General features: G+C 43.6%; 50 protein-coding genes (2 of these 50 cut by a window edge). 24 read left to right on the top strand and 26 right to left on the bottom strand.

Features of this window, described 5'->3' with window-relative positions; translation table 11 throughout:
• On the bottom strand, positions 1-113 hold the 5' end (the start) of the coding sequence (gene fghA / locus GTQ48_RS14855; RefSeq protein WP_163107371.1) for an S-formylglutathione hydrolase. It extends 730 nt beyond the left edge of the window; 113 of the gene's 843 nt are visible here — the first part of the coding sequence; it begins with the start codon at positions 111-113; its stop codon lies off the left edge, out of view.
• A gap of 113 nt (positions 114-226) precedes the next feature.
• On the opposite strand from fghA, the gene GTQ48_RS14850 reads away from it, so the two are divergent.
• Genes GTQ48_RS14850 through GTQ48_RS14840 form a run of 3 tightly spaced genes read left to right on the top strand, consistent with a single transcriptional unit; the run spans position 227 to position 3,315 of the window.
• Entirely contained in the window at positions 227-1,141 is a 915-nt protein-coding gene (locus tag GTQ48_RS14850; RefSeq protein ID WP_163107370.1) for an acyltransferase, read from the top strand.
• The gene (locus GTQ48_RS14845; RefSeq protein ID WP_163107369.1) at positions 1,138-2,031 is read left to right on the top strand and encodes an acyltransferase; all 894 of its coding nucleotides are present in this window, start codon (positions 1,138-1,140) and stop codon (positions 2,029-2,031) included. The genes GTQ48_RS14850 and GTQ48_RS14845 overlap by 4 nt, the downstream gene beginning before the upstream one ends.
• Positions 2,032-2,034: 3 nt before the next feature.
• Complete coding sequence (locus tag GTQ48_RS14840; RefSeq protein ID WP_163107368.1) at positions 2,035-3,315, top strand: mechanosensitive ion channel family protein; 1,281 nt, start codon at positions 2,035-2,037, stop codon at positions 3,313-3,315.
• Between the two features lie 76 nt (positions 3,316-3,391).
• Here GTQ48_RS14840 and GTQ48_RS14835 read toward each other — a convergent pair whose 3' ends face one another.
• Complete coding sequence (locus tag GTQ48_RS14835; protein ID WP_163107367.1) at positions 3,392-3,583, bottom strand: hypothetical protein; 192 nt, start codon at positions 3,581-3,583, stop codon at positions 3,392-3,394.
• Between the two features lie 399 nt (positions 3,584-3,982).
• On the opposite strand from GTQ48_RS14835, the gene GTQ48_RS14830 reads away from it, so the two are divergent.
• Both GTQ48_RS14830 and GTQ48_RS14825 read left to right on the top strand, forming a co-directional pair.
• Entirely contained in the window at positions 3,983-4,783 is an 801-nt protein-coding gene (locus GTQ48_RS14830) for a DUF2884 family protein (protein WP_163107366.1), read from the top strand.
• Positions 4,784-5,076: 293 nt separating this feature from the next.
• Entirely contained in the window at positions 5,077-5,904 is an 828-nt protein-coding gene (locus GTQ48_RS14825) for an NAD-dependent epimerase/dehydratase family protein (RefSeq protein WP_163107365.1), read from the top strand.
• A gap of 234 nt (positions 5,905-6,138) precedes the next feature.
• On the opposite strand, the gene GTQ48_RS14820 is transcribed toward GTQ48_RS14825, so the two are convergent.
• The 3 genes from GTQ48_RS14820 to GTQ48_RS14810 all read right to left on the bottom strand — a co-directional run bounded on the left by GTQ48_RS14820 (position 6,139) and on the right by GTQ48_RS14810 (position 8,886).
• Positions 6,139-7,560 (bottom strand): sodium-dependent transporter, encoded by a 1,422-nt coding sequence (locus tag GTQ48_RS14820; RefSeq protein ID WP_163107364.1) that lies wholly within the window; start codon positions 7,558-7,560, stop codon positions 6,139-6,141.
• Between the two features lie 215 nt (positions 7,561-7,775).
• The gene (locus GTQ48_RS14815; RefSeq protein WP_163107363.1) at positions 7,776-8,501 is read right to left on the bottom strand and encodes an SDR family NAD(P)-dependent oxidoreductase; all 726 of its coding nucleotides are present in this window, start codon (positions 8,499-8,501) and stop codon (positions 7,776-7,778) included.
• The gene (locus GTQ48_RS14810; RefSeq protein ID WP_032095557.1) at positions 8,491-8,886 is read right to left on the bottom strand and encodes a thiol-disulfide oxidoreductase DCC family protein; all 396 of its coding nucleotides are present in this window, start codon (positions 8,884-8,886) and stop codon (positions 8,491-8,493) included. The genes GTQ48_RS14815 and GTQ48_RS14810 overlap by 11 nt, the downstream gene beginning before the upstream one ends.
• Before the next feature lie 157 nt (positions 8,887-9,043).
• Here GTQ48_RS14810 and msrA point away from each other — a divergent pair, with 157 nt between their 5' ends.
• A complete protein-coding gene (gene msrA, locus GTQ48_RS14805) occupies positions 9,044-9,589 on the top strand; it encodes a peptide-methionine (S)-S-oxide reductase MsrA (protein WP_163107362.1) in 546 nt (181 codons plus the stop codon).
• Between the two features lie 232 nt (positions 9,590-9,821).
• On the opposite strand, the gene GTQ48_RS14800 is transcribed toward msrA, so the two are convergent.
• The 3 genes from GTQ48_RS14800 to GTQ48_RS14795 all read right to left on the bottom strand — a co-directional run bounded on the left by GTQ48_RS14800 (position 9,822) and on the right by GTQ48_RS14795 (position 15,195).
• On the bottom strand, positions 9,822-13,655 hold the full coding sequence (locus GTQ48_RS14800) for a YobI family P-loop NTPase (RefSeq protein WP_163107361.1): 3,834 nt from the start codon (positions 13,653-13,655) through the stop codon (positions 9,822-9,824).
• 20 nt (positions 13,656-13,675) lie between these two features.
• Complete coding sequence (locus GTQ48_RS17550; protein ID WP_203565254.1) at positions 13,676-13,837, bottom strand: hypothetical protein; 162 nt, start codon at positions 13,835-13,837, stop codon at positions 13,676-13,678.
• Between the two features lie 239 nt (positions 13,838-14,076).
• Positions 14,077-15,195 (bottom strand): esterase-like activity of phytase family protein, encoded by a 1,119-nt coding sequence (locus GTQ48_RS14795; RefSeq protein ID WP_163107360.1) that lies wholly within the window; start codon positions 15,193-15,195, stop codon positions 14,077-14,079.
• A gap of 336 nt (positions 15,196-15,531) precedes the next feature.
• Between GTQ48_RS14795 and GTQ48_RS14790 the strand changes: the two genes are divergently transcribed.
• From GTQ48_RS14790 to GTQ48_RS14770, 5 genes are all read left to right on the top strand, one after another.
• A complete protein-coding gene (locus GTQ48_RS14790; protein WP_163107359.1) occupies positions 15,532-17,391 on the top strand; it encodes a metallophosphoesterase family protein in 1,860 nt (619 codons plus the stop codon).
• Positions 17,392-17,409: 18 nt separating this feature from the next.
• Entirely contained in the window at positions 17,410-17,946 is a 537-nt protein-coding gene (fldB, locus tag GTQ48_RS14785; RefSeq protein ID WP_163107358.1) for a flavodoxin FldB, read from the top strand.
• Positions 17,947-17,979: 33 nt separating this feature from the next.
• Positions 17,980-18,765, top strand: a complete 786-nt coding sequence (locus GTQ48_RS14780) for a CLCA_X family protein (RefSeq protein ID WP_163107393.1) — start codon at positions 17,980-17,982, stop codon at positions 18,763-18,765.
• Positions 18,766-18,909: 144 nt separating this feature from the next.
• Complete coding sequence (locus tag GTQ48_RS14775; RefSeq protein WP_032095551.1) at positions 18,910-19,317, top strand: ExbD/TolR family protein; 408 nt, start codon at positions 18,910-18,912, stop codon at positions 19,315-19,317.
• A 171-nt stretch (positions 19,318-19,488) separates the two neighbouring features.
• Positions 19,489-20,781, top strand: a complete 1,293-nt coding sequence (locus GTQ48_RS14770) for a collagen-binding domain-containing protein (RefSeq protein ID WP_163107357.1) — start codon at positions 19,489-19,491, stop codon at positions 20,779-20,781.
• 11 nt (positions 20,782-20,792) lie between these two features.
• On the opposite strand, the gene GTQ48_RS14765 is transcribed toward GTQ48_RS14770, so the two are convergent.
• The 8 genes from GTQ48_RS14765 to GTQ48_RS14730 form a co-directional block, all read right to left on the bottom strand.
• Positions 20,793-23,303, bottom strand: coding sequence for a cellulose synthase subunit BcsC-related outer membrane protein (locus GTQ48_RS14765; protein ID WP_163107356.1), 2,511 nt, complete (start codon positions 23,301-23,303; stop codon positions 20,793-20,795).
• Between the two features lie 5 nt (positions 23,304-23,308).
• Positions 23,309-24,394: a family 8 glycosyl hydrolase gene (locus GTQ48_RS14760; RefSeq protein WP_420837609.1), complete on the bottom strand. Its 1,086-nt coding sequence runs from the start codon at positions 24,392-24,394 to the stop codon at positions 23,309-23,311.
• On the bottom strand, positions 24,388-26,715 hold the full coding sequence (locus GTQ48_RS14755; protein WP_163107354.1) for a cellulose biosynthesis cyclic di-GMP-binding regulatory protein BcsB: 2,328 nt from the start codon (positions 26,713-26,715) through the stop codon (positions 24,388-24,390). Before GTQ48_RS14755 ends, GTQ48_RS14760 begins: the two co-directional genes overlap by 7 nt.
• Before the next feature lie 6 nt (positions 26,716-26,721).
• On the bottom strand, positions 26,722-28,941 hold the full coding sequence (bcsA, locus tag GTQ48_RS14750; protein WP_163107353.1) for a UDP-forming cellulose synthase catalytic subunit: 2,220 nt from the start codon (positions 28,939-28,941) through the stop codon (positions 26,722-26,724).
• Positions 28,922-29,503, bottom strand: a complete 582-nt coding sequence (locus GTQ48_RS14745) for a hypothetical protein (protein WP_163107352.1) — start codon at positions 29,501-29,503, stop codon at positions 28,922-28,924. The genes bcsA and GTQ48_RS14745 overlap by 20 nt, the downstream gene beginning before the upstream one ends.
• Positions 29,504-29,777: 274 nt before the next feature.
• Entirely contained in the window at positions 29,778-30,263 is a 486-nt protein-coding gene (locus GTQ48_RS14740) for a YgjV family protein (protein ID WP_163107351.1), read from the bottom strand.
• Positions 30,264-30,276: 13 nt separating this feature from the next.
• Positions 30,277-31,002, bottom strand: a complete 726-nt coding sequence (locus tag GTQ48_RS14735; protein WP_163107350.1) for a methyltransferase — start codon at positions 31,000-31,002, stop codon at positions 30,277-30,279.
• A gap of 228 nt (positions 31,003-31,230) precedes the next feature.
• Positions 31,231-31,851, bottom strand: a complete 621-nt coding sequence (locus tag GTQ48_RS14730) for an NAD(P)H-binding protein (RefSeq protein WP_163107349.1) — start codon at positions 31,849-31,851, stop codon at positions 31,231-31,233.
• A 70-nt stretch (positions 31,852-31,921) separates the two neighbouring features.
• Between GTQ48_RS14730 and GTQ48_RS14725 the strand changes: the two genes are divergently transcribed.
• Positions 31,922-34,141 carry a S9 family peptidase gene (locus tag GTQ48_RS14725; RefSeq protein WP_163107348.1) on the top strand — a complete coding sequence of 740 codons (2,220 nt, stop codon included), beginning with the start codon at positions 31,922-31,924 and terminating at the stop codon, positions 34,139-34,141.
• 121 nt (positions 34,142-34,262) lie between these two features.
• On the opposite strand, the gene GTQ48_RS14720 is transcribed toward GTQ48_RS14725, so the two are convergent.
• Positions 34,263-34,637, bottom strand: coding sequence for a PH domain-containing protein (locus GTQ48_RS14720; RefSeq protein WP_032095544.1), 375 nt, complete (start codon positions 34,635-34,637; stop codon positions 34,263-34,265).
• A gap of 28 nt (positions 34,638-34,665) precedes the next feature.
• A complete protein-coding gene (locus GTQ48_RS14715; protein ID WP_163107347.1) occupies positions 34,666-37,638 on the bottom strand; it encodes a sensor domain-containing protein in 2,973 nt (990 codons plus the stop codon).
• Between the two features lie 120 nt (positions 37,639-37,758).
• On the opposite strand from GTQ48_RS14715, the gene GTQ48_RS14710 reads away from it, so the two are divergent.
• From GTQ48_RS14710 to GTQ48_RS14695, 4 genes are read left to right on the top strand one after another with little or no spacing between them, the layout of a single operon-like run.
• Positions 37,759-38,778, top strand: a complete 1,020-nt coding sequence (locus GTQ48_RS14710; RefSeq protein WP_163107346.1) for a serine/threonine dehydratase — start codon at positions 37,759-37,761, stop codon at positions 38,776-38,778.
• A complete protein-coding gene (locus GTQ48_RS14705; protein WP_239060145.1) occupies positions 38,775-40,463 on the top strand; it encodes an amidohydrolase in 1,689 nt (562 codons plus the stop codon). Before GTQ48_RS14710 ends, GTQ48_RS14705 begins: the two co-directional genes overlap by 4 nt.
• On the top strand, positions 40,456-41,742 hold the full coding sequence (locus tag GTQ48_RS14700; RefSeq protein WP_163107345.1) for an APC family permease: 1,287 nt from the start codon (positions 40,456-40,458) through the stop codon (positions 41,740-41,742). The genes GTQ48_RS14705 and GTQ48_RS14700 overlap by 8 nt, the downstream gene beginning before the upstream one ends.
• Before the next feature lie 35 nt (positions 41,743-41,777).
• Positions 41,778-42,419, top strand: a complete 642-nt coding sequence (locus GTQ48_RS14695) for an MBL fold metallo-hydrolase (RefSeq protein WP_163107344.1) — start codon at positions 41,778-41,780, stop codon at positions 42,417-42,419.
• A 112-nt stretch (positions 42,420-42,531) separates the two neighbouring features.
• On the opposite strand, the gene GTQ48_RS14690 is transcribed toward GTQ48_RS14695, so the two are convergent.
• Positions 42,532-43,047, bottom strand: a complete 516-nt coding sequence (locus tag GTQ48_RS14690) for a lactoylglutathione lyase family protein (protein WP_032095540.1) — start codon at positions 43,045-43,047, stop codon at positions 42,532-42,534.
• Between the two features lie 162 nt (positions 43,048-43,209).
• Here GTQ48_RS14690 and GTQ48_RS14685 point away from each other — a divergent pair, with 162 nt between their 5' ends.
• Complete coding sequence (locus GTQ48_RS14685) at positions 43,210-44,163, top strand: LysR family transcriptional regulator (RefSeq protein ID WP_163107343.1); 954 nt, start codon at positions 43,210-43,212, stop codon at positions 44,161-44,163.
• A gap of 493 nt (positions 44,164-44,656) precedes the next feature.
• Positions 44,657-45,922, top strand: coding sequence for a hypothetical protein (locus GTQ48_RS14680; RefSeq protein WP_163107342.1), 1,266 nt, complete (start codon positions 44,657-44,659; stop codon positions 45,920-45,922).
• Between the two features lie 253 nt (positions 45,923-46,175).
• On the opposite strand, the gene GTQ48_RS14675 is transcribed toward GTQ48_RS14680, so the two are convergent.
• The 5 genes from GTQ48_RS14675 to GTQ48_RS14655 form a co-directional block, all read right to left on the bottom strand.
• Positions 46,176-47,300, bottom strand: coding sequence for a pyridoxal phosphate-dependent decarboxylase family protein (locus tag GTQ48_RS14675; RefSeq protein WP_163107341.1), 1,125 nt, complete (start codon positions 47,298-47,300; stop codon positions 46,176-46,178).
• Between the two features lie 267 nt (positions 47,301-47,567).
• Complete coding sequence (locus tag GTQ48_RS14670) at positions 47,568-48,428, bottom strand: class II glutamine amidotransferase (RefSeq protein ID WP_163107340.1); 861 nt, start codon at positions 48,426-48,428, stop codon at positions 47,568-47,570.
• A 214-nt stretch (positions 48,429-48,642) separates the two neighbouring features.
• Positions 48,643-49,128, bottom strand: coding sequence for an inner membrane protein YiaA (gene yiaA, locus GTQ48_RS14665; RefSeq protein ID WP_239060144.1), 486 nt, complete (start codon positions 49,126-49,128; stop codon positions 48,643-48,645).
• A 10-nt stretch (positions 49,129-49,138) separates the two neighbouring features.
• Entirely contained in the window at positions 49,139-49,948 is an 810-nt protein-coding gene (locus GTQ48_RS14660) for a DUF2145 domain-containing protein (RefSeq protein WP_163107339.1), read from the bottom strand.
• Positions 49,949-49,955: 7 nt separating this feature from the next.
• On the bottom strand, positions 49,956-50,375 hold the full coding sequence (locus tag GTQ48_RS14655) for a hypothetical protein (protein ID WP_163107338.1): 420 nt from the start codon (positions 50,373-50,375) through the stop codon (positions 49,956-49,958).
• 131 nt (positions 50,376-50,506) lie between these two features.
• On the opposite strand from GTQ48_RS14655, the gene GTQ48_RS14650 reads away from it, so the two are divergent.
• From GTQ48_RS14650 to GTQ48_RS14625, 6 genes are all read left to right on the top strand, one after another.
• The gene (locus GTQ48_RS14650; RefSeq protein WP_163107337.1) at positions 50,507-51,241 is read left to right on the top strand and encodes a helix-turn-helix domain-containing protein; all 735 of its coding nucleotides are present in this window, start codon (positions 50,507-50,509) and stop codon (positions 51,239-51,241) included.
• Between the two features lie 188 nt (positions 51,242-51,429).
• Positions 51,430-51,648 carry a VF530 family protein gene (locus GTQ48_RS14645; protein ID WP_163107336.1) on the top strand — a complete coding sequence of 73 codons (219 nt, stop codon included), beginning with the start codon at positions 51,430-51,432 and terminating at the stop codon, positions 51,646-51,648.
• A 168-nt stretch (positions 51,649-51,816) separates the two neighbouring features.
• On the top strand, positions 51,817-52,551 hold the full coding sequence (locus GTQ48_RS14640; protein ID WP_163107335.1) for a methylamine utilization protein: 735 nt from the start codon (positions 51,817-51,819) through the stop codon (positions 52,549-52,551).
• 8 nt (positions 52,552-52,559) lie between these two features.
• Positions 52,560-54,887, top strand: coding sequence for a GGDEF domain-containing phosphodiesterase (locus GTQ48_RS14635; RefSeq protein ID WP_163107334.1), 2,328 nt, complete (start codon positions 52,560-52,562; stop codon positions 54,885-54,887).
• 14 nt (positions 54,888-54,901) lie between these two features.
• Complete coding sequence (locus GTQ48_RS14630; RefSeq protein WP_203565258.1) at positions 54,902-55,729, top strand: DUF3034 family protein; 828 nt, start codon at positions 54,902-54,904, stop codon at positions 55,727-55,729.
• 4 nt (positions 55,730-55,733) lie between these two features.
• Positions 55,734-56,180 (top strand): group I truncated hemoglobin, encoded by a 447-nt coding sequence (locus GTQ48_RS14625; protein ID WP_203565253.1) that lies wholly within the window; start codon positions 55,734-55,736, stop codon positions 56,178-56,180.
• 198 nt (positions 56,181-56,378) lie between these two features.
• Here the strand turns inward: GTQ48_RS14625 and GTQ48_RS14620 are convergent, their stop codons facing one another.
• Positions 56,379-57,278 (bottom strand): MBL fold metallo-hydrolase, encoded by a 900-nt coding sequence (locus tag GTQ48_RS14620; RefSeq protein ID WP_163107332.1) that lies wholly within the window; start codon positions 57,276-57,278, stop codon positions 56,379-56,381.
• A 233-nt stretch (positions 57,279-57,511) separates the two neighbouring features.
• A protein-coding gene (locus GTQ48_RS14615) for a DUF1653 domain-containing protein (protein WP_163107331.1) crosses the window boundary here: on the bottom strand, positions 57,512-57,671 show its 3' portion. 89 nt of this gene lie beyond the right edge of the window; the window shows 160 of its 249 coding nt (coding positions 90-249); its start codon lies beyond the right edge, outside the window; its stop codon occupies positions 57,512-57,514.

Here is a 57,671-nt window from a genome sequence, read left to right as displayed (position 1 = left end):
GCGAATGGCGGTAAAAATATGGCGAACGTCATTTCGCAATTCGTAGACTCTGACGGATGACTATAACGAAGGTGGGTGCCTCCAAATGCTCTGTTTTCGCTGATAAGCTTCATTACCGCTCCTTTATTCATGATTTTTGTACCTTTATCGACGAATCAGTAAAGGCTCTATCGGATTTTAGATCAAGTTCGTTTACACTAAGCGCCTAAATTTTGAGGTAAGTACAATGGTTAAAGCACTATTGCATCATATTGTCGGCACGATTTCTGTTATTTTCTATTTTGTTAACACGGTAATTTGGGCTACCCCTATTATCGTATTATCGGTATTTAAACTTATCCCAGTGGCGCAGTGGCGACGCTTTATCTCGTATCTTCTCGATACCTGTGCGACAGCGTGGATTGGCGTCAATAACATTAACCAGCGTATAAGTAGCGGCACTACCTTTCACGTAAAAGGTTTAGAGCAACTGACTCGTAACGACTGGTATTTAGTAACTGCGAATCACCAGTCGTGGGTAGATATTCTTGTTCTTCAACGGGTTTTCAACCGCAAAATTCCATTTTTAAAGTTTTTCCTCAAAAAAGAACTTATTTACGTGCCTATTTTAGGCTTGGCATGGTGGGCCCTTGATTTTCCATTTATGCGCAGATATTCAAAGTCATTTTTGGCTAAGCACCCTCACTTAAAAGGTAAGGACATGGAAACTACTCGCAAAGCGTGCGAAAAATTTCGCTCTAAGCCTGTGAGTATTATGAATTTCGTAGAGGGTACTCGTTTCACGCAGTCAAAACACGACAGACAGGCGTCGCCCTTTTCGCACTTATTAAAGCCAAAGGCTGGCGGCATTGCATTTGTACTTTCTGCAATGGGCGAGCAACTGCACAAACTCATTGATGTCACCATCGACTATCCTGGTGGCGTGCCCACATTTTGGGATTTTGTGAGCGGTAGAGTGCGCGATATTCGTGTCAATATTAGCGTTATGCCTATTCAAGAAATTATGGACAGCGGCATATTCCAAGACACTTACTTTGACGACCCTGATGTTCGAGTCCGTTTTCAAGCGTGGCTTAATGAACGCTGGCAAGCAAAAGACAACCTATTAGAAGAATTAAACGCAACGCAGAAGCCTTTATGATCCGTAACATTCTCGCTCCGATTACCTTCGTAGTTCATATCACACTGCAATTACTCAATTTAGCCTTTTGGGGTGGTCTTATCATCGCGTTAGGGCTGGTAAAACTACTACTTCCTAATGGCAAAGTTAGAACACTCTGGAATAGTATGATGCATGGCCTTATGTTTAGTTTTGGTCGTTTAAGCGTTTTACTTATTCGCCTTTTTAACAACATCGATATTGAATATGCGGTGCATGGGGAACTCGCGAAAGACAGATGGTATTTAATCATTGCTAACCACCTAAGCTATCTCGATATAATTTTGCTCATTGAATTTGCCACCAAGCGTATTCCAGCACCCAAGTTCTTTTTGAAAAAAGAACTGATATGGCTACCCTTTGTGGGTTTAGGGGCATGGGCGTTAGATATGCCTTTTATGCGCAGATATACTCGCGCGTACATTGAGAAGAACCCGCACAAGAAAGGTAAAGATTTAGAAACAACGAAAGCGTACTGTGAAAAATTTAGAACCGTACCCACTACGGTTATTAATTTTGTTGAAGGCACCCGGTTTACACCGCAGAAACACGCGTTAAAGAAAAGCCCCTATACACATTTATTACCGGCAAAAGCGGGAGGCGTTTCCTTCACTCTAGCTGCCATGGGTGAATTATTTACTAACGTTTTAGATATTTCTCTGCTATACCCACACAATAAGAAGCACCCTATGATGGCCATGCTGTGCGGCACCATGACGAAGATTGTCATTGATGTAAACGTCGTGTCGGTTCCAGAATTGCAACAGCACTCAACGCGCAATGAATCAGAATTCCGTCTTTATTTCCAAAATTGGTTGAACGACCTATGGAAAAATAAAGACTCACGTATCAAAAACCTTTTGGAGTCTTGATTGATGGAAGTGTCTACCTCTGTTCGCGACACCTTTGTGCACTTAGTACACGATGTATTTCCGAATCTTACTACGGATGAACCGCTTTATAACGTGCTGGCAGGAAGCAGTATTTTACTTGTCTCTGCTGTTATTTATATTTTTGCACGCCTGCTTATTCGCCCGACAATAGCACGCTGGGTGTACAGGTCTGATAATGCATGGGACAACGCACTACAAGAATACGGCTTCTTTAGACGCTTGATGCATCTGTTTCCAGCTATTTTTATTTATATCACTGCGCCCGTGCTCATTGATGAAGGTGCTGTTTTTCTTGGTCTAATGGTGAAAAGCTCGCAGCTTTACATGCTTTACAGCGCATTACTTGCATTATACGCCTTACTAAGCACAGTCGAATATGTGTACAACACATCTGCCCTAGCAAAACGCGCTCCTATTACTGGCTTTATCCAGGTAACTAAACTTGGGTTCGCCATTATTACTATATTATTAAGCATATCGCTGATTGTAGACAGAAGCCCTCTGCTCATCGTGTCTGGTCTAACTGCAATTGCCGCCGTTCTTCTTTTAATATTCAGAGATACCATATTAGGTTTTGTCGCCGGAATTCAAATTGCAGCAAATCGCATGTTCAATACGGGCGACTGGATCTCTATGCAAAAGTATGAGGTTGATGGTGAAATCAAGGAAATTGGACTCACCAACGTCAAGGTACAAAACTGGGATAAAACCATATCTACCTTACCTACCTATAGCTTAACAACAGAGGCCGTAAAAAACTGGCGTGGAATGCAAGAGTCTGGCGGACGCAGAATTAAACGCGCCATCCACTTAGATGTGCATTCAATAAAGCTTTGCGACAATGAAATGTTAGAGCGTTTTTCCAAGATTCGCTATATCAATGATTATATTGAGAAAAAGAAAAACGAACTGCAGGCTTACCACAGAGATTACTCAATTGATGAGTCAGACTTACTGAACAGTCGACGTTTGACTAACATTGGAACGTTTCGCGCGTATTTAGAGGCTTATTTGAGGAAGCACCCTCACATTCATCAAGAACTCACCCTAATGGTAAGACAGCTGCCGCCTACCGAGCTTGGATTACCACTGGAGATTTATTGCTTTAGCGCAAGACAAGAATGGGTGGATTACGAAAAAGTACAGGCTGACATTTTTGACCACGTTATGGCCATGCTTGAGCCCTTTGATTTAAGAGCATATCAACGAGATAGCCACTTAGGCGCACTGGTGAATAGAGGTTCCGAGTCACCTAAACCTTGATAAAAAATTTGCGCTAGAGGCAACATTGAAAGATAAAAAAACCGGCCTGTGCCGGTTTTTTTATTTGTTTGTGTTGTTAAGCCAGAGCATAACTCATCAAAAAGAAGATGACCAAACCGGTAACACCGAAAAAGCCATACTCTACTTTTTCTTGCATACCTTCAGCACCCGCTTTCGCTGAAATAAAGCCCATAATGATGCTGCTAAGCCCAAGCGTAAAGGCAATTAGCGCAACACCGAACATAATTGCATTAGTCCAATCAGCCATTGTGTTAACCCCTTAATTTAATTGGCCGTATTATGCATTAATTAAACCCTATTGAACATATTACAGTGGGGTTTAATTTTGTACTTTGTCTACAAGATTGATCTTAGTCAAAAAAGCTATTTTATTATTATTTTAGCCAAAAATTTAGGGAGCACGTTAAACCCTAAAAAACGTAAACTCATAAACCATTGAAAGTATTACTTTTAAATAAATGGCATCGGCATTGCTAAGTCTATAACTATAAACAAAGATAAATAGATTTAAGAAGAGACAACGCGAGAGACATAAAAGAGTAGGTGGTAGTTAGATTCACTATGGTATTTACGATTTATCTCAATATAGCGTTTGCTCACCCATACACAGTTTAATTTTCGTTACGTCACAATTAGGGAATTTACAATGTCGAACACGTTTTTACTTTCAGTTACTGTTGCCACAGCGCTAGTGAGTGGCCAAGCTATGGCCCATGATAATAGTTGCGATATCGAGCTAGATGGTCAGATTAAGTACTATCAAGGCAATCTCACTGTAGATATGGAAAATGGGTCAACACTCACCATCAATCCAAACCGGGATTTGTCAATAAACGGCGAGTCGGTAGCGCTTAATAAAGAGCAGCAAGTTTACGTTAACGACTATTACAATAGTATCGACACTGCTATTCCCATGACGTTAACTATTGCCAGTGAAGGTTTAGAGGTTGCCAGTGTAGCGGTAACCGAAGTATTTGGTGAACTACTTGGCAGTGACAGCGGCCTAGACAGTGATTTTCAAGCACTCTTCGATTCTCTAGACCAGAAGCTTGCTCGTTCGTTTTATGATGATGCTGGCAACATACGTATCGATTCCACACAGTTTGATGAGCCTGGCTGGTTTGACGAAAGCTGGGAGGCGGAGTTTGAAGCACAGATAGAGTCTTTAATCAGTGAATCAATGGGCCGTATTCTTATTGCCCTTGGAACACAAATGTTGTGGGAAGGAGGCGATATGTCTGAGTTTGAACAGAAAATGGAACGCTTTGGCGAAGACTTGGAATATCGTTTAGAAGCAAAAGCCGCTTCTTTAGAAGAAAAAGGTGAAGCACTTTGCGATGTTCTTAAAAAAGCAGATTATGCAGAGTCTAAGATGCAAGCCTCTATTGCCGGGCTTGATGAGCTTAACCTTATCGATTTAGACAGTCACAGCGAGATGAGAATGTAGGCTTAACACACTACTTTCCGAGTTTGTATGCCCTAGTAAGACATAGGGAACATCTATCCTGACACGGAAAGCTAGTGAAATAACGATAGCACTTACCGACAAAGCCGAACATATAATACATATGTTCGGCTTTTTGCTTTTACGCCAAGAAGTTTAAATACTACACGCATGGAGTAAGTCGTTCTTTGCCTGATATACTAATAGCCGAGATACAGTTACTACGTAAACTAGGGTTTAGACGCCAGTGCTGAAATACAAACATCTTAATTACAGGCATGAAGGACACGTAACAAATGCAGAAAAAAATAGTGATCACCGGTTACGGCTGGATGGCAGGTTATTTAGGCAATGCGTTATTAAGCAGCGATAGCCCTATCGACGCACATGTTGTGGGTACTACAAGAAGCGACGACAAGCTTGTGCAAATGTCTAAACAAAATATTACAGGTATTAAGTTTGCACTTGGTGATGACACTTCACGACTATGCCAATACATGCAGGATGCAACCTTCATTATTAACATTCCACCGGGTAGACGTAGCACTCAGCTAGACGGCTTCACTCAGCAGGTTATTGCCCTTATTAACGATGCGGTTGCAGCAAACGTAGCGCATATTATTTTTGTAAGCACCACGTCGGTGTATGGTGACAGCACTAATGAAACGCTCACGGAAACCAGTGCCCCTGCTCCTGAAACTGCATCAGCAAAAGCACACGTAGCCATAGAAGAACATCTTGCCTCGTTGTCATCTAAGGTGAATTACACCGTGCTTCGCTTAGCAGGCTTAGTTGGCCCAGACCGTCACCCAGCGCGCTCATTGAGCGGCCGTGAGTTACCCGCGGGTAATAAGCGAATTAACCTAGTACACATCGCCGACGTTGTTAAGGGATTGCTCGCAGTTATTGAAACGCCACAGCGCAATTGCACACTGCACTTATGTAGTGCACTTCACCCTAAACGCGGTGAATACTATTCTCGCGCTGCATCAGCATTAAACCTGCCTCTGCCACTATTTTCAGATACTGAATCTGAGGCAATGGGCAAGGTAATAGACGCTAGTGCAAGCTGGCAGGCGCTTGATATTACACCGGCCTATGCAAACCCAGACGACATGTATTGATGAATCTGTATTGATGAATCCGTATTTATGAATATGTAACGATGAAGCACTGGCGTTTAATACGACTATGCCGTCCTAAAAACTGCCAACGCTATTTAGGACGGAACCGTCAAATTAAAAAGGGGGTAGCAACTGCTACCCCCTTTTTTTGATGTTAATTTTATCTTTTAATTGGCTAACCCACAAAAGCGTTGACACTTTTGAAGGCGCAAAGGTATGGATAACCTATGGCATTTAACCAAACAGACTAAAATTAAAGTACTTCACCGCTACCGTGTTAACAAAAATAACGAGCAAAATAACCGGAATGAAGGTTTTCAATGAAATGTCGACGTATTTCTCAAACCAACTTCCTCTGTAGTTATCGCTGCCTTCTTCTAGCGAAGCATTGAAATTTGCAGTCTTCCAACGATACGTAACGAATAAGCAAATCAGCAGTCCGTTAAGCGGCAGTATGGTTTCGTAGAAGACGTCAATAATCACATCAAAAAACGATTTGTCGGCACCGGCGTAACTTACAAACGTTGTCAGCACGTCGATTTTTCCGAACGACAGCGCGCTCAATATGGCTAACACAATCATGATGCTGCCTAGTGATGTAAGAGCCCACTTACGACTTACCCCTTTCTCATCCATTAGTGCAGCAACGGGTACTTCAAAGATAGAGACCAATGAGGTAATTGCAGCAAAAAACACTAACAAGAAGAATAAACTGGCTACTACAGATGCGCCTAAATAGCCGATAGATTCTTGTAATGCTAGGAAGATACTGGGTAGATAAGTAAATATCATACCTACCGACGACTCGCTTAAGTCCTCTGGATTAATCTCTGGATTAAACGAGAATATTGCAGGTAGGATCATCAAACCGGCGGTAAACGCTACGGCGGTATCCATAAGCGCAACGAGCTTCGCAGACGTAGGAACGTCTGACTTTTTGTCGATGTAACTACCATAGGTAATGAGAATACCCATACCTAGTGATAGTGAGAAGAAAGCCTGTGCTAACGCTCCGTTTATCACCGACGCGTTTAATTTAGAAAAATCAGGCACGATGTAAAACTTAACGCCCGCCATCGCATTGTCTTGAGTGAGTACAAAAATCACCAAGCCAATAAGCATAACGAACAACGCTGGCATTAGCAGCTTCGCTGCTTTTTCAATCCCTTCTTTAACACCACCTTGCAGTATTAAATAGACCACGCCAACAACAACTGCCATATACGCAAAAATAGACGGCGAATTGATGAAAATTCCAAACGTGTCGGGGTTAGCCAACAGATCTAGATTACCGCTAACGGCTTCGTATAAATAACCGAAAATCCATACGGTGATCACCATATAAAACACGGCAATCATAAATGGGGTAGCAATGGCTAACCACCCTGCAAGCTTCCACTTTGGACTGTTATTGCTAATTGCGCTGTAGGCGCCCAATGGATCTTTTTTAGCATGACGACCCACTGACATTTCAGCCATCATCACAGGTAAGCAAATGGCAAAAACGAATATGGCATACATTAATAGAAATGCGCCCCCGCCGTTTTTTGCTGCCCCTACTGGAAAGCCAACCAAATTACCAATACCAACTGCAGAGCCTGCAGCTGCCAAAATAAAACCTATGCGCGATCCGAACTGTTCTCTGGCCCCGCTCATATCCCTTCCTCTTGTTGAGTTATTGTTATGTTTATTAGGATGGTATGTTTTGAAATGACTCGCAACGGCGTCAACGCCCAGTAGTTCTGACCATTTAAGAGTATTGTAGACTCTATAGGCCAATCAATACGCTGCACCATACCCAAGAAAGTATGGTAACAGCAGTGTAATAAAAAGTCTTGATGTTGGGCTCAACGAAATAGTAACAAAGCGTATTACCAAGTTACCACTTCACCGTCCCAGTCAATAAAATGGCAAGGTTGGTCGCGATCTAGCTTAGATACGTGGGTAAATAGCTGATCGGCTGTAAAGGCTGGCGTGAACAGTTTCTTCTCTGCCACGTTTTTCTGAAAGGGTTTTGACAATTCGGTGTCTACTGTACCGGGGTGATAACACACCAGCATGGCATTTTTCACTCGGCGCTTGTATTCAATGGACGCGGTTTTAACCAGCATATTAAGCGCAGCCTTAGAAGCGCGGTACCCATACCAGCCACCAAATCCATTATCGGATATGCTGCCAACTCGAGCGCTTAGACAAACGACAGTGGCATGGCTTTTATCCATTATGTTCACTAGGTGCTTAAGCCACAGAGCAGGAATAATTGAATTCACGGCAAAATAGGAAGCCAGTGCGCTTTCGCTCATATCTTCTAAACGCTTCTCAGGGTTTACTCCTAAGTCGTCGTCTTTTAATACGCCTGTCGTCACAACCACATTATTAAGCTTGACGTCTTGGCTTTTCAACTCCTCCACAAAAGCAGAAATACTTGCTTCATCATGCTCGGCAATGGCTTTCGCGGTGACAGTGTCAGGCCAATTACTGTCTTTAAAACCACTTCGACTCACCGCAATAACCTCATCGCCATTATCTGCAAATCGACTAACTAACGCATTACCGATGCCGCCTGAGGCACCAATTATTAGTGTTTTACTTGTCATTGGGCTCTCCTGGTATACAGCGCTCGCAGCTGCGCTTTTTGCCTGTTAATAAATAAGAAATTGTGTATCTGTGTTTTGCAAAAATGTTGTAAAACCCGTCGGCAATAATGCGAATGCCTGGCCAACGCAAAGGCGCATAAAGCCAACCAACGCCTACTGCTTTCCACGCTTCATGGGTAACATCTAAGCCAGTTATCAAGGTTCCATCCTCTCGAAGTGCATGAATTCTTGCATTCAATGCATGCCAGTCTAATGTGGGGTAACGCTCACTAAAATCTGGCTCTTGTATGTCAACGAGTGTTAATCGATTGTGCTTGTCTCGCTTTCTCAAGTGCTTCATTTCAGTCATGCACAGCGGACAATAGCCATCATAAAAAATAATCACTACAAAACCTCAAGTTAATTGGAAACGTACTAAAGCGCACGCGGTATGTATTTTTGTATTTGTTATTCATTTATACGCTAAAAAAACATGCTTGGATGACTTGAGTTAGACGCAGGTGGAACCCACACTACAGTCATTGAAATTGAGAGGTTTAATCATGGCAAATTTACAGGTCGCCACATTGGCAGGCGGATGCTTTTGGTGCATAGAGTCAGCGTATAATACCGTTGAGGGTGTGGAAAAAGCGATATCGGGGTACGCCGGCGGCGAAGAGCCGTCCCCCTCTTACCAGTCGGTTTGTGGTGGCAGTACCGGACATGCTGAGGTGGTGCAAGTTACCTTCGATGCAGACACCATTGGCTATCGTGAAATACTGGAAATCTTTTTTGCGCTGCACGATCCAACTCAGCTTAACCGTCAAGGTAATGATGTGGGTACGCAGTATAGAAGCGCGATTTTCTATCATAACGAAGCGCAAAAAGAAGAGGCGGAAAAAATAATTGCTGAGATTACCGCTGAAGAAATTTGGCCCAACCCCGTTGTTACCGAGATAGTTGAAGTGAACAATTATCATCCGGCCGAAGACTACCATCAGGATTACTTCAAAAATAATCCGCAAAATCAGTATTGCTCGATGGTATTGGCGCCCAAACTGGCGAAGTTTAAAAAGACATTTGCATCGCGACTTCGCAAAGACGTTTAACAGAAAAAAGGGTCTATCAATCAAGCCGATACGGATAATTGGGTCTAGAAGTTAGATGCGCTTTTTGTGAGCCTTACAGTGTTCTGTGAGGCTTCTGTTCTTTATTACTAACAATGTTATATAAAACAGGATAAATTAATTGAGATTAGGAAATAACTACGAAGGCATAGACGTCTTTTAACTCAAATTATGGAGGATAAACGCCCCCTAGCGTCAGTAGAGAGACGTAGCGTTATGTTGTCAGGCTTTTCTTAACGAATACTTCAATGCTGCTTTTCCCCATTTCAAGGAAGCTTGCGTCACGTTTTTTGAATGAAGAGATTACACTTCTGCGTTTTAGAATGGTAGCCAAGAGATTGTTAATACCGTTATCTTCGACTTTAAATGACCGTTTAGCTGTGAATGCCTGAGCAAAGTCTACATCAGCATGTTTCAGCAGTTGCATCGCCTCGCTATCGTCCAAGTATTGATTCTGGCTCGCGAATAATACTTTTTTAAATTCATCGCTAGATGCTAAAGTCATAGCTTGCAGCACTTCAAAAGGTAGTCTGGGTATTTCACAATCAGAGATATCATTACCTTGAATGATTTCTTTATAACCTAAAGCATTCTTAAATGCTTCTTGTTCCCGACTTCCATCAATCAAGTCTGTTCGTGATTCAATCAGAATTTTTTGCTGTTTTTGCGTTAGCTTTTCAGTGTCCAATACTGCATAAAATATCTGTGAATCAACACTTAAGCTAGCATCGAGCTCTTTTTCTTCGATAAGAGAATCAAAGTTTTTTATCATATAAGCCACCGATGCCTCTAATCCTATGTCGCTAAGAGCATTAAAGGTGTCTACACTTGCGATCAGTCTATTTTTTTCAATCAAAAACAAGACCTTATCCATTGATACTTCTTTCAAATCATCAACTCGATATTGATAATCGAATATTGATAAATAAGCACTAAGCGCTTCAGTATCGATTATGTCATCAAGGATTATATGTGAGTAGGAGGTTATGTCTTTATCAGCTAAACTGCTTGACTCCTCATTAGTGAGAGCTTTGTAATTGGTGTTCAAATACTCTTTAAGTAGCTTGTCTGAAAAATTATCATTTTCAAACAAGTATTCCACATTACTCCAATTCGGCAATAATCGTTCAGAGTTCACCAAGTGGGTTGCAAATTCATCTCTGTTATCTATATCTCTAATGTCATTGATAACAAAACTATGTTTTTCGATTATATCTATACGAACCTCAGGCGATATTTCTTTATTGTTTAGCAGCCATACAACGTCTTCTTCTTTCGATACCTTTAGCTGGCCTGCTGCTAAGCGAACAGCAACTTTCTCTATCTCATCGTTTAAAGCCTTGATTAAAGAGTCATCCTCAATCGACCTGAGGACTGAAAAGTCCTTACTTTCATCATCGCTTAAATTAAATAAATTAACAGCAATCAACGACAAGCTATCTTCGTTCATTTCAAACAATTTGCGCTTCAGTACTTGCTGTAGGAAATCACTCTCGCTTTTTGCCTTTCTTAATGACTGAAACTTTACTTTTAGCAAAACAAACGCTTCGAATAACCTTTCTTGATCGACTTCTTTATTAGAAAAATAAAGCCCTATTGATTCACTCTCACTAATAAATTCACTTAATTCTGAGATTGAGCTGTATAAATAGGTGTGCCAATTATTGCTGGGTAACGCATTAATTGAATCAATCAATAGAACTTGTTTGTCCTTTTGAGTTGCCCCCTGATCCGCAATTACTTTTACCCAATAATTATCAATACAGTTAATTACGGAACTAATCCACACATCTTTATTAGTAAGATTATCTAACCCGTCCTTTACAAGTCTTGTTAGATCTTTGCAATTTGCTAAATATTTCTCTAGGTACCTGAGTACAGGAAGATGATTTTCGCTGCTCAATATGTAGTCGAATAACTTGTAATTAAAAAATGTTGCCTTTCTATAGTCTTCGTCTGAAAAATACTTAAGCGCTTCTTTAAAATTATCGATTTCGTGCAATGGATCAGCTTTGCCATCCGATTGAACGTGTCTAATGAACGCCATATCCTTGATGGTCATATGCCCTTCATGGAAATGAGAGATATATTCATCATAGTTTTGGTTTATGTAACCACGTTCTAGAAGTAAAATTAAAAGCTTTTTACTATCAATCTTCTTAAAGACTTCTTTTCTAGAAACGTTTTCTATAAGGCTGGTAATGGGCAGTTCGTGAAGTAGCGAAAGCTCTTCTTTAAGCTGCTCTATTCTTTTGGAAATGATTCTTTTCTTATCTTCTGCCTTATCGATGACTCTCTGCTTTCTCTCCTCATAATTTGGGGAAACGTCCTTCAAAAAGCTTTGGAAAGAAAAGTTTGAGTTATGTGTTCCGTGGCCTGAACTCATTCGGTGGGATATGTTCCTTGAATCTGCGGCAAGCTGTTCAAACACCTCTTGCTTTTGAATCGTGTATAACCTGTGCCCATTAATATCATAAACACCATTATTACCAGGAGCTAACTTAGCAAGTAACTTCATTACATAACCTGCATTTAGTTCTTCTAGTGAATCGGTAAGTTCTTGCTCAGAATCAAGTAGGCGTTGATTCAATTCCTCAATTTCCGTTTCAATTTTAGCTTCTTTAGTTTTTCTAACATTGACTATATCTACAAAGAATTGGAAAAGGTCACCTTTACCTGCATGTAGTTTTGCGAAGTCATCGCTATAGACATTCTTGTATACAATAAATGCAAAAAGCTTAGTTAAATTTAAGTGTTCAAGGTTTCTGATAAGTGTATTTTTGTAAATGCCAAACTCTGTCACTATGTTTTTGAGCATCCTCATGTCATCAACATATACGGAGACCCCCCTTAAGAATGAATCTTCAACATCATCTACCAGTCCTGCATTCTGCATAAGATCCTTAAGCTGAGGGTAAGAATTAGCTTTACTGGCAATTGGGATAATTGGAATTATTACGTCAAAAAACTTTGTTCTATCATTGCCCTGAAATACATCATCCCGGAGTGCATAGATGAACCTTACTTTTTGCTCAACATCCTTACTGTCATTGATGAGCTTGTTTAACTCTTTTAATTTTATAAATATCTCAGTATTTTCAAAGCGGTCTAAATCTTCAAAAACGACCACATCAGTTTTTTGACTAGCAAAGAAGTAGATAATTTCGTCTAAATAAATATTGAATATAGAGTCTTTTTTCTGCTGTTCAAACGCAAGTTCACCTTTGACTGGATTAAACTTCGAAATATTGTGACTACTAAGGGTTTTATATAGATCCCTTAAAATAAGAAGAGGTAAAGAAAGTAAGTAAATTACGATCCAAAGGTCTAAGTTATTGAGGTTTGGCGACAATAAAATTGACTCGTAAATTCCTTTCAAAGAGAAATTGGGAAGATAAATAATTGAACCAATGATAGCTCCAAATATCACTAAACAAGCTGCCATAGAAAAAGCATGAAAGTTAGAAACAGGTTGAGGGAAAATTCTTCTAAATCTTGAGTTCGGGGTCTTTTTGCTGTCTGTCCTATAAAGAAGTTGTTGAACAATACTTTTTTCTATTTTACTGAGATTTTCTTTTTGCTTTGGTGTCTCTACTTTAATTGCACTGCCGTATGCTCCATCTAGTGTTGCGATGTTGTCTTCATGAGAGTCAATACCAACGCCTTGCGACAGGTCTTTAAATGAGGCAAGAGATACAGAAGTAAACTTCAAAAATGGGGTTTTTCTTATATATGTGTTTAATAGCGAACTTTTTCCACCCGAATATGGAGACGTAATTGCTATTTCTCGGACTGTTCGTTCACGGTTAATGAGCATCTCATTTAAAGCATCAATATAGTCATCCACATACTTAGCATCATCTGTAGGGCATAAGTCAGGAAATTTGGATGATTGAGTTTTAGCGGGATGCTCAAAGCATCTAAGTAAGGCCCAACACGATGCAATGGTAAGGTTTCTAATTGCGCCTATGACTGCTTTAGGTCCCGTTACGAAAATAAGAACCAGAATATTTCTGAATTTTGACAACCATCTTTTTATGAACGACATTAAATTCCCTCTTATTGAATCTATTTTTTGCTCGTATCTTTTAACTCCGAGAAATCTTGAACGGCTTTCTTCTCAAACCATTCTTTCAACGACATGCCTTTTTTCTTTACAGCTAGATACAATTTCTCTTTAAATTTAAGATCTGTCTCAATTACTACTCTTCCGGATTTTCCGACTGCCATTAGATTACCGTAAGTAAACCGAACATAATGTCATGTAACATAATATGAGACTGAGTTTTCTTCAATTAAAAGAGTTGCTGATGATAATCCGTATTGATTAGATAGCGGGAAAAGTAATTAGCAGGTGATTACTATTTTGTAACGCATTAAAAAGTAATTACTAAGTAGTTACTTTTTCTTTGTAAAATACCTATCAGACTAGCGACATTAGATAACCTTTGCATTCGATCCGCCGGTAACTATTGAAACCAAGCGTCGTTAAGTGGCACCGAGAATAACAGCGGCGCTAGGTCTTTGTACTTTTCTTCATCTGCTTTGCAAGACGCATTTTTAAGGTAATTCTTTTCCCATGGGTCGTTTATAATCCATAGAGTGTTTTCTAGGGTCACGAGCCCTTCCATTGACGCATTATCCATCACATAATCTTCGCAGGCTTCTGTACCTTTCACCATAAAGGTAACGGGTACTCGTAGTGTAGTTTGCTCACCTGCCACATCAATTATCCATAACTCGTCATCGTTTCTTGCCGCAGCAATCAGAAAAGCGCGGTCATTAACCTTGTGTAGCGTCAATCCGTTAATAGGGTGATTGCCCGATGGAAACTCAGGTAATAAAAGTGCGGGTTCTTTAACTACGGCAAAGTCTGTCGTTGAAAAAAAGTTGTCATCAACGTTTACGCTAAAAATACGAGGCTGACCTGCGATATCTTTTTCTAACCCCAGATACATGGTTCCATCTGCGTCCATCGCGATGCCTTCAATACCGTCATTTGGGAAATTGCCTACGTTAAATGATGCTGGAAATTGCAGTGGACGAACATGGGTCATTGCAAAGTCGCCGTTGGCTTTGCGCGCTAAACGCACGAGCAATGTTGGGTAATCGGTTGAGCCCGTAGTGCTATATTTCGACTCACAGCGGGGGCTAAGTGCACCGGTTCGTGTGGCATCTTCAGTAACGGTGTAAATAACGTTGGCGTCTCTGGGGTCTACTGCGAGCGCTTCTAAATCAGGTTCGGCACTTAGGTAATTGTAAAAGCAGCTTCTTCTTACTTTGGTTGAAAAAGAAAAGGTACTACTTGAAGACAGCAGCGTTGATGTGGCGGGGTCTATGCTGTGCAACTTTAATTGCTGACTTTTGTCGGCGCTGGCGTCTGCTATCGTTAAAAGCTTATCATTAATAGCCACCAACCCAGATGTTTGTGGGTCAAACATCACCTTGCCATTTTGTTGCGTTATCCAGTTTCCCACTGTAATCACGGTCAAATCTTCTTTTTCAGAGGTAATAATGACCTCTTCTGTCTCACTGCATGCAGTTATAATGAGTGCAGTAACGCAGATAAGCAGCGCATGTTTTAGCATCAAGATAGTTCCTTTTTTGGCTGTGGTTTACAGTACAAAGCCATAGTGAGCCACGCTAAAAACAATAGGTTAGATGGCGCACGTTTTCAGAGTACGAATCACGCACTGGCTTAAACATAAGATAAGCACTGGCCGAGCATGAATAAATTGTAAGCGAGTATATAGAGCATACCGTTTATACACAAAAAAGAGTAAAGTACGAAGAAACAACGCACGTAATGTCATCACTACGGGGAATGAATTATTTCAACGCTAGGCTCTCAATTAGACTCTCAGTTAGATTCCCAATTAGAATCTCAGCGAGTCAATCGAACAGAACGTCAAACCGACCTTCCATTGGTTATAGCTGGTCCAATCGTTCGCAAGGTTACTGAGGATACTTGTCATATCTGGTTGGTGACGTCGTTGCCTAGTGCGCCTTCCATTCACCTTATGCAACGCGGTGTTAATGTCGAGGTTGAGTGTTTTGATGAAAGCGTACAGGTGGGCCAATACGCCTACATCCATTTATTGTCAGCAACGGCTTCACACAATTTTAGCGATCGCGAACGAGTGTATTATCAATTGGACTTTACCGATAAAGCCACAAGGAAAAAGTGGAATATCGAGCAACAGCGTTTACTGTATAGCGCAGAAGATGGCTTAAGTTTTCATTATACCGAGACGCCAGAAACTATTTTACACGGCTCGTGCCGCAAACCACATTTTGACGGTGACGATGCTCTCGCTCAAGTAGATAACCTCATTGAAAAAGGCCTTTCAGGCAGCACATCACTTCCAGATGTATTACTGATGACTGGCGATCAGATTTATGCCGATGACGTGGCCGGCCCGATGTTAAAGGCCATTCATCATTGCTGCGACTTACTTGGGCTGTACCACGAAGGGTTGGAGGGCGCTGTTGTTAGCAACACGGCTAAGCTCGCACAGCACTCGTATGGGTTTTATGAACGCGAACAGTTGCTACCACAAATCGCGACCAATACCGTATTATCATCTCTCTTTTTCGGTGCGAAAAAGAAACCTGTGTTCACATCAGTGAATGCACAAAATCACCTTATTGGCAGTGCTGAAATTCTCGCAATGTATTTTTTAGTTTGGTCTGACGCGCTCTGGCCATTGATTGACATTGATAATAACCATATACCTCAGCAGTACCGAGACACTTTTGAGAAAGAACAAAAAGCCATAGACGGCTTTGTGAAGCAGCTTCCTTCGGTAAGACGGGCACTCGCTCATGTACCCACCTATATGATATTTGATGATCATGATGTCACTGACGATTGGAATTTAACCCGCGGTTGGGAGCAAGAAGTTTACGCTAACCCGCTGTCTAAGCGCATGATTGGTAACGCGCTTATTGGGTACTTGCTCTGTCAGGGCTGGGGTAATGCGCCTAAGAAAGTGGCCTCCCTCATTGGCGATGCGCAAAAAGTGTTTAGTAGTAGCGATTTGAATGAACACGATACATTCATTGATAAGCTGCTCGATTTCAGCGAATGGCATTATCGACTCGATACGTCGCCCCCTATTGAGGTATTGGATACTCGCACGCAGCGTTGGCGCTCTGAATCTAGTCTCAATAAGCCGTCAGGCCTTATGGACTGGGAAGCCCTTTGCGAGTTTCAACACTCTATCATTGGAAAAGAAGCCGTTATCGTTGTGTCTGCTGCTCCTATTTATGGGGTGAAGATTATTGAAGCAATACAAAAGCTGTTCACTTTTTTTGGCAAGGCATTAACTGTGGATGCTGAAAACTGGATGGCACACAGAGGCACGGCCAACGTGATGCTCAATATTTTCAGGCATTACAAAACACCACCTGAATTTATTATCCTATCTGGCGACGTGCACTATTCGTTTGTTTACGATGTGCGGCTGCGATTTAGACGCAACAGCCCTCATATTACCCAGTTTACCTGTAGCGGCTTAAAAAATGCGTTTCCAGAAACCTTGATCACTTGGTTCGATAGACTTAACCGCCTTCTTTACGGTGCTAAGTCGCCCCTGAATGTATTTACAAAACGTCGTAACATGTCGGTAAAAGCGAGACCGCCTAATAATGGCGATAAAGAACTATTTAATGGCTGTGCTATTGGTGTATTAAATATTTCACACAAAGGTAAGGATGTTCACTGCAAAGCTTTGTTGAGTAACGGGAAAGAGGTAGTATTCTCCCCTGTTAATAACGACTAGCAAAAAAAGAGGTATCTAATGAGTGATGGCGCCCTGTCTATAGGTTTATTTTTCGGCTCGACGACCTGTTATACCGAAATGGCAGCGGAAAAAATTCAAGCCCAGCTTAATAGTTTGTTCGATGACAACGTAGTTCATCTTCACAACATTAAAGATGTGAATTTGTCGCGCACCTCAGACTACGACATTATCATTTTTGGCATCTCTACCTGGGATTTCGGTGAACTACAGGAAGACTGGGAGTCTCATTGGGAAGATGTATACCAACTTGACCTGTCGGGTAAAACCATAGCGCTTTTTGGACTTGGCGATCAGCTGGGCTATGGCGAGTGGTTTCAAGATGCCCTTGGTATGCTTCACGATGCCATACTCCCCTCAAACTGCAACATAGTAGGCTATTGGCCTAACGAGGGTTACGACTTTACCGCCTCTAAAGCACTTACCGAAGATAAAAGCCACTTCGTAGGCTTGTCGCTAGATGATGAAAATCAATACGATGATACCGATGCTAGAATTGAAGCATGGTGCGAACAACTCCTCATTTCTTTAGCTTAACGTAACTACGAGTACAGATAGGTGTAAGTGAGCGTGGAAACTAAAGGGCGCATCCATCAATCGTTTTATCGAAACGGCCCTAGTCATAGGGACGGCGCCGACGTGTCTTTTCAAGACATTAGGAAGTTGTTTAATTTTGCCACCATTACGGTAGGCAGATGGGTTACACCAGAAGAACAACAAATAGCAGCCAATTTATTCTTCGATGCGCTTTACGACCTCACCACCATATTAAATATAAACGAACAGGTGCTTTCGCTAAACGGATCGCTGTCACTGGCTTTTGGAAGCGGTGGGCAAAAAAACGCAAGTGCGCACTATCACAGTGGAAAACGGCAATTAGCATTAGCGAAAAATGCGGGAGCCGGCTCTTTGGCCCACGAGTGGTTTCATGCATTTGATCATTACATTGCACCGCGTATGTTCGAAGGACTTTCCCACGGCACTTTCGCCACGCAAGCGTGGTTAGATAACGCCACCATGAATACCCACCCGCTTAATAAAAAATTGAGCGACTGCTTTGACCTCATGTTTTTAGATCACAACAAAAGGCCTAATGAGTACTTTGTAAAATCCGTTGAAGCCGATAGAGCGCTTAAAACATTCTATTACGCCATGCCCCAAGAAATGGCTGCTCGCGCCTTCGAATCGTGTATTCAGGATCACGAGATTAAAAACGCATTTTTAGTTCAAGGTACAAAAAAATCCACAGAAGCTAGACTTGGCATTTACCCTCATGGTAATTTGCGTGTAACACTCAATCAGGTATTGATGTTGTATTTTTACCAATTAGGCGTCGCCATTTCGCACAAACGTTAGAAATTAGTCGTTTTATTACCGCGGAATTGAGCATTTTTCCAGCAATAAGTGGTTACGAGCACACTGTTTTGTACAAAAGCCTGTATATTTTTGTAACAAGCAGTATACTATTGGGCTCGAACGTAACAGAAGAAAGAAGACGAGATGAAAAGAAAAAAGCATACCTCGGCCGAAGACGAGGCTCAGATTGATATGACCCCCATGTTGGACATCGTGTTCATCATGTTGATTTTCTTCATCGTAACGACCTCGTTCGTAAAAGAAAAAGGGTTAGACGTTAATCGTCCAGAAGACAATCAAGCTAAAAACGATAAGCCATCAAAAGCGCTTTCAATTCGTATTGAAGAAGACGGTACTATTATGATGGGTGGACGTGAAGTAGACGTTCGTCGCGTTGTTGCAAACACGCAAACTTATCTTGCTGAAAACAATACGGACACTGCTGCTATCCAAGCCGACGAAGAAGCTGAACACGGCGTTGTGGTAGAAGTAATGAACCAAGTAAAAATTGCAGGTATTTCAAAAGTATCTGTACTAGTTAAAAAGGGATAACATCTCTTTTTGCTAAAAAAAGCCGCCCTCGGGCGGCTTTTTTCGTATTAGCGCCCATACCAAAGTATACATTGCATTACTGCATAACTTTTGGTCAGATCGTAAGCTACAGATCGTCTGGAAAGCCATGTTGAAAGTGCCGTTCCGGGCTCAGACAATCCTGGAGCTATTATGAAATCTAAAATTGCCACTATTGCGATTACCGCAGTAGCATTATCCTCACAATGCAGCATTGCTGCACCTATCGCGCTGAGCGAAGCATTCAACTATAACGCATTTATCTTTAACGATTATGAGGGCGAACGTTCCGATGTTGAAGGTACGCTTGCTGTAGGCGGTAACCTTACGGTTGAAGACTTCGATGTTGGTTTATTGCTCCCACCGGATCTCTCCACCAGCTCCCTTTATGTGGGTGGTGACCTCAATTTTACACGAGGTAAAGTCAACGGCGGTCAGACTACGGTTTCAGGAATGATCAATGCCAATAATGTTGAATTTGCCGGAGGATTGAATAGCGCAGCGTCGGTGTCGATTGAAGGCGGCTCTGTAAATAATGGCGGCATCAGTAGCAAGGGAGATGTATCTCTTGTCAGTTCAGGCATAAAGCAGGGAAACATCGACGCCGAAAGAGACGTTGTCATTAAAAGTGCAGGCTTAGACGATGGCTCTGTGACGTATGGCAACAACCTCATTGTAGAAAGCGGCAATTCAGGCACATCACCAGCGGTTAAAGATGCCGCGAACACTGTGCAAGTGGATAATCTTGATTTCACTGCGATAAAAGATGAAGTTCTTACCCAATCAAGGGACTTCGCCAATATGGACGTGAATGGCGTTACAACGCTCAACTGTGGCGCTGCTAATTGCCTTGACGATGCAAGTACAAAAATCGACACCATTACGTTTACTGGCAATGACGATATCAATATTTTTTCCATAGACAGCTCATGGTTTAGCGCTGCAGATAAAGGCATTGTCTACGACTTCTCTACCACCAGCATTAATATCATCAACGTGTTGGGTCAAAGTGTTGAGTTATTCAATACGGGCTTTTTCAACACGGCGTTTAAACAAGAAAATAGTTATTTTAGAGAAAACGGACAGTATCGCGACAACGATAATAATAACGATTTGCGCCACGACGGCCTGTACACCAATAACATTCTGTTCAACTTTGTTGATGCAACTGACGTAACGCTTCACTCCGTTGGCGTTAAAGGTAGCGTTCTCGCCCCCTATGCGCAGCTGAGCTTCTACAATGGACATATAGACGGTAATGTTATTGCTGACAGCTTAATAACGCCTGAGGTAACCTTAGTGAATGACAAAGGTGAAGAGTATCTTGCGCCCACAGGTCAGATAAACAATTACCAGTTCGGCTCAATTAATGTGAGTGAGCCCGCCTCACTTGCACTGCTTTTTGGCGCTGGCTGCTTTATGATGCTGCGCAGGAAAAAGCGTTAAAACGCTTTAAACTAAAGCGCAAACCCACGTAACCGAGGTGACGACAACAGAAGCTCGTCACTGGTTACGCCACGTCCCTCTCCTCCTCGCCACCTAAGTTGAATGCCAGCCTCAAAGGCTTGGTATTCCACGGCAAATGCCTTACTCATATAGCCTGCTACAATCCAGTCACTACCAATACGATATTGCGCCTCAGCGAGGAAATTTCCGCTTAGTCCTGTGGTTTCAGAATAAGGCAAGGCAACCGACGGGTCGGCATCGCTTTCGATATCAGGGGAAGCGATGAGCGGAAAACGAGAGTCTGCAGTTTGCTCTAATCGTGAAAGGGCTATTGAATTACTGAGCTTCAGCTGCCAGTTAAGTGCTTCTAGTGAGAGTAACTCTGAATACAATCCTAGGGAGATAAAGTAATTGGGGCTAAAGTAGCCCCCATTACCATAGGTAAAACCACTTCGATTATGCTTATAGCCTGAGTAACTTGCGAACGGCCCAACGCGCCAGTAATCAAGCATATCTGACACGTCAGTAGCAATATCGTAACTAACATCACCCCGTACAGAAAGTGCACTATTGCTGTCTACTGTCTCACCAGCCATGGTACTTACTTGAAATGTGCCGGCCACAGACCAACGCGGTGCCAGTTCATAGGCTGCTAACCCTCGTATGCCCTCTTCCAGTACATAGCCCCACGCGTCTTCATTTCTTGCGTTGAACGAGCCTGTTTGGCTAAGCATGCTGTCCTCTTTAGGGTAACGGAACAAGGTAGTGGCAAGCGTCAGCTTAGGTAAAAACCACGTTGCAGAAATTTGACCGGTAATATCAGCGTTTACGGGCTGATCAAACATGCCGTATTCCACATTTACATAAAAGTTGAAGCCTACGTCTTGATAAGCAATATCGGCCCTTAGGCCTTTATCTTCAAACCCAGTGATGTTGTTTGATACCGCGCTACGCACTCCATCTCCAAGCAAATCATCGCCCAGCCACGCTCCAGACTGTGCCGCGCCACTATAGAACTGCTTATAATCCAGAAAGACCCGCCATTGCCAACCTTTGTAAATATCACCAATACCAATATAGCTGGTTAAAACGTCGAAATTTCCCAGCCCAGATTGACCTGAGCGAGAGCGCGTTGTGATGCCAGAAACCACACTGAACGCATCTTTAGTCTGCGCCGTTGTTGAACGCGTATCGGCGTTTATATAGGAAAGTAGAAATTGTTTTCTAGGCCATGCGCTACTATTCACCTGCGCCTGTCGGCGGGTATTTACTACCGGAAATGCTGATGCAAGCTGATTTAACTTTAGCCTGTTATTACTATTTAGCCTGACTAACTCGCCGGCAATAACATCATCATCTGGATTTTGCTTCAGCACTTTTTCAAACGCTAACGTCGCCGTTTCACCATCGCCATATTTTGCTGCGGCCCAACCCAGTAAGGTTAGCTCATCGAGGGTTAAGGCTCTTATATCACCTAGCTGTTGGGCAGTTTTAATGCTGCTTTTGTAATCTCCATTTTCATAAAAATAGAGTTGCTGCTGCGCAAGGCCATCGGCACATCGACGTAAAAAGCGTTCTGTATCAATGCTGCATGCCAACTCTCTGGCCATTGCATGCTTTTGCTGTGCGCTTAGCGATAGATACTGACCATCGGCGTTTTGCGATAACACAAAGAGTTCGTAGGCCTCGCTGTACGCATCTTCATTGTATTTTCGCCACGCGCTTCCCTCTACAAGGGACGTGATCAAACTTGCGTCGGCACCACCGTCTTTGTTGCTTTTACCGCTGGCAAGTAAACGCGCAAGCTGCTCAATATCCCTTTGCTGTATAGCACTATTCACTATAAAAGTAGTGATGGTTTCCAAGCCTTGTTGAGCGGAGCGACGCTGCACCTCATTTGGGCTGAGCACCAGTGTGCTATCAAACTGCGTGCGCGCTAGGTTAAGTTGCCCACGATCAATAGCCGCCCACCCCATCAGTAAATAGAAGTTTGGCTGGTTTTCTTTCTCTGCTAGGGCTACTAGCTTATTAAATTCTGTATTTGATATTTGTCTGCGAGCTTGGGGTGTTTTTTCTGCAAATATCGCGAGTGGCGATTTAGGTGCGTTGCTTTCAGAACTAGGCTCATTTGATACAAGCTCCTTTTCGCTTGACGCTGTCTGGCGGTCACTCTTCTGTCGACTAGCCCCCTGTTGACCAGCGCCCTGTTGACTAGCGCCTTGCTTGGCTCGTGACAGATTATTCAGTCGGTCTAGCGCGTTTTGCAGTGGCTTCGATGGCTGCCAGCTAGGATATTGATACCGCAAGCGCCCATACTCGTCGTTTGCGAGAGATTTCTGCCCCTGCTCGATATGAAACCATAGCCCGGTGACATCAGGCTGACTTTCGTCAAAGGCATCAAACCCTAGCTTGCGTTCTTCATACGTAGTTTTAGATTGACCGTGAGCCATGTGAGGGGCCAACGCGGCAAGCATGACTAATTTCAAAAGGAAAAAAAGGAACAACCGGCTATTTATAGTCATGCTTCTTACCCCGATATATCCGAGACGGCCAGCATTGAAAGTAACACCAGACTTGCCGAATAATAGTCAACGTCTCTGTTAATGTCAGGCCAATCAGGTGCGGTGTCATTAACGATGTTATTAACCGCTTGCTCAACCGCACGCATGCCAAGGGTCATTGCATATTCCGCTGGTTTCTCGTCACCTAGTGAAAGAGTTGCTGGCACATAATCTTGTGACCACCATTTTGCGAATGGGCTTAACACATCATTGCGTTCAGCACTGGCTAAAAAAGTGTCAGACCATGCTAAATGCAGAGGAATTCGCACCGCATTGAACCCAAATTCACTGGCAATAACATTGTTTGTTGAAAAACTCCCCTTGTATAAACGCGTCCAATCAGAGGGCAGTTGATGAGATGAGAACCGGGCTTTCTGCACTAGCGATATGCCGCTGGCGAATAATTCCTGCCAAATACTGGGGTATTCAGAGTAGTCAGAAAAGGCCGACAGGGCTGGGAACACCCAGTATGAAAGATTAAACTGAACGCCATCTTCGTTACTACTGAGACTAACGCCATTGCCGTTATCAAAGCCTGATTCCCCGGGTAGTAATAACGTATAGCCATCCCGTGTCACTATTAGCTTTTCTTCTATGGCCTGAATAATTCTGCGTGCTTCGTCTTCATAACTCGGTGTATTCCAGCGTTTTGCTGCCCTAAGCAGTGCCCAAGCAATTAATACATCGCCATCTGACGCATTATTGGGGTCGTCAACACAAGCGGTGTCCTTAGTCGCACAAGGTGTGTAGCGCCAGCTGAACAAACCGTCAGGTCGCTGCAATACGGTTTGGGTCCATTGCCATATGCTATCAAAGGCTACCCGGTCATTAGCATGAGCAGCGAACAACATACCGTAACCTTGTCCCTCAGAGTGAGAGACCTCATCGTTACCGGTGTCCACTATTCTACCGTCGATAACAAAGAGCGCTTTATAGGCGGTAAAACGCTGTTCAAATTGCTTACTATCAGATTGCTTATTATAAGAATCCGTACACGACATCAAAAGCAATGCTAAGCAAAAGACAGCGGCGGCTTTAACTCTTGTTACCATGAGTCTTGTACTTTTTTATTCCGACGTTTAAGCAGTAAGTAAATAAGTAAGCTGATTGAGAAAACCAGAACCACAAAACCAACTAACCAGTACCAGGGGTTGTTGGAAAGCCATAGTCTGAGTTGAAGCCACGCATCGTCAGACTCGCCAATTTCGTAGGTTTCATTCACCTGCATAATAAGAGAAGGTGCGCGGCTGTCGCTCCAAGCAAAGAAATCACCGGCTAGTTGACCCCACATCGATAAGCTCACTAAATCACTCACCCTGTCGTTGAGTAATTCAGAGGTTTGTGCGGCAACGATGAATAATGTGTCGTTACTATTTGGGTTGGCGTGTGCGGTAAGAATAGCCTGCGGCCCTAAGTCGCTTTCCTGTATTGTGTTACCTTCCACTTTCATGGCCTTGAACGATCTGTCTTGAGTCAGATTCCTCACCCGGTTATGTAGGTTATTTTGAAGTTGATAAGACCAACGCTTCGTCGCCTCTATTGCCGTTGTAAACTCAGACTGTTGCACTTGTGACAGCGAGTCTGGCGTGCCCAATATAATTGCCGAGCCTGCAATCGCGTCCGATGGTATGCTTTCTAACGCCATGTTATTAATAGTCACATTAAGTAGCGGAGCGTTAGCCACCTGCGCTAATTTTGCACTTATCGTTAGCGCACTATCCATAAAGTCTGAAGACGGAATAATGATAGACGATGCAGGGGCTGACTCAAATCGTGCTAGGGGATAGGCCGTTTCGCCGAATAACGTTAAGCTTGGCTGTACTGCTACGTGTCCCGCATCAGGTAGGTCGATAGCAGAGGTATTCTCCAACTGAAATATTAAATGACTTCCCGCGACTTCATCACACGCGACTCCTGCGAGAGGTGCACGCAGCGTCACATCAAAGTCGATATTGTTTGCTCCGCCTTTTAAGTATCTTGCAGGGATCGATAACTTGTAGTTTTTGAACACTTGCCCGTTCGGGTTATCAAGAGCAAGACCATGTACCAATTCATTGTTTACTTTCACATTCATAATAGAGCCAGGTCCATTACCCGCTCCGTACCCGAAATTAAGCAGTAAACCAACGCTGGCATTTTCCGGTACATAAAAATCAGCAGGTAGTAAGAATGAAGCACGTTTTGAAAAGTCTCCTTCATCTCTAAACCTTGCCGCCGAAATACCTAAATCTTGAAACTCGTAAGCAGTATCTGGTGCTGCGACTAGCTGTTTTTGTAATCGCGTTGCCTCCATACCAGCATGAGACAATACGGTAATTTGAGAAGTTACATTTATCTCATCGTCCATAACTGCCAAGGTTTGCGCAGCTTTGTGTACATCGTCAGTGGTATTGCCACTGACAATAAGGCGAAACGTGGAAGGGATAATCACGCGATTACCGATTGAAAATGAAGGCGTTACTTCTGTTTTTAAATAAGGGCCTTTAATACTGTTAACCGTGGTATCGGATAGCACAGGTGAGAGCGAGGAGGCAGTACCTACTATGACATGTAACTGTTGCGTTTGACTCTTAGCTAACGCGTTGCCAGAACGATTATTTTTGTAATTATCCCGTGTATACCATGCTGAGCGCTCATAACGCTGAATATTTTCTTCTGTCCAGCGCTGTCCCTCGTTAGCAGTGTCTAATTCAGGTAATACATATCCCTCATCAAAGGTCTCATGCTTTAGCTCAAGGGGCTGATATTGATTACGTAGCGCAAGTGCCTGACCTACTAATGAAAGAGTACGTTTGCTAATGTCGCCTTCCACATCTGTTGCTGTTATCAACGAGACGTCTCGCAAGCCGCCAATTCCTGGGTTGAAGAAGCCATCTAACTTATCGAATGTGAAAGTATCAACATTATTACTTGAGGTTATTTGCAAGGTTGAATTATACATATTCACCTCGCTCCATAGTTCAGGTGCACTGCCATCTACACACTGATTTGCATAATGCTGACTAACACTGAATGTAAGGGTATTGAAGCCATCTCGCCATAACTTAGCCGGTATGGACACTTCAGAGATAAGTGAGGGACGGTCAGGGTCGAATCGTATTTGACCGATAGTGGCGTTATTAAAACGTACAACAAGCTGAGAACGTTTTTCTATAAGCGCCTTAGAGCTGATTACATCTAATGTAAGCACAGCGTTATCAACGTCGGTAATTGAAGCCAAAGGAATAGCAAAATCGATTGAGTCCGCTTTACCTTCTAGCCGAATAATACTTTCGCCGGCAAAAAAATCGGTGAGACGATAGGTATTTGTTTCAGCATTAACGGTAAATGCTAATAGTAAGCTCAACAACAACATAGGATAGATTTTTATCATTTTTGTTTATTCCTTGGCAGAACTTATTTTGTGACTTATTTTTTTGCCTGCGATATCTAGAGCATGAAGAAAATGCAAAAGAGCAGGTTTTAATCCAACACTCAGTACGTGCTTAGCACCGTACCAGTACGTAATCGCGCGCGTTCTCCTTCGCTGAAATGACATCCATCTACGGCTATCTGCTAATGCAAAGGCAACAACTTCGCTGTGCTCCTCTTCCGTTGAAGGGGAAAACTGCACGCGAAGCAACGACAATTTACTATCGTAGTTTAATACCGTAACAGGCAAGTGAACGTTCTTATTTAATGCCTCGCACCACGTTGTCAGTTTGGCTTGGTCAGAAAATAACGCCCCCTCACCTTTTAACTTCATCCTTGCTCCGCCTATTGAGAGATCCACAAGGTCGCCGACCCAGGCCTGTCCTTTCTGGGTGCTTATTACGACATTGTTGGTAGCGGGTAACCTAGATTGAGATCGCACTTGTTTTCTTTCTAACAACACGCTCAACACCGACATTAACAATAATAGGTTGAATCCGTTCCACAGCATAACAACAACGGTCAACTCTCTACTTAGCGGCTCGGTGATAAATTTATACACCCCAGTGAAAAAAGCAAACAACAATATAAGAATAAGCCAATAAAAGACATTTGCGAGTGGCGACACAAAAGTTTTGTCTAAACTTTCCCCTTTTGGCGTAACCACAAAGGAAGGCTCGCGGGGTTTAATAAACACCTTTATTAGCGCTTTGAGTGTAAAGGCACACTGTAAAATTTCGTATATTTCAGAAACTAAGGGCCATCGCGTTCGTCCAAACAGCATAGTGGAAATCATATACGTCGCGATAACATGAGGAATGGTATAGGCCAGTATTTCCAGCATAGAGGCATGATATACCTGCAGTCCAAACACAAGATAAGCCAAAGGCATGAGCAGAAAAATAATACGCGCGAAAGGAAATAACCAAAACATGATAGAGCTCATATACCCTACACGCTGATACCACTTAAGCCCCTCGGCTTTAAACGGCTTTTTTAACAAAAGAATCTGCGTCATTCCTTGTGCCCAGCGCATTCGCTGCTGAATGAACGCATCAAACGTTTCGGGTGCCAAACCGCTCACCATTGGTCTGTCTACATAAACCGATTCATAGCCTAATTTATGTAAATCTAACGCGGTTTCTGCGTCTTCTGTAATTGACTCACCAGATATTCCCCCTACCAACTCGAGGTGCGCTCGCCTCATCAGGGCCGCAGAACCACAAAAGAAAGAACTGCCCCAGTAATCGAGGCCTTTTTGAATAGTCCCGTAAAACATGTCGTTTTCAGAGGGCATTCTCGTAAAGGCTGAAAAGTAATTTCGTTCAACAGGGTCAGGGTTCGCCATAAAATGCGGAGTCTGCACCAAAAAGACATTTTCGTTTTTCAACATCCAAGGCACGGTTCTATCGAGAAAATCTGATGTAGGCACATGGTCGGCATCTAAAATGACAATAAGGTCACTTCTAGTATTCCCTATAGCACTATTTACATTGCCCGCTTTCGCAAATTCGTTCTTTGCGCGAGTGTGATAGACAATATCGTGTTTTTCACAAAGCGCCTGAAGGTTACTTCGCCGTTTCTTTGCCGTTGCTGCAGCAGTTTCATTACTTGCATTAATTTTTTGATCGGTACCGCCATCGTCCAACAAGTGTATAAATAACTTGTCCTTGGGATAGTCGAGGATTTTAGCCGCGCGAATTGTCACCTCAAGAATATCAAGGTCTTCATTATAGGTGGGGATCATGACGTCCACAGAAGGCAAGCGCTCTGTGTCTATGTCTTTCAAAGTGAGCAGCGGCCTACTAAGAGGAAACGCATTGACAATAGCACCTAAAACGGAGGTGATGCCTGCATAAATTTCGGCAATAAATAATAGCCAAACCGCAATAAGTGAAAAAATGTCGGTATAGGTGAGCGTATACAGTCCTCGCCATAGCAAATAACGAGTGGTTAAGGCAGTGCCCAATACAAGGGCTAAAATTCGAAAGAAATGTTGATGAGGCTGGGTATGTTGGGCTTCTTTGCTACACCAGGAAATTGAAATTAGCACTAGCAGTGACGCGAAGAGTTGTCCGATAGCATCCATTGGCGCTAATAAAATGGCGCCAAGCAGCACAGAGGCTAATAATAGAGCGCCTACGTACTGTACTGGGTTCGATACGTTCTCATGTGGCGAGTTGTCCAATATTGCGATCCGCTATGTGTATTTTTGTGACACTCGCATAGTTTGCCCTGTTAATTAGCGTAACTTCACCATTTGACAGTTCAACTTCGTGATTGCTTTTATAAAACATTCTCGAAATGCTATCACGTTGCTCTTGTGCACTTTTCGTTGCAACACACCACGCAGGATACGTCGCAACTCCGCATAAACATATTAGTATAATGCCATAAAAAACAGAAGGAGGTAATGATGGTGCAACAAATAATGAAAACAGCAAGATAGCCATACTTGCCGTAACCAAAATAGCCGTTAATTTACGGTAGCGAGTAATGCTATTGAGTGTGCGCTCCGCGTTTAATAGCATGTGCAACCTGTTCTGCCAAAGCTTTTCGGTCTCTAGTTGTGATTGAACACCGATAACGCCAGAAGGTGTTTCTGGCATCTCACCATCGCTTTGTGAGCGATGTTGACCCTTCGCGAGTTCATATATATTCACAGGCATGCAGTCTGCAAACTTACGCTCTAATTCGTCGCTAAAATCATTCCTTTGATGTTCACTGCGAAACTTATTTTCTTTGTTCATAACGCATCTCCCCAAAACCTCGAGTGAGTTTACTTCTACCCACTATTAGGAAACATCGCGGCATTCATACTTACTAATTAATAAGAATACGCTTACATACGCAAAAGCGTTATTGAACTTTCGCCTATTGAACTTTAGACTTATTGAATACAAGGAGATAAAAGAAAGTGAACACTCACATTTTAGAATCAAAACAGCACAAAAAAGGGCCACTATTTCAATGAAATAATGGCCCTTTTTGAAGTTTGACGGCTCCGACTTTTAGAGTTATGGGTTACCGCTTTAGCTTACTAATAATGCTGATGAGGTTACTTATGTTAAACACAGTGCCAAAAATACTTCCCACCGAAATGGCATAGAGTAAGCCCAGTGACTCGGCGACGAGAAAGGTTTTTCGTATTTGATGGGTGTCTCTTATTACAATAGAGCCAATGGTAAAAATGAGCGAGGAAGCATAGGCGATAAATATGTTCCAGTGATGCTCAAGCACAAACCATTCGTAGCATAAAAAACCAATATTAATACCAATAAAAGCAAACAGAATAAGGTTACTTCTGTTTTTTATCGCAATGATGTTGCGAACGCTAGCGAGAAGAGTCCCTACCCCTGCAGCCATAGCATCTAGCATAAAGAAATGGGCACTCAAACTTGCTAAAGCAAACGCGGATATCAGCAGATAGCGGTCAACATTATTTTGTCGGTACCCAATGAAATTTAAAACAACAGCAACTGCACCAAATGCTTCGGCAACGACAACCATGATTTTTTCTCTTTTAAAATTTTAGATAAAACGGGCGGCAAAGCACCTTGAACGCAGATGAATACTCACTATTGTGATCGCGTATTGTAAGGGTTGGATACTTCTCCTCAAATTCAGCGACGCTCTCGCTGTCTTCATCATTAGCGCGTTGAGCCTGAAAACGGTAAACGCATAGGTAGGGATCACTTTTGCTGTCGTGTTTTACCACCAAACAACTTGTCACAAATAAGTTAAACGCTAACGCGGCTTGCTCTATTTCGGCCATTCGCTGATAAGGGTAAACGCAGTAAAGACTTCCCCCTGCAGATACGTTATTAGCTGCAAACTGAAAAAGTGCAGTCGGCGAAAGTAAGCCAGTTTGTCGAGCACTGTGTCTTGCATCGCTTTGACTAGCAAAGGCATTGGTGGGTTTATTGCTGTGCTCAAAATAAGGCGGGTTCGATATAATAATATCAAATTTTGCCTTGGGCTTATAAACCTCTAAGGCCTGGTGGTGCACCGAAATTCGCTTCGACCACTTTGACATCTCAGCATTATCTCTCGCCTGCTGCGCCGCACTTTCATCTACCTCAATCGCCTGTATGTCGGCAGCGTCATCCGTTTTTTGCGCCATCATAAGCGCGAGAATGCCCGTTCCAGTACCGATGTCCAGCACACTTTTGGCCCCATTGGGATTTACCCAACTTCCAAGAATTAGACTATCGGTATTCACCTTCATGGCACACTTATCTTGCGCCACACTGAATTGCTTACAACGGAACATTGTTTAAGAACATAGAAAATGAAACACGGCAGAGATCTTACCTCATCTATTCTATCCCAGCACGCGTGATGGAATAGATAACTAAGAATAAATATTAATTTAGACAAGCATTAGCGCCAGGCCGATATCTTTCTTACCTTTTTAAACCCGCTTTTTGTGTTAATCCACTCTCTATATTTAAATCGCTTTCTATTTTCACCTCACTTACCATTTTTGCAGTGACATCATATTTCTTGCCACATCAATTGGCGCTACGGGACGATATTTTTTAAGCGGCCCTTTCATTATAGATTGCCAAATAGGCGCGGTTTTTTGCGCAACATCTTCAAGTAAGCGAGATTCATCTCTATTCCCTAACAGCAATGACGGCCTGACCGCGGATGCATTTGGCAGCTGTGGCATGCGCATAATGGCATTTTCAAGCTCGCCTTTTACCCTTAGGTAAAAATTACTACTTTTTGCGTCAGCCCCTACAGAAGACACCCAAACAAAGCTATCGGCACGCTGAGCACGGGTAAGCTGAGCCGCAACGTGGATATATTCAAAATCTACACGACGAAATGCTTTTTTCGAACCTGCCTTTTTAAGGGTGGTGCCTAAGCAGCAGTACACATGATTAACGCTAAAGTAACCTTGATAGTCTTGAATATTGTCAAAGTCGATAACCACCGGTCTTAATCGGCTGTGAGGGTCGATGAACATCTGTGAAGACAGAGGCTTACGCACCAAGCATGTCACTTCATCGTAACGCCTGTCCTGTAAAAGCATATTTACGAGCGTTCGTCCGACTAAACCTGTCGCTCCTAGCACCATTGCGGATTTCATACTTTGCACCTTGTATCATGTGATGGTTTCTCTACAATCTAACCTTCGACAGTAAAATATGCAGATAACAATGAAAAAAGCCCTTTTAATTGGAGCCGCTATGCTCTCTACTGCTTTACACGCTGAAACGCTCACTATTGAGCGAATTTTCTCATCACCTTCTTTAGACGGCAGCGCCCCTCGCACACTCAAAGTGTCTCCCGATGGCGCGCGCGTTACGTTCTTAAAAGGAAAGCAAACCGACTACGAACGTCTCGACCTGTGGGAATACCACATCGACAGTGGCGAAACCCGCATGCTGTTCGATTCTAACGACTTACAAAGCGGCGAAGAAGTACTTTCTGATGAAGAGAAAGCCCGTCGCGAGCGCATGCGCCTTAAAGGTAGCGGTATAGTAAGCTACGAATGGTCTGACGATGGTAAAGCTCTGCTCTTCCCTCTTGGCGGTGATGTGTACTATCACAAACTTGGCGAAAAAGGAGCCAAGCAGCTACTCGATACCGATGCATTTGAAACAGACATCAAACTATCTCCTAAAGGTAATTACATTTCTTACGTTCGCGATCAGAACCTCTATGTAAAACATATTGCCTCGGGCAAAGAGATGGCAATTACTAAAGACGGCGGTGGCAACATCAAGTTTGGTATGGCCGAGTTTGTTTCCCAAGAGGAAATGGGAAGAATGACCGGGTATTGGTGGGCGCCAGATGAAAGCAAAATTGCGTTTACTAAAGTAGACGAAAGCCCAGTAGACGTTATTACGCGTACTGAGATTTACGCTGATGACATCAAACTGATTGAACAAAGGTACCCTAAAGCGGGTACACCCAACGTGGTTGTAGAACTTGCCATTCAGTCGCTAGACACAAACGAGCGTACGTGGGTAGATTTAGGCGAAGATAAAGACGTGTACTTTGCCAGAGGCCAATGGATGCCGGACAGCACAACATTTACCTACCAATGGCAAACACGCGATCAGCAAAACCTTGAGCTGCGTGCGTACAACACGCAAACAAAAAACCAGCGTGTACTGTTAAATGAAAGCAGTGATACGTGGGTAAACTTGCACGACGACCTGTATTTCCTCAAAGACAAAGGTCAGTTTGTTTGGGCCTCTGAGCGAGATGGATTCAAGCACCTATACCTTTTCGATAATAGCGGCAAAATGGTTAAGCAGCTCACATCGGGAGACTGGGTGGTTGACAGTATTGAAGCCATCGACACGCAAAACGACCGTATTTTCTTTTCTGGCCGCAAAGACACACCGTTGGAAAGTCACATTTATGTCGTTCCTTTTGATGGAAAAGGCACCAGCGATATAGCGCGTATTACTGAATTAGGCGCCTATCATGACGCAACTTTCAGCAGCGATGCTTCTATTTTTATCGACCGTTTCTCTACTGTTAACTCTCCTTTCCAAGTCAGTTTAAACGATGCTTCAGGCAAACGTATTACTTGGCTTGAAGAAAATAAAGTAGAAGAAGGCCATCCTTTGCACGCCTATATGGACAGCTGGACCAAGCCTGAGTTTGGAGATATTCAAACAAAAGATGGTGCAACGCTAAAATACCGTATCTACAAGCCAGAGAGTGCGGTAGAAAACCCGAATAAGAAACTGCCTGTTATCGTGTATTTATATGGTGGCCCTCACGCACAAGTGGTTACCAATAAGTGGGCGGGAAATCGTGGCTTATTGATGCAACACTGGGTTGACCAGGGTTATGTGGTCTTCACGGTAGATAACCGAGGCTCTAACTACCGAGGCAAAGCGTTTGAAGATCCTATTTACAAAAAAATGGGCTTTATCGAGGTTGATGACCAAGTTGCCGGCGTAGAGTATTTACGCACGCTGCCCTTCGTTGATGCTGACAACATTGGTATTCACGGACACAGTTATGGTGGCTACATGACCCTTATGGCCATGTTTAAAGCGGGCGACTATTTCGCTGCAGGTGTATCTGGTGCTCCCGTTACCGACTGGCGTTTATACGACACTCACTACACCGAACGCTACATGGGTAACCCAAACACCGAGAACGATGCTTACACTGCATCTTCTGTCTTTCCATACGCGAAAGACTTAAAAGGCGACCTGCTGATTTACCACGGAATGGCTGATGACAACGTACTATTTACCCACTCCACAATGCTCTATAAGCACTTGCAGGACCTGGCTATCCCGTTTGAAACCATGGACTATCCAGGCAAAAAGCACAGTCTTCGCGGTAAGCAAACTGGTATTCACTTATACAAAACCATTACCAACTTCTTTGAGAGAAACTTGAAGTAAGAAAGGTTTGGAGAAAAGGCTTATGGGAAAAACCTGAGCTACGAAAAAGGGCATAACAATTTTTTGTTATGCCCTTTTTTATTTTGAAAGCGTCTTGGCCGACTAACGACCAGCGTATCTTTTATGCAAACATCTGATTGGCAAGGTTCTTTTGCACTGCCTGAGCCGATGAAGCGCTCAGTTCAATCTCAATAGCATCTGATTTACCCGACAGCCAAATTTTAAGCTCTGCATCGGTGTCAAAGTGCCCTGCTGTTTCAACGATAAACTGGGTAATAGACTTATACGGAATAGAGTGATAATTCACTTTTCGCCCCGTCAGCCCCTGCTTATCAATGATTATTAATCGCTTATTGGTGAACACGCTTAAGTCACGAACCAATTTAAATGCCGATGTAACCGTTTCGTTATCAGCAAGTATTGGAGACAGTTCTTCCTGAACATCTTCAGAACTTGTCTCGCTCGCATTTCCCATTATTGTATCGAATAAACCCATTTTATTTTCCTTTTCAAACTGCTGAGAACTACACAGAGGCAAGCTTCACACGCCATTGAACCCTGTGTGCCAGAGGCTTTGGCTTGTCGAGCGCAAAACCTTGCCCAAAGTCTACATTAAGCTTTTGCAGCACTTGAGCCGTTGCATTGTCTACAACAAACTCGGCGACGGTTTGTTTACCCATGCTGTGAGCAATGTTATTGATGGCAGTTACTGTAGCATGGTCTATTGGATCGTGAACAATATTTCGCACGAAGGAACCATCAATTTTTACGTAGTCTACATCAAGGTTTTTAAGATAGGTAAACGATGACATTCCTGCCCCAAAATCATCTAAGGCAAAGCTACAGCCAATATCTCTGAGTGTGGAAATGAAATGCTTTGCGGCGGCCAAGTTAGTCACGGCTGTAGTTTCCGTTATTTCAAAGCAAACTTTTTCAGCAGGCACCGTGGTTCCCTGCATGCGCTGTACTATTTTTTGTAACGCAATCTCATCACCCAGGGTTATACCCGACAAATTGATGGCGACTTTGCCCACATTATCGAGATGGGCAGGGTTGGCTTCTAGCGTTTTCAATGTGTTATCAACAACCCACAGGTCCACTTTATTCATCAACCCATGGCGCTCGGCAAGGGGAATAAATAACCCCGGGCTAATTAGACCGCTTTCGCTTGCGTTTAACCTCAGCAGGATTTCATAGTGCTGAGGATAATGCGTGCTTACCTCACTAGGTACGGTAAGAGGCATAATGGCTTGGCTATAAAGCTCAAAACCATCGTTTTGTAACGCTTTGTGAAGTGCCTGCAGCACCTTATTTTCGCTGTCGTCGATGGCAAGTTGGGCATCTCCGTCTCGGTAAACAAAATAACGATTACGCCCCAGATGCTTTGCCTTATAGCAGGCATTGTCTGCCGCTTTTATTAATGTCTCTGCACTTTGTGTTTGCGCATTTATTTCGATAACGCCGATACTAGCGCCAACAAAAAATAATTTATCGTCGTACACAAAGCGATAGTTTGAAATGGCAAGTAACAGCTTATCCAACCGTTTTAAAACAGAGTCTAGGCCTTGATCTCTAAAAATAATGCAGAATTCGTCACCACCGATACGAGCCAGTAAATCATCTCCGTTAACATATTGCCTGAACACCGTGGAGACTTCTTTTAACAGCTTATCACCTGCTGGATGACCGCAACTGTCGTTAACTAATTTAAAGCGATCCATATCAATAAAACACATTACACTGCGACGCTGATTCTGACTGTGTGTGTCGCGTATATTGCGCAGCACTGAAGAGGTAGACTCACCCGCTAATTCAGCTGTTTTATTCTCTGCCCTTGTCTCTTTTAGTATATCCCGAAGCTGTGCATTAAAGGCATAGCGGTTGAGCAAGCCTGTTAATTGGTCGTGATTTGCTTGGAAGTGCACCTCTTCGTGCAACGCCAACTCTTTGGTGACGTCACGGGCAATCCCCTCTACGGCGGTCAAATCTCCCTTCTCATTTAAAATGGGTGTATCCGAGAACTCAACGACATAGCTTTTGCCACATTGCCCTTGATAATGCACCAAATAGGCTGCGGGCTTTTGACCTCTTGCTATTGCCTCTCTTATCTCAAAAGTTTCATCCGGCACTTGCTGCACGTAGCGCATCTCGTGTGCGCAAAACTGCTCTGGCTTGTAGCCTAGTATTTTCTCAACACCGGCACTCACGTAAATAAAACTGTGTTCTGCCGTTTTGGTGTATACAAAATGGCGGTGCATGCCGTCGACTAAGCGGCGATAGCGCTCTTCACTATCCTCCAAGTCTTTCTGCGCTTTAAAGCGCTCGGTCACATCGCGAATAGTTAAGGCAATATTATTCCCTGCATTTACCACCTGAATTTTTATCCACTCTGGCACAATCTTATCGCTTTTAATTGCGACGTAGCCCTCATAGGGAGCACCGTTTTTAGCAACATTTGCCGCTTTTTCGAACTCTTCTGGAATACCTAAAAAACGAGACTGCTCGGCTAAACTCATTTTTTTCATGACATCAACCGCACCTCTGAAAAGGTATTCGCTGTATGAGTTTGCTTCCACCAAGGTGTAGTCGTTCTGCGAGGGCTGATAAATAAGCAATGCATCTAGTGACGCTTCGCTGGCGGTAAGGTAGCGCTGCTGACTCACCGAAAGGTGCACAGCGCCTTTTAGCTGCTTATGGAATACGTAACTCACCAACGCAGACATCAGTAAGCCAATGACAATAATCAGCATGCCTGGATTAAATGGGCTAAATTGAGACTGCATGGAAAGGGTGATATCACGGTCTATAAACTTAAAAGGAGGCAGTGAGACGAGTGTCCCATCATCCACCATTTCACCGCTAGCAAATAGCGTACTGTTGCCGGCTTGTAGCTTAAAGTTAAACTGCGGGCCAACGAGTTCACCAAGCATGACACCTAAAATTGTTTGTACGTCGAAGCCTGCAACAATATAACCATGCTCAGGCTCTTGAGGGCTGATTGCTCGTCCTAACAGAATGTGATGATGTTGCGTGGAGGGAGAATAGAGTATCGCACTATCAAGTGACTCTGATAGCGTTGGAATAGCAAGTCCAAGTGCAGCCATAGGCTCGCCAATAAGGCTATTGTCAATACGAGTTTTAGTACCTGCTTCAGGGGTAGCGACCCACTGAATTGTGCCGGTTTTGTCGATATACGCCAGAGAACTATAGCCTCGCTGCATTCCCATTAACGATAATGATTGAGTATTGAACCAGTCAACTGGATTTGGCTCAAAGGTTGGCCAATTTTGCATCAGGTTATAAATTGCTTTTACGCGTTCAGTGGAAAATACTTCTAAGCTGATTTTTACTTGCTCGGCCACCGACTGCGCTTTTGATGCCCTTGCGCTTTGTTCATCCTTTTGAATATAAATACCGGTGGACACGAACAATATAGAAAGTAATAAGAACAACACCGTGGGTAATGCATAAACACGATGGTTTATTCTATCGAACATGACTAAATCTCCGGAAACACAGCCTTTAAGCTTAATAAAGATTTATGAAGCAAATATGAATTGTCTTCGGTAGTATTCAATTCAGTGATTTAACTTTTTTATTATTAATGAGTGGTAGTTATGGGCAAAACGCCAGACTTTGACAGTGTTAAAAAAGCAAGCGCGCGTATCAATGAAGTATTAAAACGCACGCCTATTGTTGAGTCGACACTGTTAAACTCGTGGATGGGTCATAGAATTCTTTTTAAAGCTGAGTGCTTACAAACCATCGGCGCTTTCAAAATTCGTGGCGCAATGAACTTTCTAGCCAAATTAAAGGAAGAAGGTAGACTGCCTTCAAAGGTTGTAGCCAACAGCTCTGGAAATCACGCACAGGCGGTAGCCTATGCAGCTGCTCACTTTGGTATAAAAGCCACTATTTTTGCCAGTGAAAATATATCCCCAATAAAAGCTGCGGCTACAAAGAGCTACGGCGCAGAATTAAAGCTGTTTGCTACTCGCCCTGAGGCGGACATTGCAGTTAAAGAAGCGGCTGAGGGCGCTGATACCGTATGGATACCGCCTTTTAATCATGAAGATATTATTGCCGGACAAGGCACTGCAGCCTTAGAGGCACTTGAAGACGAAGGAGACGTGGACGCAGTCTTTGCGCCCTGTGGTGGTGGCGGCCTCTTAGCGGGTACGCTACTAGCGACACGAGCATTGCAACCCAACGCATTGGTGATTGGCGCAGAGCCCGCCGAAGCGAATGACGCTTCCCTGTCGCTACAAGCTGGCGAAATTGTGGCCCTTGAGCACACGCCAGTTACCTTAGCAGACGGTGCAGCCACCCCCAGCGTTGGTGATGTAACGTTTGAGTTACTACAACAACTCGATGATTTTTATGAAGTTGACGAGCTGCAGATTGCATATTGGACCCAATGGCTACACCATCTATTGAAGTTGCATATAGAACCCACCTGCGCAATGACTATGGCGGCAGTGGCTTCGTGGGCTGCCAATACCCCTCCGGGCAAAACGGCGTTAGTTATGCTCTCTGGTGGTAATATCAGTCAGGCGTCAATGGCGGCAATTTGGGAACAAGACTTTTTACTTCAACCCCCTATTATAGATTTCGACGACGGAACAGAAGAATTATGAAAACAAAACCAATGAAAAAGCTAATAACCGGCCTCACGCTTGCGGCATCCTGTATTGCATTTAACTCTGTTGTTTCTATTAATTATGTAAACGCAGCAACACTGGTTAAAAACGTAAAAGGCTACACGCTAAACGACAGTGGCACACTTGTTCAGTTCAGTAATATGGTAATGGATGAGGGCAAAGTACTCGCCCTTGATGCCAAGGCAGAAAACTTTGACATTAGCACAACTATCGATGGCGAAGGAAAAGTCATGCTTCCTGGGCTTATCGATGCTCATGGCCATCTGTTAGGGTTGGGCGCCAACCTGTTGGAAGTGAACCTACGAGAAAGTACGAGTGCAAGCAATGCGGCAAAGATGGTGTCAGATTATGCGTTCGCAAATAAAACGCAGAGCTGGATTACTGGTCGCGGCTGGAACCAAGAATTGTGGAGCGACCGTGCTTTTCCAAGCGCAGGCGACCTAGACAAAGTAGTGTCTGACCGTCCGGTAGTGCTGACGCGTGTTGATGGACACGCTGCGTGGGTCAATACCAAAGCGATGGAAATTGCCGGCATTACCAAAGACACCAAATCTCCCGTTGGTGGCGAAATAATTAAAGATGCCAACGGCAATCCTACTGGCGTATTTATTGATAACGCATCAATGCTTATTGAAAAACACTTACCTTCGGCAAGTAACGCTATTTATCAGCAGCAGTTAGATGCAGCTGGCGAGCACTTGTTAGCCAATGGAATAACGTCAATGCACGACGCTGGCATTAGCCGCGATGTGTATGATTTCTATTTAAAAGAGTCGGTAGAAAGTGACTTACCCATTCGTATTTATGCCATGGTGAGTGCTACCGACCCTGAGTTATCCACCATGCTGGGTAACGGCACTATTCGCGATAACGACGACTTTTTGTATATACGCTCTGTAAAAGCCTATGGCGATGGCGCACTCGGCAGTCGTGGCGCGGCGTTGTTAGAGCCGTATTCAGATGCACCTCATCAACACGGCTTATTACTGACTCAGCCAGAAGATATGAGTGAGCTATTCACTACCGTGATAGGTGCAGGGTTTCAGCTGAACTACCACGCTATTGGCGACAAAGCGAATCACGTAGCGCTCAATGAATTTGAAAGTACATTTGACCGCATTGGCGGAAGCGAACTGCGCAACCGCATTGAGCATGCACAGGTTATTGCACCTGATGATCTAGCACGCTTCTCTGGCTTGAAGGTGCTTCCATCCATGCAGCCTACCCATGCCACCAGCGATAAAAATATGGCGGAAGATCGCATCGGTAAAGATCGAATGAAAGGCGCCTACGCATGGAAAACGCTGCTAGATTCAGGTATTGCACTGCCACTTGGCTCCGACTTTCCGGTGGAATTAGCCAACCCGTTTTATGGCCTACACGCTGCAGTGACCCGTCAAGATAGAGACAACCAGCCGGTTAAAGGGTGGTATGCCCACGAAGCTTTGTCTGTTGAGCAAGCCTTCAAGGGCTTTACTCTTGATGCCGCCTATGCGGGACATATGGAAGATACATTGGGGACACTTACTCCAGGTAAATGGGCTGATTTTATTTTAGTCGACCAAGACATCTTCAGTATTGAGCCTCAGCACATTTGGAAAACAAAGGTACTCTCGACCTATGTTGCCGGTGAACATGTTTTTAGCCTAAACAATGACTAGAAACAGCCTGCTCACTAAGGGTATTGGCGGCATTGGTGCCGCCTTACTTGTGCTAAACGGCCTTATCGGCGCAGGTATTTTTGCCTTGCCTGCCAAAATGGCTGCAGAGTTAGGTGCGTTTAGCCCTTATATATTTCTTATTTTTGGCGCCCTTATGCTCACCATTGTGTGGTGTTTTGGGCAGCTTGCTGTTTTTTATCAAGAAACTGGCGGCCCTGTCATTTACGCCCGTAAAGGGTTCGGTAATGCAGCAGCCTTTCAAACCGGGTTTGTGTATTACCTTGCCAGAGCCACTGCGATAGCGGCGAATATGCACGTTCTGCTGCTGTACGCCGGCTATTTGTGGCCAGAAATCAACTCAGGAATGGGAAAATCTCTGGCAATAATAGCGCTCACTAGCCTATTGATATTTGTCAATATAGTGGGGCTAAAAGCTGCAATGCGCTCCCTCGACACTATCTCTGTTTTGAAGCTATTGCCTTTTGTAGCGCTTATTGGCGTAGGATATTGGCAGCTTGATTTCTCTACTGCTTCGCCCGTTGTCACCCCAACATTAGATACCATTTCTGCAGGCGCTCTCATTACGCTGTACGCATTCATTGGTTTTGAAACGGTTGTGGTTACCAGCGGCGAAACTAACTCTCCAAAGAAAACCATTCCAAAAGCATTAATGCTGACGGTGTCAGGCATAGCGTTATTTTATTTCTGCGTTCAGTGGCTTTATTGGCATACCCTTGGCGCTGCAACACCCGATAGCGCCCCATTAATCGCCCTTGCTAATATTATTTTTGGTGAAACTGGTGCGCTGATAATGACATTAGCCGCCGTTGTATCTGTAGCTGGAAACCTACTTGCCAACATGATTTCAACATCACGTCTTACGTACTCCATGGCACGTCAGTCTCTTATCCCAAACAAATTGGGTAAGCACTGGCTTGGCAAAGTGCATAGCGAGTTTGCCACTCCGTATATTTCGGTTTTAGTATTGGGTGTTTTTGCAGGCGTTATGGCGCTAAGCGGCAGTTTTGTGTGGCTTGCAATTTCAAGTGTATTAGCAAGGCTTGTAGTTTACGCGGTGTGCGTTGTGGTGCTCATGAAAGCGCAACATCAGCTTACCTACACACCCAACATCGTCAAACGTGCAGTACCCTTTATAGCACTTGCTGTGTGTATTTGGTCTATCAGTCAGTCGGCAACCAATGCCTGGTTATTCTTAGTTGGCGAGCTGGTGATAGGCGCAGCACTTTACTGGCTGTTCACGAAAAACGCGAAAGACTAAAAGCGTTAATTTGCAAAGAAGATAAGAGAAGTATTGTGGAAATTGTTGTTATACCCGTTACTCCATTCGCTCAAAATTGCTCCCTAATTTGGGACCCAGACTCTATGAAGGGCGCCTTTGTCGACCCCGGTGGCAACGTAGATAAATTGATCAAAGCAGCAAACGATAACCACGTTGATATTGATAAAATAATACTTACCCATGGTCACCTCGACCATGTTGGCGGCACCGTAGAAATAGCGTCACATTTTAATGTGCCCATTATTGGTCCACATAAAGGTGATAAGTTTTGGTTAGATGCCCTCATGCAGCAAAGTCAGATGTTTGGCTTTCCACCTGCTTCGCCCTTTGAGCCTAACCAGTGGCTTAACGATAATGACACCATTGCTATTGGCGGTTTAACGTTAAATGTACTGCATTGCCCTGGGCATACTCCCGGACACGTAGCGCTGGTTGAACGCACTAGCAATAAAGTGATTGTTGGAGATATTATTTTTGCAGGGTCGATTGGACGTACTGACTTCCCGCAAGGTGATCAGCAGCAGCTGATAAGCTCAATAAAGCAAAAGATCCTCACGCTTCCCGATTTGATGACCATTTATCCAGGGCATGGGCCTACCACCACCATCGCCACAGAGAGGGCAACCAACCCCTATGTGTCTGGGCCTTATGGTTGATTGCAGTAGCGTTAATTGCAACAGACGCCGCGCTTGTTTCCGCCATCTAACATTATGTGTATTTAAAGCAGAAGCGGCGGCGTCAGTTTCAGCCTAGATAATGAATTAACGCTTACTCGTAAGCGCCGCTAGCATAATGAAGTTCATAGCTGTGGCTGTAAATTTCAAGAATGTTCCCAAACGGGTCTTCCATGTAAATCATGCGGTAAGGCTTTTCACCAGGGTAGTAATAACGCGGCGCTTTCATGCGCTTTTTACCACCAGCGGCTACAATTTTGTCTGCAAGGCCTTCAACATCTGGGTCTTGAACACAGAAGTGAAAGATGCCCGTTTTCCAGTATTCAAAGTTGTCTTCTGGGTTTTGCTGATCTTTAAATTCGAATATTTCCACCCCTACTCTGTCTCCAGTAGATAAGTGAGCTATGCGAAATTTTTCCCAGCCAGCACCGAAAACATCGGTGCACATCTCACCAATTGCAGAATCATCTTCAAGAATTTCTGTTGGCTTCATGATCAAGTACCAACCTAGTACTTCGGTGTAAAACTTTACGGCCGCGTCTAAATCGGGAACCGATAACCCAATATGAGAAAACGTACGTGGATACGGTGTTTTTACTGCTTCAGTCATCACTTACTCCTCTTAACGCATGCTTGCGTTAAACAAATAGTAGAAGGAAACCCAAGCCACTCAATAGAATGCCTGTGAGTCAACGTGAAGCGATGATAGCTAGACAAAGGTAAAACTTGAAATTATCATTAATTCTCAATTTGATAATTTAAAATTATAACCATGATTAATCCTATTTGGTTAGACACCTTTATCACACTGGCAGAAACTGGCCATTTTACCCGCACTGCTGAACAGCGCTTTATGACACAGCCCGGCGTAAGCCAGCACCTAAAAAAGCTTGAAGAAACGTGTGGCTTTGAATTAGTTATTCGCCTAGGTAAAGGCATTCAGCTTACCGAGCAGGGACGACGAGTGTTCGAATATGCCAAAGCTCAACAGCAGCAAGAGCAACACTTTATTGCCAGTTTAAAGTTTGATGAGCCTTACGAGGGTAAATGTATCGTCGCTTGCTCAGGTGCCATTGCACAGCGTATCTACCCTGCTCTTGTCGCATTGCAGACGCAGCACACAGCGCTTAACATCCATCTTGAAGTTGCGCCTAGAAGAACCATTCTTTCCGGTATCACTAACGGGACGTTTGAACTTGGCATAGTGACTAATATGCCCAACACAGAAGATGTATCCTGCACCTATCTAGGTGAAGAGCCGTTAGGGCTTATTTTGCCAAGCTCATACCTGACCAAAAATGGACAGCGCCACGGAAAGCGCAATAATAAACACAGCGCAAACAATATCGTCGACACGCTCAATACACTAGGGCTTATTAATCATCCTGACGCCGTGCATTACTTGCAGCGCTACATTAAAGATAGCGGCGAGGCAGACTTAGCACTTATTAACCCGAATAAACTTAAGCACTCAGGTTATGTAAACCAACTCTCTCAAATTTTAATTCCGGTGAGTAAAGGGCTTGGTTTTACCGTGTTACCAAGCAGCACGCTTGAGTTTGTCGACGTGGCAAATCAGCTTACGGTGTACACACCTAAAAATGATGTAACCGAACCTCTTTACTGCGTTCAGGCAGCACACGCTGCGCTGCCCGCTCGCTACAATATAGTAAAGAATGTAGTAAAGGATGTGATTAATAAGAGTGTCTGTAACTCTTCGCCATGAGATCTATCTGATAAGGCTTTTTCAAAAGGCGATTGTGAAAAGTTCTCTAGCGAGGGCGGAGCAATGTTTCGCGTAGAGCGTTGGTATTTACAAAGCCACTGGAAAAATAGCGTTAGTTGGATTGGTGTAGTGGTAGTAGCTCATATCTAATCTCACACACTCGAGCGAAAGTTTCGACTTGGCCCGGCAGGCAGCTTTGGACAAACACCGGACGGTCGAGCGTTAATTCTTGAGAGACGCTGACGGGCAGTAAACGGTCGCTAGCTTTCATCTTCATGCTTCTGTTGGTTTCTTTTCACCTCTATATGTACAAACTTGCTATAGATTCACTTTTTGATAGGCATGTTTCATAACATGTTAAGTTGACGGTAGCTTTAAACACCCAAATTTAGTAGACCGAATGATGAGCTTTCTTTGCGACAATGTCATTGATAATCCGAACATATTTTATTAGTCTGAAGGTTCAAGAAGAGTAAAATAAATAAGGACTTTTGTGAACTGGCACCATATCCTCATTGCCGTGGCAGTGACTTTAATACCACTGAATTCTCAAGCATCCGAAGTCACATCTAATGAGCAAGAGTATCAAAAAGAGTTTTTGAGAAAAGCTACAGAAATTGGAAAAGAGTTAGACAACAAAGAAAGCACACTACTGCAAAAACTTGTTAAGTCTGAAGCATTATTTGATGTATATGATGAGGATCCCGTCGCGACAGATATTATTGCTCAGTATTCATCAACATATTTCTCGTTTGCTGGTGAGCATAGAAGAGCGTTAGCTATTGCAGATATTGGCCAATCCATAAAAAAAGATGATAAGCCAGCCTTAGACCTAAGTGTATTTAATGCAACGCCTGCGGTAGAGGCTATTCTAGATGTTGCTAGAACTCAAACTGTTGTAATGGTAAATGAAGCTCATCATATCGCTCAACATCGTGCTTTGACCTATGACCTACTTGAAGGTCTGTGGGATAGCGGTTTCCGATATTTTGCTCTAGAAGCTTTAAGTAGTAGTGAAGCTTTACCCTTTGACGGCCCTCTCAAACGCAATTCTGGCTACTACACCCAAGAACCCTTGTTTGCCTATATGATCAGTCACGCACTTGAGCTAGGCTACAAATTAATCCCTTATGATTCAGGTGGTGATACACAAACAAGAGAGAAAGAAGCGGCCGCCAATTTAAAACGCGACATTTTCGATAAAGATCCCAGCGCAAAAATATTGATTCACGTAGGATATTCACATATCGATGAGTCTGGGTGGTTGGCAAAAAATTTAAAAGATGCAATAGGAGTTGATCCTCTTACAATTGATCAAGTTAAATTCTCTGAAAAAAGCAAGCCTGTTTTTGAGCATCAAAACTACGAAAAAGTACTCGCACATTTTCAAAACAAAGAGCCCATAGTGCTGTTCGATAACCAAAATGAGTTTTATTCATCTGAACCAAATAAGTGGGATGTATCGGTGTTTTCTCCGAGAACAAATTACTTCTCAAACAAGCCCAATTGGATGCTAAAAGAACGAGAGGCAATCAAACTAGAGCCCTCACTTTGTGAAGGTAGTTACCCGTGTTTGGTAGAGGTCTTTAGCCATGAATATGCGCAGGAAGAAGACCTTTTAGAATTTATTCCATATGATAAAACGGTAATCAATAGTGAACTAGATAAGAAGGTCATTCTCGTTGGTTCCGAAAAGACTTTGATAGTTGTCACGGACGAAAATAGAACGATACTAAGTCAGCGAGTTGTTGAACAATAAGGCTCTCATTCAAATAAGTCGAAGCTTGTTATCGCCCATTTCTACAGTAAACTCATGAACGATTTCATCATCGTCATGGATCCTTTTTAGGGGGCCCGTTGAGAGAATGATAACCAAATTCTTTTGGCTGTAAAAGGCTGCTTTTGAACATACCATGCCTCTTATCTGTCGCTTTCATTTAGTTCGCCAAGGTCCGCAATAGTACGCTTCAGCCCTACAGAGTCAATGGTTCAAAAAGACGAGGAGCAGATGCTTAAAGCCGTGACACTATTGTTTTTATCCGATTCAAAATCTTTTTTGCGTCCGCGTGCGGATTGGCTGCAACGTTCCTCATCCATGGTTGGCCTTCAATCATAACCTTTGAGGAAACGCCCTTTAGGTCTTGAACTAATTGTTCTGTAACACCAAACACAGGCCTCCAATTGAAAACACCAGTTTGAGGCATACAGCACAGCTCAGTCGTTTCAAATTCATCAAGGCCAATAGCAACCTGTTCGGCCACTTTTATGCATTGATGTAATTTTTGATCTAGGCCAGCTTGCCCCATAGCCAAAAAAGTTGCCAATAAAGTTATACCAGCAGCGCCGCGTGACCCTTGTACTCCCACATTTGGAGTAGCCAAGTAGCTGCCAGAAAAGCTTACAGAACGCTCAGACTCCGCCGCTTTAAAAAGACAAATGGCAGAGTCCTTAGGTTGAAAAAGCCACTTATGTGCTGAGATAGCGACACTATCGGCAGACTCTATACCATCTAGCAAAGCCCGATATCTTGAGAGCCTGAGCGGACCTGCCCAAGCAGCATCAACATGTACCCACTTCGATGCTTCTAAATGCCATCCTGATAATGGATCTATCGCACCTCGACCTGTTGTGCCCGCCGTCAAAACAAGAGCTGCGTTCGAGAGGTCTGGTAGAGCTTGTACATCCATTTTCCCATTTTTGTCAGTTGCGACTTTCTTACAAGGCAGACCTAAGATATGGGCTGACTTCGCAACAGAGAGGTGGGCATCTGCTGAACATACTATCGACTTCGCCCCATGCTCACGAGCAGCCCAGAGTGCAGTAAGGTTTGCGATTGTAGAGCCGGCACACATATGGCCATTGCGCATTTGAAAAGCATCAGCAATCCAATCAATCACTATACTTTCTGCTTCTGTCGCAAATGGGCTCAAATCCGGATGGAGCAAATTTTGATTGTATTGCGCGTTCAAACGGGTTGTTTCAATCGCTACTTTCGGTGGTGGAGGGTCCATATGTGCAAAGGAAACCGCCGAACCTAAATTAGCTGATTTGTCTCTAACTATTCTAGAAATCAACTCAAAAGCGACTTCATCGCCTAGGCCATTCTCTGGGAAATTTTTTGGAAGTGTGTAGTTCATAAAATTCGGAGAAATGGTTAGGGATATCAAGAGATAAACCTACTTCAATCTTTTGCGCAATGCACGCTGTTTCTCAATAAGCGGTATGCTTGAGATAAAAAGGGTTTAATTACAGTTATCATTCTCGCCCACATATCTGAAGGTTCGTTATACGTACGCTAGAGACTGTCAAATCTGATCTTGTTCTGTTGTTAAAAGTGTCAGCTCAAGTGGTGACCAATCCAACTAACGCTGTTAACACCAAGCGACTAACGCCACTACTACACGTTAGCCTTGGTTCTCATCCGTTGACGGTTTTCTTTCAATATCCGGGTCGGGAGATACCATTTTAGATTCTGTTTTATGTTCGGGCACATCTACTTTGCCTGCAGCAATCACTTCTCCGTCTTGCCACAGTTTCCATTCCCCTCGCTCGTAAACATCCCACTGCTCATCATTGGTTAGGGGCTCTGTAGCAATAATACTCACTACGTCTTTCGGTGTGGTCTCAGCTGCAAAATCTATGGCTACTTCCACATCCTTTAAACACGCTGGCCCAAACGGTGCTCTTCGGGTAATACTGGCAAGCTTGGTACTGCAAAACGTAAACAACCAGTCGCCATTACCCAATAGACAATTAAAGACACCTTGCTTGGCATAGGCTTGAGATAATGAAACAAGAGACTCGACCAATTCCAGGGGCGATGTGTCTCGCGGCAAATGTTGTCGTACGTGGTTCATAATGTCGCAAAACATTGCTTCGCTGTCGGTATCGCCCACAGGCTCATACATGCCTTTTGCAGCAGAAAAGCTGGGTATTTGGCCGTTGTGCGCAAATACCCAATATTCACCCCAGAGCTCACGGGCAAAGGGATGAGTATTCGCCAACGTGATGTTACCCACATTCGCCTGTCGAATATGGCAGATGGCGGTTTTACTTTTGATGGGTAATGTAGAAACAAAATCTGCAATGGGTGATGTAGCGCTAGGCTCGGGGTCATGAAACATCCTGACGCCTTTACCTTCGTAAAATGCCACTCCCCACCCATCTTTATGTGGGCCAGTCTCACCGCCACGGCGGGTAAGCCCGGTGAAGCTGAAACATAAATCTGTTGGTGTATTGGCACTCATGCCTAAAAGTTCACACACAGCGTTTATTACCTATTGCAGTAATTTAATTAAGTACGTTGAGAATACGCAAGCTATCGAGTTGAATCAATTCGACATTAGGTAGGTGTATCACTTTTTGTTGCAGGTATAAGCGTTGTTTTGGACGATGTAACGGGGCTAGGAAATTTAACGGGGTCAGAGCCAGTTATTTTTATATTCAATAACATAAGACACTCTCTGACCCCACTTATTTTTATACGGTTTTTGGTGAGTTTTCAGCCTCCAAAACGCTGTACTCTTGTTCATTATCGGCCTTGCGAGGCTCGATGCCTGCGTTGCGTGATTCGCCGATAACATGGCTATCCCGTACGTTTTTCTGCACCGTGATAGCGGCAAAAAGGCTTAGGGTGAAGGCCATGCCGAAAAAACCTTTTTCACTCAATAGGAGTTCAGCATTTAATAGACCTATTACTAATAATACGATGGCTGATACGGTGGCCACAGCTGATGCTAAAAAGTACGCTTTGGTAGTCGGCACGCCTTCCATTTTATCACGTACCGTCTTTTGCAAACTCACCACTGAAAATAAGCCAAACAACATGATTGTGAAATAGTATCCTTTTTCGTTCAGGGCCATAGGCGCGTTATATAAACCGATGAAATACGCGCCTACTCCTACAACGAGTGCTGCTAGTGACGCAATACGAAAAGCTTTAGTGGGTTTATTAAGATTTTGCATAGTAAAACTCCTAAATATTCTTTATTTGACCCGTATGGGTAAACGTAACTGCCTTGTTCGTTAAATCGTACTTTTGCATGTAGCGGGCGAGGCTAACAAAGGTGGTGGTTTCTACTTTACGGCCATGATCTGACAGCGTTACACCATCGCTAAACAGACTTGCCACACCAAGTTTAGCCCGGCTCATGTTTACTTTCTGCGGCGTAAAATGCGCTTTCGCATTTACCTTAAGCTGCGCAATATCAGTTGTTGAGTACATTGCCGCGTTTAATACATCAAGGGTGTACTCAGTGCAGTTTTGACGTTCGCTATTAAACGGATTTGCCACCACCGAATATCGAGAGTTGTGAAGTAACTTAGCGTTGTCATCGCGGTATAGGTTTATCAAAGCCTGCTGCACTTCTGCTGACGGAATAATAATTCCCGCTTCCAGCGCATAAGCACTCCAGAAAAAATCTACTGGATAGTCAGTAATTAAGTGACTTTTGCCCTGATCTTCAGCGTCTTGATACAAATTATGTATGGCATAGCCTTTGGCCGTATTGCCATCGCTCAGCTGAATACTCGAGTAAATAGCAATTGCGGTGTGGGTAAAATGAATACCTTTTGGCATATCTTCTATAGGTCTGCCACGCCTTGCGATAACAAACGCCCGAGCGCCTTCACTTGCCGCATACTTTTCCACATCTTTTGAAAAAGTCGCAATCGCTTCTGGCGTAAAGCTAGGCTTACCGTGTTGCTGGCTTCCCGCGTGTACGTTTGGAATGCTAGACATTAAGAGTACAAAGACAAACCCGATTGAAGTTAAGAAGATTTTCATACCTAACCTACCGCTTAGTATTAGTGGTAGTGGTAGTTACTTTAGTTTTAGTGGTAACCACTTGGTTTGGGGCGGGGTCGGCAGTAATAATTGTCTCGGTAATAACCAAAGGCTGGTTATGAGCAACAGAAGATTGATGGCTAGCCCGATGAAGGTTTGCTCGATGAAGGCTATGAGCACTTTCATCCACCACGCTTTCTGTCAAAGCGCTTCCCGCCATAACGACACTCCCAGTCAGTACCACAGGTACTGCCACTACCGCACTGGCTACTGAGGCCGTTGTCGCTAAACCTTCAGATGCGGCTAGCGCACTGTGCTTACTGGCTTTACCACTATGGTTAATAGAATCATCTGCAAATACAGAATGGGTAAGAAGCGCACTACTTAGTAATGCAGTTAATATCAATGTTGAACGTGTATTTTTCATATCACTTGCTCCTAGTGTGTTAAGACAAGGTTTGCCTGAACACGTTCTACACTAGAGGCAAGAATAAATTTCGTAAACCAAAATCATTAATGTAGTATTAAATTACACCACAAGTATAGAATATTAATACCATGAGCCAAATCAGTCTTGTCTACGACACATTAAAACAATGCTTACGCGAACGGCGATTCACCTATAAGCAGCTTGCAGAAACGCTTAGCGTGAGCGAGGCAAGCGTGAAGCGCAATTTTTCGCTACAAGCGTTTAGCCTGGATAAATTAGAGCAGATTTGCGAATGCTTAGATTTGTCATTAAGCGACTTATTTAGTCTTTCACAAAAACAGCAAGAGAAGATTTCACAGCTATCTGAACAACAAGAAATGGAGCTGCTCGCCAACCCCAAGTTACTCCTTGCCGCGGTGTGTGTAAGAGACGGTTGGCGCTTTTCAGAACTTATCGAATATTACGATATTGATGAAGTGGAAGGCATTAAGCTAATGACAACCCTCGATAGACTTAAGCTTATCGAACTGTTGCCGAACAACCATTATAAGCTGCTTATTGCTCAAGATTTTCGCTGGATCCCCGGTGGACCGCTAGAGAAATTCATGGAAAAAGAAGTCATGGTGAAGTTTATGGACCCGAAGAAAAACGAGACGTGGATGTTTCGCTTTTACTTGCGAGGTCGCTATTCAAAATCATCTATCTCTATTATTCAACGACGCTTAGAACAGCTTAGGCAAGAAGCAGCCAAACTAAGCAGCGAAGACAACGACTTGCCAATTGAAGAGCGTCAGCATGTGGGGTTACTCATGGCAATGCGGCCTTGGGAGCCTTCGCTCTTTGAGAACATGAAACGAAATTAGAGTGGTAAGGGTATATCAGGATCAAAGTAGAGTAATGATGTTACCCTAAGTGTAACTCTGAACACGCTCAAACTAATTTTTTTGGTACATTCAGACAAGCGCTGACAAACCACTGATATGATCGTGACGCCTTCTACGATGGCTAATTGAGTTATGTTACTATATTAAAAAACACGCTTGGCTACCACATGACTGAACAACCAAATAACCCCCTTCACGGACTCACCCTCGAGAAAGTCGTCACTCATCTGCACGAACGTTACGGATGGGAAGGGTTGTACTATCGCATTCGAATTAATTGCTTTAATAACGATCCCTCGATTAAATCGTCGCTTAAATTTTTACGCAAAACTCAGTGGGCGAGAGACAAGGTAGAGCAGCTTTACATACAGACATTTATAAAGTAGCACCGATTTTACATAAAGAACGTGCTACTAGGTGTTTCATCTGTTTTATTTGATTTAAATTAATAACTAGCGTTCAATCAACGTCGTAATATTGTTTAGTTTTTAATGTACGTAGAAGTACAAATACTGCTATGTTTAGTAAAACCAAAACAACGAAAGGAAGAAGCCATGGTTAAAAAAGTTGTTGAATTTCGAACGTTGTTGAATTATGCGTTACTTTTTACGTTGAGCTTTTCACTGTCCTGCGCTGCAGCTACCAGCACGGTGACCGTTGTCGACCAAAACAATAAGCCTGTCAGCAATGCTGTGGTCGCATTTCTCCCTGTACCCAACGAGCTAAACACGTCCCCCAGCGTAACTGCCACCACTCATCAAGAAACTGCAAAGCACGCTGCTACGGGCAGTATTCAAAGCGATGGTGAGCAGGTGGCCATCATGGACCAAGTAGATAAGCAGTTTTTACCTCGTGTAATCGCCATTCAAAAAGGCCAAAGGGTCAAATTTCCCAACAGTGATGATATACGTCATCACGTTTATAGTTTCTCCCCCACTAAACCGTTCGAAATAAAGCTGTATAAAGGCTCAAATGTCGATCCTGTTCTGTTTGATAAGGCAGGTATTGGCACACTTGGCTGTAATATACATGACGGTATGGTAGGGCATATTTACGTGTCAGATGGAGAAATAACTAGCGTGTCTGACAGTAACGGCATAGCGAGCTTTGACCAGTTAGTGCCTGAATCTGTGATAGTGTGGCACAAAGACTTATCGATAGATGGCAGCCTAAAAGTGAAAGTAATGCTAGAAGAGAGCGACAGTACCTCTATTGCGAGCGTTAAGTTAGTCCGCCGCGCTCCGCCGACCAAAAAGCGTACTTTCGGTGCTAGCCGGTTTGGCGGTTGAGGTAACCATTGAAGTCTTATTCTCTCAATCAACACGTATTTAGACTCGCGGCAGGGCTTGTCTTGCTGTCAACGCTAGCCATACTGTTGAGCGTGTGGTCGTCGACCACTGAACATGCCAAGCGCGAATTAGCAGAGAGTCTTGAGGTTGCACGCTACGTGGTAGCAGAGGTTTTCAGTAACCGTGAAGAACAGTTGTTTACCAACGCAAGAGTACTTACCGATGATTTCGGCTTTAAAAGCGCAGTAGCATCTCAAGATAACGCCACCATTACAAGTACATTAGAAAATCACGGTAACCGAGTTGGCGCAGACGTGATGGCGTTGCTATCGCTGTCGGGCAGTATTACCAGCAGCACCTCTAAAGGATTACAATCGGGACAGCAATTCCCCCACCCTCAACTAGTGCAAAATGCGCTACAACAGGGTGGCCAGAATGCATTTATTGTAGTGAATAATGAGCTTTATCAAGTGTTACTTTTACTTGTTGAAGCGCCCAACCCCATCGCTATCGCTGCTATTGGCTTTAAAATCGATGAACCCGTTTTAGCGCGTTTGAAATCAATTACGTTGTCTGATGTCGCAATTGTGGCAGAAAAACAAGACAGCATCATTTTTAAGCAAAGTACGCTGAGTGACGCTCAAGAAAATTATAAACGTGTAAACGGCGTAGACGAGCTGTCTTGGTTATCTTTTATCCCCTCAAACCAAGCACAGCTCATTACGCAGTACATACCATTGTTTAGCGATAGTGATACAAAAATAACCCTAGAGCTTTCAGAGAGCGCTCAAACGCTGTTAACCGAATTTGCCAAACTGCAAAAGCAAATTAGCATCATTGCCGCCCTGCTTCTTGCGATCTCGCTAATTATTGCCGCGTTGTTTGCCAAACGGATATCACGGCCCCTTCGCCGTTTATCTACAATATCGCAAGAGATAGCGGCGGGTATGTACAACCACAAAACGTTTGTTACTTCTCACACAACAGAAATCGCGGCGCTTTCTGACTCTTTTCAGTCAATGCAAAGCAATATTCAAATGCGTGAGAAACAAATTCAATTTCAAGCCAGACACGACCTCCTAACTGGCTTAGTTAACCGCTATCATATTTCTGATGTCATCGAGAAAAAGTTGAGTAACAAAGAGTCTTTTAGCGTCATTGGAATAAACATTCTTCGCTTTCGAAATGTGAATGATGTATTTGGCTATAGCAACGGCGATTTTTGCTTGCATACTCTCTCGGGGCGCTTAGAGAAGCTTGGCGGTGAGGCGGCAAGACTAAGTGGTGGTGAGTTTTTGTGGATGCCCAAATCTAGACTCAGCGGTAACGACTTAGCCTCGATTCAAACTGAACTTGAAGCGCCTATTTACGCAGAAAATGTTGTGATTACATTGAAGCTGTCTTTTGGTCAATTACACTGCCCTGAAGACGCCGATGACTCATCGACCCTACTAAAACGCCTCGCGATTACATTAGACCACGCTCGCCATTTACCAGAGCACCGCGTTCGCTACAGCCCAGATTTCGACGCTGAATACACGCGGCGTATTAGCATCATTACCGAATTAAAGCAGGCTTTGCACCGAGATAGCCCTGAACTTTCCTTGGTTTATCAGCCCAAGTTATGCTTAGACAGTAGCTCGATAAGTCATGCGGAAGCATTAATGCGCTGGACCAGCAAAACCCTTGGATTTGTGGGCCCTGATGAGTTTATATCAGTTGCCGAACAGGCAGGGCTAATAGGGGCGGTTACCGACTGGGTAATTAAACGCGCCATTAACGACACTAAGACATTGGTGGATAACAACGTAGATGTGTGCGTTGCCATTAATTTATCCGCCAAAGATATATTGAATAAGTCATTACTACCACAAATAAAATCTCGTATTGCAGAAGCCGGGCTCTCACCCACTCAACTTGCCTTTGAAATAACCGAGAGTGATCTAGTCAGTGATGCACAGGGGGTGTACAGTGAACTTGGTTTGTACAGGGAGGCGGGGTTTACTCTGGCAATCGATGATTTCGGCACCGGTTATTCATCATTGTCGTATTTAAAAAGCTTACCGGTAAACGAACTCAAAATAGATAAAAGCTTTGTACTGAATTTAGACAAAAATCAAAGTGACCAACAGATAGTAAAAACAATCATCGATTTGGCGCATAACTTTGACTTAAAGGTGATTGCCGAGGGCGTTGAAACCCTGCCTAGTCTGTCGTTGCTTAATCAATGGGGGTGTAATTATGCCCAGGGCTATTTTATCTCTCGCCCTGTACCAGTAGAGCAATTTATGCAATGGTACAAAGACAACAAAAACACTGACTGGATATCACAATGAGACACTGTGCGGCGATGTTATGCGCCCTTTTATTGATTGCTTCTAATAATGAAGCGCTCGCTGGCGACGGTAAATTGCTTGGCACTGCAGGGCTTATCCAAGTTGAAGGCTCTGGCGGAGGCGGAATAGTTCCCTGGGCAACGCTAGCCGGCTACGATACCCAAGACCAAGTCTCTGTTAATGCTGTGATGACACAGGTTGACCTTGACGACTATCGTCTGAATGTTATGGGTGTGTCTGCTTCTTTTTACGACCGTATCGAAATTAGTGCAGCCCACCAACGCTTTGACCTAAAACAGCTTGGCGGCGACATAAGGCAAAATATATTTGGGGTGAAATACCGCCTTTACGGAGATGCGGTTTACTCTCGTTTACCCCAAGTCAGTATTGGTCTTCAACACAAACGACTTGAAGATGGTGCAATTGCAGAGCTACTTGGCGCTGACTCATCATCAAACGGTACCGACTATTACATTGCCGCTACTAAGATTCATCTAGGTGCTGTAGCAGGTTTCAATGCGGTGTGGAATGTGACGGCGCGAGCTACTAAAGCCAACCAGCTTGGTTTACTGGGGTTTGGCGGTGCTGAAAACAATGATTATGAAGTTATGCTTGAAGCCTCAGCAGGCATATTGCTCTCGCGCAGCGTTGCCATTGGCGCAGAATATCGTCAGAAACCTGATAACTTAGGTTTAGGTGAAGATGATTGGGTAGACTACTTTGTTAGCTACATCCCCAACAAACACGTTGCGCTTACCCTTGCTTGGGCTGAACTTGGCAGTATGGCAGGTGCACAAGATCAAAACGGCCTGTATCTCTCAATAAATGGCCAATTATGGTGACATCATGTTGATAACGCGTATTTTCCCCCTCATCAGTTTTGTAGCAATTATTGGCTTAAGTGGCTGCTCTACCAACGTTGGTGGCCAGAACCCATCATCAAGCGTATACGCAGAGCTGGGCGGCAGTAAAAAGGTAGAGGAGATAGTGGAAAACTTTGTTGTTGAGATTGAGCGCGACCCCGTTATTCTCGCCTATTTCGATGGCGCAGATATTAATCGCTTTATCGATAAATTAAGTGAACAAATATGCCATCGCACCGGCGGCCCCTGCGAGTATTCAGGCGATACCATGGAGCAAGTGCACGGTGGTATGAATATTACTGAAGCCGACTTTAACCGCACCGTCGACTTGTTGATTAATGCAATGAACAAGGCAGACGTGCCCCACCCGCTGCAAAACAAAGTGCTAAGAGTGCTTGCTCCCACTCGCGACGAAATGCTTTATTTATAAGTTGTGAATTGTTTGAAGGAACTGCTTTTTACTAATGGCTCCCTTGCCTGCGTACTGGAACATCGGCAAGGGAAGTAACGAGAAGTATTCGTGCGTGTTGCCTTGATGTAGAACCACTGCACCTGCGGTAACACGCTGCGATTACGAATATTTTTAGTCTCGCTGAGTGGTAATTATCTATGCGGACTGATATTAATGCTAGGCGTCGTTATAAAGCGTGCTGATCCATTTTTCTTCGTTAATGAAGTTCCAACTCCATTTAGCCCACTTCTCTTCAAGCCCCATAGCTTTTACCTCATCAAGGCTCTTACCCTCTTGCTTAAGGGCTTTTACATAATCAAATGTTTCACTGATCATGTTAAGGAACGTCGTATATTCCGCCTTAGTGCCTACACCACCGTGACCAGGAATAATCATGGTGCTATCGTCTATTTTTGTCAGTAAATGCTGCACAGACTCCATATACCCTACTACATTGCCGCCTGCACCTTGGTCTATATAGGGAAACATGCCATTGAAAAATAAGTCGCCTGTATGCATAACATTAGGCTGTTCGAACCATACAACACTGTCACCGTCGGTATGACCCACAGGAAGATGCATCACATGTACCGTCTCGTTGTTAAAATATATTTTGATACCGTCTTCGTAGGTTATCGTTGGCAAAGCGTCAGGCTCAACGTTCTCGTCTCCGGCTAGACGCACCCGCACATTTTCGTGAGCAAATATGGTGGCACCTTTGTGGCTGTGGAAAAACGCATTCGAGCCTGTATGGTCACCGTGATAATGGGTGTTTATCACATACTTAGGTTTGTCGCTGCCAAGCTCGCCAAGTTGTGCGGCAATTTTTTCCGCAAGCGGAGCAAACTGATCATCAATAATAAGTACGCCATCGTCACCTGCAGAAACACCGATATTACCGCCCATTCCCGTTAGCATATGCACAGCACCTTTAATAGGTGTCGCTTTTACTTCCACGTTTGCAAATCTATCTTGTGCAAATGATACAGAAGTTGGTAACGCTACTGTCGATAGTGCAACTAGTGCCGCCGCTATTACCGACAGTGAATGTGTCGATGTTTTATTGATTGTTTTCATTCTTATTTCCTTGGGTGGGTAACCTATACTTGCAATGCTGTAATTCAAATACTCTGGCGTTTAACGCTATTAATTTGGCACAACCATTATATCGCTTACTAAAATGTAACAGCTTGATTGGCATTGCTTATTAGATGCTAACGATGTCGGACGATTAACCTTAACTAGCATTAACTAATGGCCGATATTAAGCATAAAATTGACTATGCATTCACTATGGCTAAATCGACGTATTAGATCATTTTTTCGCCGTCGGGAATATCGCCCATATAAGCAAAGCGCAAGACTTCCTTTCCGTCACGCTCTACTGTTTCTGTAAACATATCGAGAGGGCGAACCCACAGCGCACGTTCGCCGTAACAAGGCCTGTATACCACCAGTTTCGATTCATCT

It is taken from the genome of Alteromonas genovensis (assembly GCF_010500895.1).
GTDB classification, from domain to species: domain Bacteria; phylum Pseudomonadota; class Gammaproteobacteria; order Enterobacterales; family Alteromonadaceae; genus Alteromonas; species Alteromonas genovensis.
Note: the sequence above shows the minus strand (reverse complement) of the source record. Positions and strands in the feature narration are given on the sequence as shown.

Bases quoted from the DNA above. Each gene is read 5' to 3' on its own strand.
- GTQ48_RS14630 (WP_203565258.1), top strand. From the start codon at position 54,902: ATGTTATGCGCCCTTTTATTGATTGCTTCTAATAATGAAGCGCTCGCT.
- GTQ48_RS17550 (WP_203565254.1), bottom strand. From the start codon at position 13,837: ATGGCAGTCGGAAAATCCGGAAGAGTAGTAATTGAGACAGATCTTAAA.
- GTQ48_RS14770 (WP_163107357.1), top strand. From the start codon at position 19,489: ATGAAATCTAAAATTGCCACTATTGCGATTACCGCAGTAGCATTATCC.
- GTQ48_RS14625 (WP_203565253.1), top strand. From the start codon at position 55,734: ATGTTGATAACGCGTATTTTCCCCCTCATCAGTTTTGTAGCAATTATT.
- fldB (WP_163107358.1), top strand. From the start codon at position 17,410: ATGAGTGATGGCGCCCTGTCTATAGGTTTATTTTTCGGCTCGACGACC.
- GTQ48_RS14700 (WP_163107345.1), top strand. From the start codon at position 40,456: ATGACTAGAAACAGCCTGCTCACTAAGGGTATTGGCGGCATTGGTGCC.
- GTQ48_RS14815 (WP_163107363.1), bottom strand. From the start codon at position 8,501: ATGACAAGTAAAACACTAATAATTGGTGCCTCAGGCGGCATCGGTAAT.
- GTQ48_RS14760 (WP_420837609.1), bottom strand. From the start codon at position 24,394: ATGGTAACAAGAGTTAAAGCCGCCGCTGTCTTTTGCTTAGCATTGCTT.
- GTQ48_RS14645 (WP_163107336.1), top strand. From the start codon at position 51,430: ATGACTGAACAACCAAATAACCCCCTTCACGGACTCACCCTCGAGAAA.
- GTQ48_RS14640 (WP_163107335.1), top strand. From the start codon at position 51,817: ATGGTTAAAAAAGTTGTTGAATTTCGAACGTTGTTGAATTATGCGTTA.
- GTQ48_RS14710 (WP_163107346.1), top strand. From the start codon at position 37,759: ATGGGCAAAACGCCAGACTTTGACAGTGTTAAAAAAGCAAGCGCGCGT.
- GTQ48_RS14845 (WP_163107369.1), top strand. From the start codon at position 1,138: ATGATCCGTAACATTCTCGCTCCGATTACCTTCGTAGTTCATATCACA.
- GTQ48_RS14795 (WP_163107360.1), bottom strand. From the start codon at position 15,195: ATGCTAAAACATGCGCTGCTTATCTGCGTTACTGCACTCATTATAACT.
- GTQ48_RS14725 (WP_163107348.1), top strand. From the start codon at position 31,922: ATGAAAAAAGCCCTTTTAATTGGAGCCGCTATGCTCTCTACTGCTTTA.
- GTQ48_RS14800 (WP_163107361.1), bottom strand. From the start codon at position 13,655: ATGTCGTTCATAAAAAGATGGTTGTCAAAATTCAGAAATATTCTGGTT.
- GTQ48_RS14850 (WP_163107370.1), top strand. From the start codon at position 227: ATGGTTAAAGCACTATTGCATCATATTGTCGGCACGATTTCTGTTATT.
- GTQ48_RS14775 (WP_032095551.1), top strand. From the start codon at position 18,910: ATGAAAAGAAAAAAGCATACCTCGGCCGAAGACGAGGCTCAGATTGAT.
- GTQ48_RS14830 (WP_163107366.1), top strand. From the start codon at position 3,983: ATGTCGAACACGTTTTTACTTTCAGTTACTGTTGCCACAGCGCTAGTG.
- GTQ48_RS14705 (WP_239060145.1), top strand. From the start codon at position 38,775: ATGAAAACAAAACCAATGAAAAAGCTAATAACCGGCCTCACGCTTGCG.
- GTQ48_RS14835 (WP_163107367.1), bottom strand. From the start codon at position 3,583: ATGGCTGATTGGACTAATGCAATTATGTTCGGTGTTGCGCTAATTGCC.
- GTQ48_RS14660 (WP_163107339.1), bottom strand. From the start codon at position 49,948: ATGAAAATCTTCTTAACTTCAATCGGGTTTGTCTTTGTACTCTTAATG.
- GTQ48_RS14745 (WP_163107352.1), bottom strand. From the start codon at position 29,503: ATGAACAAAGAAAATAAGTTTCGCAGTGAACATCAAAGGAATGATTTT.
- GTQ48_RS14755 (WP_163107354.1), bottom strand. From the start codon at position 26,715: ATGATAAAAATCTATCCTATGTTGTTGTTGAGCTTACTATTAGCATTT.
- GTQ48_RS14650 (WP_163107337.1), top strand. From the start codon at position 50,507: ATGAGCCAAATCAGTCTTGTCTACGACACATTAAAACAATGCTTACGC.
- GTQ48_RS14690 (WP_032095540.1), bottom strand. From the start codon at position 43,047: ATGACTGAAGCAGTAAAAACACCGTATCCACGTACGTTTTCTCATATT.
- GTQ48_RS14720 (WP_032095544.1), bottom strand. From the start codon at position 34,637: ATGGGTTTATTCGATACAATAATGGGAAATGCGAGCGAGACAAGTTCT.
- GTQ48_RS14820 (WP_163107364.1), bottom strand. From the start codon at position 7,560: ATGAGCGGGGCCAGAGAACAGTTCGGATCGCGCATAGGTTTTATTTTG.
- GTQ48_RS14825 (WP_163107365.1), top strand. From the start codon at position 5,077: ATGCAGAAAAAAATAGTGATCACCGGTTACGGCTGGATGGCAGGTTAT.
- GTQ48_RS14840 (WP_163107368.1), top strand. From the start codon at position 2,035: ATGGAAGTGTCTACCTCTGTTCGCGACACCTTTGTGCACTTAGTACAC.
- GTQ48_RS14740 (WP_163107351.1), bottom strand. From the start codon at position 30,263: ATGGTTGTCGTTGCCGAAGCATTTGGTGCAGTTGCTGTTGTTTTAAAT.
- GTQ48_RS14675 (WP_163107341.1), bottom strand. From the start codon at position 47,300: ATGAACTACACACTTCCAAAAAATTTCCCAGAGAATGGCCTAGGCGAT.
- GTQ48_RS14730 (WP_163107349.1), bottom strand. From the start codon at position 31,851: ATGAAATCCGCAATGGTGCTAGGAGCGACAGGTTTAGTCGGACGAACG.
- GTQ48_RS14620 (WP_163107332.1), bottom strand. From the start codon at position 57,278: ATGAAAACAATCAATAAAACATCGACACATTCACTGTCGGTAATAGCG.
- GTQ48_RS14685 (WP_163107343.1), top strand. From the start codon at position 43,210: ATGATTAATCCTATTTGGTTAGACACCTTTATCACACTGGCAGAAACT.
- msrA (WP_163107362.1), top strand. From the start codon at position 9,044: ATGGCAAATTTACAGGTCGCCACATTGGCAGGCGGATGCTTTTGGTGC.
- GTQ48_RS14715 (WP_163107347.1), bottom strand. From the start codon at position 37,638: ATGTTCGATAGAATAAACCATCGTGTTTATGCATTACCCACGGTGTTG.
- yiaA (WP_239060144.1), bottom strand. From the start codon at position 49,128: ATGCAAAATCTTAATAAACCCACTAAAGCTTTTCGTATTGCGTCACTA.
- GTQ48_RS14655 (WP_163107338.1), bottom strand. From the start codon at position 50,375: ATGAAAAATACACGTTCAACATTGATATTAACTGCATTACTAAGTAGT.
- GTQ48_RS14765 (WP_163107356.1), bottom strand. From the start codon at position 23,303: ATGACTATAAATAGCCGGTTGTTCCTTTTTTTCCTTTTGAAATTAGTC.